This is a genomic window from Corynebacterium flavescens, from assembly GCF_008693105.1.
In the GTDB taxonomy this organism is placed as follows: Bacteria; Actinomycetota; Actinomycetes; order Mycobacteriales; family Mycobacteriaceae; genus Corynebacterium; species Corynebacterium flavescens.
The window spans coordinates 114,025-171,695 of the sequence record NZ_VXKK01000031.1; the positions used below are offsets into that span (position 1 = coordinate 114,025).

Consider the following 57,671-nt stretch of genomic DNA (forward strand, 5'->3'; position numbering starts at 1 on the left):
GAGGCCAAGGGCTGCACATGTGTGCCTAACAGGGAGGAGAAGACTTCCTGTTCCGCCTCACAAAGCTCAGGGTGCTCGGCGGCGACATGCGCCACCGGGCAATGATGCTGGCAGATTTGTACGCCTTGCCCGGCTTTATTGACGGTGGCGGCGTAGCCGTGTTCATCCAGAACCTCGGCCAGTCTCTGCGCTACCTCGTCAACACTTTCCTCCAGGCCCACCAGCGGATCTACATCCGCGACGAGCCGCTGGAAACGTGCCTTGGCAAAACGTTTAACTGCCTCCGAACCGCCTGCCTCGCGCAAGGCATCGAGCGCTTCGGATGCGAGCTCATCGTAAGCGTGGCCAAAGTGCGCCCGCCCCCGATCAGTGAGGCGAAAGTGTTTTGCGGGGCGTCCACGGCCGGCGGACTCGCCGGAGCGAGTCTGTGGCCGCTTTCGAACAACCTCGGTCAAACCTTCTTCCACCAGGATGTCTAAGTGCCGACGAATGCCGGCGGCCGACAGGCCAAGACGCTCCCCAAGATAGGAAGCCGTGACGGGTCCGTCCTTGAGCAAGAGGAGCATCACTTGCCGGCGGGTATCGCCCTCCGCGGTTCTGGTTTCCTTCGAGCTATCAGAAGCGGATTCAATATCTTGATTCAGCTGAGACTCAACATGAACCCCAGCTTTATTAGGTCGAGTGGCCATAGGATGTGCACCTCCTTCTTTAAATGATCAAGCAGACCCGAAAAGTGCTTTCCGGGAAAACATCTATGTTTTAGACAACACTAGTGTTCCCTAATTCATTCCTCACAGCAACCGGCACTGGTCATAGCCCTAGTGCGGCACCGCAGAACTCTAAGGTGAGGTATCGAGCAGATTGAGAAGCTAAGGTGATAATCCATGAAACAGCGAATCGGCACCTTCCTCGACGGAGTGCTTGGGCAATTCCCCCGTCTAGGCCCTGCCGGATCTCGCTCAGCGCTTCTGCACGCTGACGCCACCGCCCAACGCCGCACCGATGCCCGCTTCGATTTCTTGCCCAGCGGTCCGGGAGGAACCCAACACGCAACTCTGGCAAATCTGCGCACTTTCTTTGTCCTCAGGTGGGCAGGCACCGTGGGATCCCTCCTCATCGCCTTCGGAGCCTTGGGCGCCGGGGCACTGCCGGTTGTGGGCAATCCTTATGACAACATTCCCTTCGGTTCTTTGATGTCTCGCATGCTGCAGTCTTCCTCGGCACTGGTCATGGTCGGCGCCGGACTCTTGGTTGTGGCCTGGGTATTCCTTGCCCCCTTCGTAGGTACCCCATTACGCGGTCGCGTGAGCCCCAGCGGCGTCGTCACGCGCCCCCATCGCCTGGTTACCTCTGGGCAGCTATGGCGCACGTGGGCTTGTTGGGTGATTCCCCTCATCCTGACCGCCCCCCTCTTTACCCAAGACATCTACTCCTACCTGGCCAATGGTTCTGTAGTAGCGCAAGGAATGGACCCCTATTCCGCGGGGCCTGTCCAATTGCTCGGCGCCGATGATCAGCTCGCCCGTTCTGTCCCCTTCATCTGGGCTAACTCCACTTCTCCCTACGGGCCGGTCGCACTGGGACTGGCCGCGGTGGTGAGCATCGCCACCGATAATTCCATCGTGATCGGTGTCATTGCCCACCGTTTGCTCTCTTTGCTGGGTATCGTGGCCGGGGGCTGGGCCATGACTCGCCTCGCACAGCGCTGCCGTGTCTCCCCCGCCTCCGCCCTGTGGCTCGGAATTCTCAATCCATTGACCACGCTCCACCTCGTCGGGGGCATTCACAACGAGGCCATCATGATGGGGCTCGGACTCGTGGGGATGGAGCTGGGCCTGCGTGGCATCGATCGGCTGAGCACGCGGCAGTTCTTGCCGCTTTTACTCGCTTCCGGCTTTCTTATCTCCTGTGCGGGAATGGTCAAAGTCACCGGTTTCATTCCCCTGGGTTTCGTGGGAATGGCTCTGGCTCGACGCCTCCGCCTGCGCTACAGCTGGCCAGCCTGGAAAGCAATCGCTGCAGCTATCGCGGCACAACTGGCAGCACTGCTTATATCCATCGCCATCGTCACCCTGGTAACGGGCATCGATATTGGCTGGATATCCGGACAGGGCGGCGCAGCAACCGTTCGATCCTGGCTGTCGATGTCTACCGCGGTAGGCGTCGGGGTTGGCTTGGTGGGGATGCTTCTAGGGCTCGGCGATCACACCGATGCAATCCTGTCGGTTACACGCGGCGTCGGGGTCCTCATCGCCGTGGCCTTCATGACGCGAATGCTCTTTGCCACCTTCCGGGGCTCTATCCATCCGGTTGGCGGTCTGGGGATTTCCATGCTCGTCATGGTCATCTTCTTCCCGGTGGTTCATCCCTGGTACATCCTTTGGGCCGTCCTGCCCTTGGCCGCGTGGGCCAATCGCCTCATCTTCCGCTTTACGGTCGTGGTGTATTCGGCTGCCATGAGCTTCTTTGTCCTGCCCCGTGGACTGGGGCTTCCCCCCTCCACGGTTGTCGCCATCTACATTGCCGCGGCGCTATCTTTTGCCGTGGTTTGTCTAGCCTGGTGGGTGGCATTACGTCGCGCGCGGGTTAGTGTCCTAAACTAGACCCTCGTGAATGCAACTTTCGATGGAGCCCTCGTCCTCGAGGACGTGTTTAAGAACTTCGGTTCTACAACCGCCGTTAATGGCCTGAGCCTTCGAGTCTCGCAGGGAGAGGTCTTTTGCCTCTTGGGACCTAATGGCGCTGGCAAAACCACCACCATCGACATGTGCGAGGGATTTACCCGTCCCACTTCCGGTAGCATCCGCGTACTCGGCTTGGACCCAGCCGCCGAGCCGGTTAGAGTGCGCGAGCGAGTCGGCATCATGCTGCAAGGTGGCGGCTCCTATTCTGGGATTCGTGTCTGCGAGATGCTCCAGCTCAGTGCCAAGTACAGCCGCAACCCCCTTGACCCTGATTGGCTCATAGAGGTGCTCGGGCTGCAAGGAGTAGCCAAAAATTCCTATCGCCGGCTCTCCGGAGGCCAGCAACAGCGTCTCTCCCTCGCCCTAGCGATAATTGGTCGGCCTGAGCTAGTTTTTCTCGATGAGCCTACCGCCGGCATGGATGCGCAGTCGCGGCTGGCGGTGTGGGATCTCATTCGCGCTCTACGCCGCGATGGCGTGACCACTATCTTGACCACGCATCTCATGGACGAGGCAGAAGCGCTTGCGGACCATATCATCATCATCGATCACGGCCAAGTAGTCGCAGCAGGCAGCCCCGCAGAACTGGTTCGGGCAACAGACAACCCTTCGCTGACATTCGAGACTGCCACCGAGGTAGATCTTTCTAAGCTGCGAGATTCGGCGCACGCTACCTCGCCGCTGCATTATCGGCTCGATGCCCCGCCCACGCCCGAAGTCATCGCGAGCTTGTGCGCAGACTTGGCCCAGCAACGGGTGATGATCCGGCGCCTCGATTCGGCACACCGCAACCTCGAAGACGTTTTTCTCGATCTCACCGGACGAGAACTGCGCAGCTAAGGAGACCCCACACTATGAGTACAACTTTTAAGCCCGGCGTCTTCAGTCCAGATCCCCAGCGCTCTACGCCGTGGGCAATGGCACGAGTGCAGGGAGCCATGGAATCCAAACTGATGCTGCGCCACGGCGAGCAACAGCTGCTCAGCATTATCATCCCTCTTGCCATTCTTATCGGCGCTGAGCGCCTCGAGAGCACCACCGGGCATGGCCTCCACGAGGTATTCCCCATGGTGCTTGCGGTCGCCGCCACCTCGGCGGGCTTTACAGGCCAGGCCATTTCCCTTGCCTTCGACAGGCGTTATGGCGCGCTCAAGAGAGTGGGCGCTTCTGGCGTCCCTGCCTGGGGCATCATCGCGGGAAAAATCATCGCCGTATTCTCCATGGTCTGCGCCCAGGTGGTCATCCTCGGGGCCGTCGCCGCAGTCTTTGGCCTAAGGCTAAACCTCGAGTCCATACTGGTCATGGCTTTGGTGCTTATCTTGGGAGTTTCTACCTTCACCGCTTTGGGCCTGCTATTGGGTGGAACGCTCAGTTCTGAGATAGTCCTCGCCCTAGCCAACCTCATTTGGTTCGTCCTGCTTGGCGTCGTGGGCTGGGTTCTCTACAGCCACGGGCTGGGAAACGACGGACTTCTCACGCTCGTCCCCACCGTGGCGCTGGCAGGGGGCTTAGCCGACGCCATCGACGGCGTGTTCCCGGGAATGGAAATACTGGTTCTCATCGGGTGGACCACACTGGCGTCGTTTGCAGCGGTGCGATGGTTCCGTTTCGAGGGCTAAATGTGACTTTTCTCCGCTTGCGCGCTTTCACCGCTGCGTATATTGGGGTCCTGTCCACCGCACTAGTAGGATTCTCCTCGTGAATCTTTGGAGCAAAGTGAAGACCTTTTTCCGCGAAGCGGCCCCGACGCTGAAAAATCAGCGCCTGATTGTTCTCATCCTGCTGCTGTGCCAAGGAGGCATCACCGTCTCGGGGGCCATCGTGCGCGTGACCGGCTCGGGGTTGGGGTGCATCACGTGGCCCGAGTGCCACCCCGGCTCCTTGGTCCCCTTGGAGGGCGCTGCCCCCCTCATCCACCAAGCCATTGAATTTGGAAACCGTCTCCTCACCTTCGTGGTGGGCGCCGCGGCGGTGGCGGCCATCGTTGCTGTGCACATGGCTCGGAGACGCCGAGAGCTTAAGGTCTACGCGTGGCTTTCCTTGGCCGGAATTGCAGTGCAGGCCGTCATCGGCGCTATCTCGGTATTCCTCGAACTACGCTGGTGGGCCGTCGCCATACACTTCCTTCCCTCGATGCTCCTCGTGTGGATTGCCGCATTGCTCTACTCTCGCCTCCTCGAACCTGATGAAGGTGAACCCACGCGCGTCTTCCCGCAGGCAATTCGGGTGCTGGCCACCATCGCCACGATCGCTTTGGGCGTGGTCCTCATAACCGGAACCATGGTCACAGGCTCGGGCGTTCACTCCGGCGATGGTGGGGTCGGCATGGAAGGCCGTCTCGACGTCGACACGCAATCCATGGCCGTGGCCCACGCCATGTGCATGTACGTCTACCTCATCTTCACCGTCATCGTCGTATTCATGCTCTACCGCAACAACTGCCCGCCGGCAGTCAAAAAGGCCGGGTGGGTACTCATTGCCTGCATCTTGGTGCAATGGGGCATTGGCGTAGGCCAGTTCTATCTGCACATCCCGCGTTGGACCGTGCCCATCCACATTGCCATGTCATCCGTGGTTACGGCCTTTACGTCCCTGCTGTGGGCCCATGGCATCCGCCGCCAGGGAGCAACCGAAGGCTTGGTCACCGGTTCCGTTTCCGGCGACGAGAAGTACGAGCAGCGCCAACACGAATTAGCGCAGCGCTAGAGACTTCCGTCCTACTGCCCGCCCCCGCATCGAGAAAGTGCTGGGAGCTTTTGCGTGCCGAAGAGTACTGGTTTATTAAATCTCGCCACCAAGGTCTACTCCTGGGTTAGCATGGGGTCCATGCATGCAATCCAGGTGAAACAAACAGGCGGTCCCGAGGTCTTGGAGTACACCGAGGTCCCCGATCCGCAGCCCAACCACAATCAGGTGCTTGTCGATGTCGTGGTTGCGGGCGTCAACTACATCGACACCTACTACCGTGACGGCACCTATCACGCCGCCACGCCCTTCATCCCGGGCCTCGAGGGCACCGGGCGAGTGGCTCACGATCCGCAGGGCGAGATCGCGGAGGGAACCATGGTCGCGTGGGATAGTGCCTTCGGCTCTTATGCCGAAAAGGTCTGCGTGGACCGCGAGCGGCTCGTTGCAGTGCCCGAAGGCTTCTCCCCCGAGGTGGCCGGTTCCATGCTGCTGCAGGGAATGACGGCTCACTACTTGAGTCACGGCGTCTATAAGCTCCAAGCCGGCAGCACCTGCCTTATCACCGCGGGCTCCGGCGGCGTGGGCCTCATCCTTACCCAGATGGCAAAGTCCCTCGGCGCCACTGTCTATTCGGTGGTCTCCACGGACAAGAAGGAAGAGCTCGCTTACGCTGCTGGCGCAGATCACGTATTCCGCTATAGCTCCAGCCTGGCTGAGCAAGTTCGCCGCTATAACAAGGGACGCGGAGTCGACGTGGTCTATGACGGCGTGGGCAAAGATACCTTCAACGAATCACTCGAAGCAGTCCGTGCACGCGGCACGGTGGCTCTATTCGGTGCCGCCAGCGGACCTGTTCCGCCCTTTGATCCGCAGCTGCTCAACAAGCACGGCTCAATCTTCCTTACCCGCCCCTCTCTCGGCGCGTGGACGGCAGAGCCGGGCGAGTTCCAGATGCGCGCCCAGGCCGTCGTGCAGGCGGTGAGTGATGGCGATCTGAAGTTCGACATCAGCGCCAGCTACCCGCTCGCGGATGCGGCTCAGGCTCACAGCGACTTGCAGTCGCGCAAGACCACCGGCTCCATCGTGCTGCGCGTGCGCGAGGATTAGAGCGAGGCCTAGAACAGAGCGCTAGACCAACCGAGCAACTGCCCGATAGGCTCCCAGCCGACCACCGCGTCGATGGACAGCCCGATAAAGAGCACGGACAGGTAGTTGTTGGAGAAGATGAACAGGCGCATGGGCTTGACCTTTGCGCCATTGCGCACGCCCTTGTTCAGCGCAATTGCCATCCACAGGAACACGGCCCCCGAGGTCACTGCTGCCACGAGGTAAATCCACGAAGCGGCGGGGATGATGAGGAAAGTCACGATAACGGTTCCGACGGTGTACCAGACGATCTGCCTGGTAACCTCGGATTCTGGTGCAACCACAGGCAACATGGGAACGTTAGCCTTGCGGTAGTCTTCCTTATACTTCATCGCGAGAGCCCACGTGTGAGGCGGAGTCCAGAAGAAGATAATGAGAAACAGGACTACCGCTTGCCACCAGCGGTCGGGCTCTGCATCGGGCGCGTTGTCACGAATGACTGCCCAACCGACCATCGCTGGCATGCAGCCGGCTAGACCGCCCCAGACAATGTTCTGGGAATTGCGCATCTTCAAGAACTTGGTATAAACCACCACGTAGAAGAAGTTCGTAAGCAGGACGAAGAATGCCGCCAACCACGAGTGCGCGATGACACCGAGCCAGAACACGGAAAGCGCCAGCATGACACAGGCGAAGATCGCCGCATTACGCCGCGAAATGGTGGCCCTAACCAAGGGCCTAGCACGCGTGCGCTGCATCTTCTGGTCGATCTCATAGTCAACGACATTATTAAAGGTATGGGCCGCAGCAGCACCCATCCAACCGCCGAAGATGGTGGAGAGAATGAGCCAGAAGTTGTCAGAGACGGCCTCGAAGCCGCGTTGAGCCTGGAGCATGGCCGGAATTGCGGCAACGAGTAGAAGCTCAATAATCCTTGGCTTCGTTAGCGCAATATAGGCCTTGAGAGTCTCCAAGGATATTCCTCCAAAATCTGGACACAGGGGTTAGGCAAGGCCACATAAAATAAGGGCCTGCTGGAGTAGTCGGTCGCGCGCTCGGAAAAGTTCCCCGCTATCTACGACCAATTCTTAACCATGCCAGCCTACAGTTTTCAGGCGCCGATTCTATAATCCACCCGAGGTGTCACAAAATGTCCGAGACTAATACTAGACTGATGGAGTCAAGTTACATCTCAACGTCGTAAGTGAGGCTTTCCACTGTGTCGCAAGTAAAGCTGCCCGAAGAACTGCAGGCAATGGTCGAGCGCCGTTATCCGGCAGATTGGACCGATACGGACACCCGCGCTGTGGACACAGTCCGCATTCTCGCGGCCGATGCGGTGCAGAATTGCGGTTCCGGCCACCCGGGTACCGCTATGTCTTTGGCTCCGCTGGCGTACACGCTCTACCAGCGCGTGCTCAACCACGATCCCCATGACGTGCACTGGGCGGGACGAGACCGCTTCGTCCTCTCGGTGGGTCACTCTTCGCTCACGCAGTACATTCAGCTCTACTTGGGTGGCTTCGGTCTCGAGATGGAAGATCTTGAGAACCTGCGCACGTGGGGTTCTAAGACCCCGGGACACCCCGAGGTACACCACACCGATGGTGTAGAGACCACCACCGGTCCGCTCGGGCAAGGCCTAGCCACCGCTGTTGGCATGTCCATGGCGGCTCGCCGCGAGCGCGGCCTTTTTGATCCCCAGTCCCCAGCGGGCGAGTCCCCTTTCGATCACTTTGTCTACGTCATTGCCTCTGATGGCGACCTCCAAGAGGGCGTCACCGGTGAAGCATCCTCACTGGCAGGCACCCAGCAACTGGGCAACCTCATCGTGTTCTGGGATGATAACCGCATCTCCATTGAGGATGACACCAACATTGCCTTCAACGAGGACGTCGCCAAGCGCTACGAAGCCTACGGTTGGCACGTGCAGACCGTCGAGTCCGGCGAGGATGTCGTGGCGATCGAGGAGGCCGTTTCCGCCGCCAAGGCAGAAACCACTCGCCCCTCTTTCATTCGCGTCAAGACCGTCATCGGCTACCCCGCCCCTAATAAGATGAACACCGGTGGCGTGCACGGTTCCGCGCTTGGCGCCGATGAGGTTGCCGCCACCAAGGAAGTTCTCGGTTTCAATCCGGAAGAGAACTTCCATATCGATGAGGAAGTTATTTCCCACACGCGCCAGCTCGTCGAGCGGGGCGCCCGTAGCCACGCCGCCTGGCAGGAGAAGTTCGATGCGTGGGCTGCCGCGAACCCAGAAAATAAAGCTCTCTTCGATCGCCTCAGCGCTCGCGAGCTCCCAGCTGACTTCGCGGCGCAACTGCCGGTATGGGATGCCGGAGACTCCGTAGCAACCCGCAAGGCCTCCGAGGCCGCCATCCAGGCGCTCGCTGCTACCCTGCCAGAGCTCTGGGGTGGCTCGGCTGACTTGGCTGGCTCCAATAACACCGTGATCAAGGGCGCGGATTCCTTCGGCCCCAACTCGATCTCCACCGGTGCTTGGTCGGCGCAGCCCTACGGCCGCAACCTCCACTTCGGCATCCGCGAGCACGCTATGGCTGCCATCATGAACGGCATCGCGCTCCACGGCGGCACCCGCGTCTACGGTGGCACCTTCCTCATTTTCTCCGAGTACCAGTATCCCGCCGTGCGTCTCGGCGCCCTGATGTCCACGGACACCTACTACGTCTGGACGCATGACTCGATCGGATTGGGTGAGGATGGACCTACCCACCAGCCGGTGGAGACCCTTGCTGCATTGCGTGCAATCCCCAACTTGGCCGTCATTCGCCCCGCTGATGCAAACGAGACAGCTCAGGCTTGGGCCGCAGCACTTGAGGCACCCGCCGCTCCGAAGGGCTTGGCGCTTTCTCGCCAGAACCTCCCCGTGCTCGAGGGCACCAAGGAAAAGGCCCATGAGGGCGTGCGCCGCGGCGCCTACGTATTGGTAGAAGGCTCCAAGGAAACCCCAGACGTTATCTTGTTGGCCACCGGTTCTGAGGTTCAACTGGCTGTAGAGGCCGCCGAGCAGCTCGAGGCTGCCGGGACTGCGGCTCGCGTAGTCTCCGCCCCTTGCCTGGAGTGGTTCGATGCTCAGGACGCTGAGTACAAGGAGTCCGTCCTCCCCGCCAGCGTTCAGGCACGCGTATCTATCGAGGCCGCCATCGCCATGCCGTGGTTCAAGTACACCGGCTCCCTCGGCCGCAACGTCTCCCTCGAGCACTACGGTGCTTCTGCACCGGCTGCCGAGCTCTTCGAGAAGTTTGGCTTCACCGTCGACGCCGTTGTCGCCGCAGCCAAGGATTCTCTCGCTTCGCTTTAACCAGTCTCACCTCGGTTCTCGCTTCCATAGGGAACGAGAACCGAGGTTTAGTCAAGTAACAGTCAAGAAATCTGACAAGGAGTTTTCTACATGACCGCAATCGACGAGCTCGCCCAACTCGGCACTTCCACCTGGCTCGATGATCTCTCCCGCGACCGCCTCCAGTCCGGTAACCTCCAGGAGATCATTGGCACCAAGTCCATCGTCGGAGTTACCACCAACCCGGCCATTTTTGCCTCCGCAATGTCTCAAGGAACGGCCTACGATGAGGACATCGCCAAGCTTAAAGCAGCCGGGGCACAAGCTGATGCCGCGGTTTATTCGCTGGCTGTCGCAGATGTTCGAGATGCCTGCGACGTTTTCGCAGACATTTACCGCGCAAGCAATGGCCAAGATGGCCGCGTATCCATCGAGGTTGACCCCCGCCTGTCCGAAGATGCCGCAGCTACGCTGGCACAGGCCCGCGAGCTGTGGTCCACGGTGGATCGTCCCAACCTCATGATCAAGATCCCAGCTACCACCGGTTCCCTGCCCGCCATCGCTGACGCCCTCGCTGACGGAATCTCGGTCAACGTCACCCTCATTTTCTCGGTGGCACGCTACGAAGATGTCATCGCGACTTTCAAGCATGGCATCAAGCGCGCTGCGGAAAATGGACATGATGTATCCACGATCCACTCTGTCGCTTCCTTCTTTGTCTCCCGCCTCGACACCGAGGTAGATCGCAGGCTCGAGGAGATCGGCAGCGCCGAGGCTCTGGCCCTGCGCGGAAAGTCCGGTGTGGCCAACGCACAGCGCGCATACGGCGTCTTCCTCGAGCAGTTCGGGGAGGACTCAGGGCTTCCGGCTGGGGCAAACCCCCAGCGCCCACTATGGGCATCGACTGGTGTGAAGAATCCTGACTACCCCTCTACCTTGTATGTCACGGAGCTTGCCGGCCCGCACACGGTCAACACTATGCCGGAGAAAACCATCGACGCCGTACTCGCCGAAGGCGGATTGCACGGGGATACGCTCACCGGTTCTCAGTCCGGCGCCGAGGACATTCTTGCAGCTGTAGCGGCTGCGGGGATTGACTTTGCGGAGGTTTTTGCGGTGCTTGAGCAAGAGGGCGTCGACAAGTTCGTTGCCGCTTGGCAGGAACTGCTCGAGTCCATTCAGGCCCGCCTATCCTAGCTTCTTCAGCGCCTTCAGCATCCGCGGCTCTTTAGCAGCCGCCGTTTATGCCCCGTCGAGTAACCTCGACGGGGCTGCTGTCGCTAGAATAGGCTGCTGGACTTACTTTACGCACCTGCGAAAGGATATTTCGTGACGGAATCAAGCGCCTGGGTCAACCCTTTGCGCAACGCCAAAGACAAGCGCCTGCCTCGAATCGCCGGTCCCTCGGGCATGGTCATCTTCGGCGTGACCGGTGATTTGGCATACAAGAAGCTCTTGCCCGCCATCTATGACTTGGCCAACCGCGGGCTGCTTCCCGCAGGTTTTACCCTGGTAGGTTACGGTCGTCGGGACTGGAGTAATGCCGCTTTCGCAGACTACGTCCTCGATGCCGTGAAATCCGGTTCGCGCACGAAGTTCAGTGCGGATGTCTGGGAGCACCTTGCCCGCGGTATCGAGTTCATCCGTGGCGCTTTCGATGACGAGGGCTTTGACCGCCTCTCCGCGCGCCTTGGGGAACTAGATACCCTGCGCGGCACCGGTGGAAACTGGGCTTATTATCTTTCAGTTCCCCCAGAGTTCTTCTCCAATATTTGCCACCAGCTCGAAAGAGTAGGCATGAGCAACAGTGTTGCTGACTCTTGGCGCCGCGTCATCATTGAAAAGCCCTTCGGCCACGATCAGGAATCCGCGCGCAAGCTCAACGAGATAGTCAACGCGGTGTTCCCCGAGTCCTCGGTCTTCCGAATCGACCACTACTTGGGCAAGGAAACGGTTCAGAATATCCTGGCACTGCGCTTCGCTAACCAGATCTTCGAGCCCATGTGGAACGCTCACTACATCGACCACGTCCAGATCACCATGGCGGAGGACATCGGCCTCGGAGGGCGTGCCGGATACTACGACGGAATCGGCGCCGCGCGAGACGTGATCCAGAACCACCTTCTGCAGCTCCTAGCCCTAGTAGCCATGGAGGAGCCATCCTCCTTCCAGCCAGAGGCTTTGCAGGCCGAGAAGATCAAGGTCTTGCGCACAACGCATGCAGTTCATCCGTTGAACAAGACCACCGCTCGCGGTCAATACTCGGCGGGCTGGCAGGGTTCGGAATATGTGAAGGGCCTGCGCGAGGAAGACGGCTTCGATCCCGCTTCCACGACTGAGACTTACGCAGCATGCACCTTAGAGGTCAACTCGCGGCGCTGGGGTGGGGTTCCCTTCTATCTGCGCACGGGTAAACGCTTAGGCCGGCGCGTGACGGAGATCGCGCTCGTTTTCAAAGCCGCACCGCATCAGCCCTTCGATAACGGTGAGACCGAGGCCCTTGGCCACAACGCGGTGGTTATTCGAGTGCAGCCGGATGAGGGCGTAACCATGCGCTTTGGCTCCAAGGTTCCCGGCTCCACCATGGAGGTGCGGGACGTCAACATGGATTTTGCTTATGCCGAGGCTTTCACTGAAGAGTCCCCGGAGGCATATGAGCGCCTCATCTTGGATGCTCTTTTGGATGAGTCCTCCCTCTTCCCCACCAACGAAGAGGTGGAGTTGTCGTGGTCTATCCTCGATCCCATCATCAACTACTGGGCCCAAGCTGGTCAGCCGGAAGAATATCCGGCCGGCACCTGGGGCCCCGAATCCGCAGACACGATGCTGCGACGCCGGGGACACACCTGGCGTCGGCCTTAAAGGAGAGAACTAGAGCAGATGATTATTCCGCTGCCAGATACCACGACCCGCAGTATCTCCAAGAAGCTGGTGGAGGCTCAGGAGCACTATACCCTGACCACCGGCCGAGTCCTCACCCTCATCGTCGTGGCCCAAGAAGGTGACGATCTCGAGGCCATCCTCTCCTCCGTGCGCGATGCCTCCCACGAGCACCCCTCCCGCGTACTCGTTGTGGTCTCGGGTGATCCCGAGGCTGCTACCAAGCTCGATGCGCAGTTGCGCGTCGGCGGTGAAGCCGGCGCCTCCGAGATGGTGGTGATGCTTTTGCAGGGCAAGCTGGCGAATCAGGCAGAAGCCGTTCTGACCCCGTTACTATTGCCGGATACTCCCATCGTTGCGTGGTGGCCTATTGCCTGCCCGCCGCGGCCCTCCGAGCACCCAGTCGGCACGCTGGCGCAACGGCGTATTACGAACGTTGCCCACGACGAGTCTGCAGATCGCACGGCACTCTATCAGCTTTCCTCCGGATACGCCCCCGGCGATTCCGATATGACGTGGGCGTCCATCACACTGTGGCGCGGAATTGTTGCCTCCGCACTTGACCGCCACCCGCATGAGGCCGTCGATTCCGTGGAGATTTCTGGTCCTGCCGCCAGCCCCGCTGCCGACTTGGCCGCCGGCTGGCTGGTAGACAGGCTCGCCGTCCCAGTTCACCGCGTGATCTCGGAGAAGGACTGCAGCGCCTGCTTCCCCATCCACAAGCTTGTATTCCACCGTAAGACTGCACCGATCTCCATCGAGGTCATTGACAGCCGTTCGGTACGCGTCGACATGCCTGGATCCCCCGAATCGATCGTGTCTTTGAGCGTGCGCTCCCAAGCCGAAGTACTCTCCGAGGAACTCCGTCACCTAGACACCGATGACACCTACGCCAGGGCGTTGAGGGCTTTGGGCCGCGTAAACTACAGTTAGACTTCTTCGCCTTCTCTTTTCATACATCTGTTTTCACTCTCCCCACATCTTGATAAGGACCGATACACACCATGGGTACTCTCCACCGCGTCAGCGATGAAGAAGAACTGGTTTCTTCCGCCGCCCTCTCATTCATCGACACCGTTGCTGCACTGCAATCCCCGGGGGGCGGACTACACGGTGACGGAGTAGCGCGTGTTGTCCTCACCGGGGGAGGCGCCGGAATCGGCACCCTGCGAGAATTGGCGCGGCTCGATCAAGCCGCACTCCAACAGAGCGAGGATTACCCTGCGCTTTCCATTGACTGGACGCGCGTTCATATCTTCTTCGGCGACGAGCGCAACGTTCCCGTCACCGACCCGGACTCCAATGAAGGCCAAGCACGATTAGCGCTTCTCAACTCCGTAGGGGTGCCCGAGCGCAACATCCACGGCTTCGATCTTGGGGCCATCGCCATGGAGGCCGCTGCCAAGGCCTATAGCGCAGAGATTGCTGAATTCGCCCCCCATGGCTTCGATCTTCATCTTTTGGGTATGGGTCCGGAAGGCCATATCAACTCGCTCTTCCCGCACTCCCCAGCTGTCCGCGAGGAGACGGAACTTGCCGTTGCCGTGCATGACTCCCCCAAACCTCCTGCAGAGCGCATCACTTTGACTCTGCCCGCCGTGAACTCCTCAGATCGAATTTGGCTCTTGGTCTCAGGTGCAGCCAAGGCCGAGGCTGTCAAGCATGTCGTCGATGGATCACCCGCCGTAGACTGGCCGGCGGCTGGCGCACACGGGCGCAAGGAGACAGTTCTCTACGTCTCCTCCGACGCAGCTTCCTTGCTTTAGGTCTTTGGGCTTAGCTGCTCTTCCGGTTTTGGAGTGCAGTGGTTTTGGTGGTCAGTTGTCCTCCGCTTGGGCCTGATCCTTCAGAATAGGTCGGGTGGCTTTGCTACCGCACTACCGAGTTCTGGCTAGGCGGCCCGTCTGTGGATAACTGCGTCCGGCGCTGGTGGGTTATCCACAGTTTCCTTGTTTGATGCGGGTTGGGGATTGTCGCGGCGGTGGGCGGTGCCTTAGCGTGACGGTCATGGGCTTGCAGGAGTATTTCGCACAACTTAGCCGAGGTGTTGACCTCGTTGCCGAGTGCTCAGGGCTGTCTGCCCCGGACCTTGAAAAGATGGGGGCCAGCACACAGGATGCCGCCGAGCTTATAAGCCTGCACACCATCTACTTCGGCCCCACACCCTACACAGGCAAGCAACGCTCGGCCGTAAACTCTGCTCGGAGTAACGGGCACGCCCTGAGCACCCTGCGTTTGATCGAGTCCTTTACCCGTCGCATCACAGGGAAACTGGATGCGTGGAACCTGCGGGTGGAATTATGCTCCACCCCACCCGAGCACATCACTGCGGTAGCCAGGCGCCGGTTGCGTGAGATGCGTGTTCCCCGCACGTATTGCGAGCGCGCGCTGCTGCGCCAGCACCCCAACGGGCTAGCTACCCTGACTGTGACCGGCAATGGGCTGGATATGGCAGATGCTTTCCGGGTCATTGATCACAAGCGGCCAGGGACAAGTTTTATCGCCCGCATGCTCGGCAAGGCAGACGAGGCCACCACACGTACTCGGGTGACGACCATGGCAGTCCTCCAGTTGGAGGACTATGGCACAATCCTGCGTCGCGAGCGCGATGATGTGCTGGTACGCACCACTAGTGGGGCTGTTATCACCGGCGCGCAGCTTGTAGAGCGTGCCTGTGCCAACGAGGGTCTTATTACGGTGATAAGTCGTGCGCAGGGGCCGGTGGACTTGTACCGCTTTGACCGCTTCGCATCGCTCAAGCAGCGCACGATGCTCGCAGCAGAGCACCCCACGTGTGCGTGGCCGGGCTGTAGCATCCCGGCAGAGCGGGGGCAGTTTCACCATCTCACGCCGTGGAGTCATGGTGGGGAGACTAACGTTGCCAACCTGGTGACCTTGTGTAGTTATCACAATGGGGTTAATGAGGATGATCCGAATGCGCCACCACGGCGCGGGCGCCTTACCCGACAGGGCGGGACAGTAGTCTGGCAGCCCCCGCATACGAGCCGTTAGGTCAACAAGCCAGGCGGCGACTTCCGGCACCCCAAAACAAACCCCGGTGGGGAAACCAACAATGAGCAGGACTATGACTGCGCGGTGGTCATAATCCCGGAAAATACCGACAAGGGACTCGCTTCTTATATGTCAGTCCCACCACGCACTCTAAAACCCAGAAGAGCCGCTTAGCTTCCAGCAAGCGCGCAAAGGGCGGCACCTTTTCTCGATAAAAGAGAAGGTGCCGCCCATAATCACAGCGCAACTAAACGCTGCGCGTTGAAGGTCTGAGTCCTAGCCGCTGTAGGTCTGCAGCAAGTTGAGACCAACGATGCAAGCCAACCAGATGATAACCATGACGATGGTATAGCGGTCGAGGTTCTTCTCAACCACAGTGGAACCGGACAGGTTGGACTGCACGCCTCCGCCGAAGAGGCTGGAAAGCCCGCCGCCCTTGCCCTTGTGCAGGAGCACGAACACAGTCATTAGGACCGCGCTGATCACCAGGACGATTTCCAGGGCCAAGATCATGAGTATATTTCCTCGCTTTACTGTTGCGCTCTACCGCTGCCACGTTGGTGGCTTTGAGGCTGGCGCGGAAAGGTGTTATTGCTCGAAGCAATTGCTCCCGATAACTCTACACTATGTAGCAAAAGGTCACCCACCGCGCCGCGCTCTATGACTTAAGTTAGGCAACCGTGTTGGCGGCATTAGCAGCCAACTTGGCAAAGTCCTCGCCCACCAGCGAGGCGCCGCCGATCAGTCCGCCGTCAACATCGGGCTTGCCCACAATCTCAGCCACCGAATCAACTTTGACGGAGCCGCCGTAGAGAATACGAATGCCAGCTGCTACATCTTCGCCAGCGAGGTCCTTGATGAGACCGCGAATGGCAGCGCACACTTCTTGGGCGTCCTCTGCGGAGGCTACCTTGCCAGTGCCGATTGCCCAGACTGGCTCATAGGCAATGACCGTCTTTGCTAGCTGCTCGGGGGTGAGCCCCGCCAAGGAGTTGCGGGTCTGGGTAACCACGAAGTCCACGTGAGTTCCCGCCTCGCGAACGTTGAGCGGCTCGCCCACGCAGACGATGGGGCTGATGCCCTTTGCCAGAGCAGCGGCAGCCTTTTCTGCTACGAGCTGGTCGGTCTCACCGTGGTACTCACGGCGCTCGGAGTGTCCGACGATGGCCCAGGTGCAGCCGAGTTTAGCCAGCATCTTACCGGAGATCTCCCCGGTGTATGCGCCAGACTCATGGGAGGAAATGTCCTGCGCGCCGTAGCTGACCTGCAGCTTATCCCCTGCGACGAGGATCTGGATGCTGCGGATATCGGTGAAGGGGACGAGGTAGGCCACATCGACCTTCTCGTAGTAGTCCTTCGGCAATGCGAAAGCGAATTTCTGCACCGAAGCGATGGCCTCGAGGTGGTCGAGGTTCATCTTCCAGTTACCAGCAATCAGTGGAGTACGTGCCATTTTTGATTCCTTACTCTAGTTAAAAGACTCTAGTGAGACTCTGTTTAGATCAACTGTGCCTAGCGCCTGGCCTAGGCCTCGAGGACGGCGATTCCTGGCAGTTCCTTGCCTTCGAGGTACTCGAGGGAAGCGCCGCCACCGGTGGAGATGTGGCTGAATCCGTCTTCATTGAGACCGAGGGTGCGAACCGAGGCCGCGGAGTCGCCGCCGCCTACCACGGTGAAGGAGCCGTTGTTGGCAGTGGCGTCAATAATCGCCTGGGCGACGCCAGCGGTGCCCTTGGAGAAGGCTTCCATCTCAAACACGCCCATGGGCCCATTCCAGAATACGGTCTTGGAGGTGGCGATGACATCGCCGAAGGCCTTGACAGACTCCGGTCCGATGTCGAGGGATTGCCAACCTGCAGGGATGCCATCTAGGGCTACGACCTTGTGCTCAGCGTTGGCATCAAAGTCGGAAGCTGCGACGAGGTCCACTGGCAGGACAATCTTGTCTCCGAAGCGCTCCAGCAGGTCCTTACAAGCGCCGATTTGGTCCTCCTGCAGCAGGGACTTTTGAACGTTGTAGCCCTGTGCAGCCAGCAGGGTGTAGCACATGCCGCCGCCGATGATGACCTTGTCGGCCTTGTCTGCGAGAGCCTCGATGACACCAAGCTTGTCGGAGACTTTGGCGCCACCGAGCACCACCACGTAGGGGTGTGCAGGATCTTTGGCCACGGTGGAAAGGACGGTGATTTCTTTCTCCACGAGTTTGCCGGCGTAGGCGGGCAGGCGCTTGGCGACGTCGTACACAGAGGCCTGGGCACGGTGAACCACGCCGAATCCGTCAGAGACGAAGGCTCCGTTGTCCGCCGCCAAGGCCGCGAGCTCGTCAGCGAAGACACCTCGCTCGGCCTCGTCCTTGGAGGTCTCACGAGGATCGAAGCGAACGTTCTCGATGAGCATGACATCACCGTCATTGAGACCATTGGCGCGTTCGTGTGCGTCCTCGCCGACGACATCGCTGGCCAGTGCCACGTACTGACCGAGGGCCTCAGATAGGGCCTCCGCTACCGGTGCCAAAGAGTACTTGGGGTTGACCTGCCCCTTCGGGCGGCCCAGGTGAGCCGACAAGATGACCTTTGCGCCACCGTCTACGAGGGCCTTGATGGTGGGAAGTGAGGCCGTGATGCGCCCGGAGTCGGTGATGTTGCCTTCCTCATCGAGGGGGACGTTGAAATCCGAACGTACCAGGATGTGGCGGGATTCTACGCCTTCGTTGAGCAGGTCTTCGAGCTTCTTAAAAGCCATTGTTAATCCTCTTCTTTCTGAGAATGTCGTGCAGGGTTAGCTATTGAACACAATACCGGCCCCTTGCGGCGCCGTCAGGCACGACAAGGGGCCGGTATCCTCTTCATGAAAAGATGTGAGCTACAGGGCGTTCGCGACCTGGTTGGTCAGGCGAACGAGCTGGTTGGTGTAACCCCACTCGTTGTCGTACCAGCCAAGAACCTTGACCAAGTTGCCGTTGGAGACCTTGGTCATGCCCGAGTCAAAGATGCAACCGTGGGAATCGGTCACGATGTCGGTGGATACCAGCGGATCCTCGGTGTAAGCGAGGGTCTCGCCGAACTCACCGGTAGCGGCCTCCTTGATGGCTGCGTTGATCTCCTCGGCGGTTACGTCACGGGAAGCAAGGAAGGTGAGGTCGGTGGCGGAGCCGGTGATAACCGGAACGCGCATTGCATAACCATCAAGCTTGCCCTTGAGCTGCGGGAGAACCAAGGCCACGGCCTTAGCTGCACCGGTGGAGGTGGGCACCATGTTGACAGCGGCGGCGCGGCCACGACGGAGGTCGCGGTGAGGAGCATCCTGCAGACGCTGGTCGCCGGTGTAGGCGTGGACGGTGGTCATCAGGCCGTTTACGATGCCGAACTTCTCATCCAAGACCTTGGCCATGGGAGCCAAGCAGTTGGTGGTGCAGGAAGCTGCGGAGATGACGTTGTGGTTAGCGGGGTCATAGTCGTCCGAGTTCACACCGTAGACGAAGGTGCCGTCAACGTTCTTGCCCGGTGCCGAAATGATGACCTTCTTCACGCCGGAGGCGAGGTGAGCCTTTGCAGCTTCGCCGTCGGTGAAGAAGCCAGTGGACTCCACAACGATATCGACATTGTGATCGGACCACTTCAAGTTCTTAGGATCGCGCTCTTCCGACACGGCGATGCGGTGGCCGTTGACGGTGATGGACTCATCATCGAACTCGATGTCGCCGTCGAAGCGACCCAGCACGGAGTCATACTTGAGCAGGTTAGCAAGAGTGCCGTTGTCGGTCAGGTCATTGACTGCGACAACTTCCAAGTTGCTGTCTCCCTGCGCTACAGCGCGGAAGAAGTTACGGCCGATGCGGCCAAAGCCATTGATACCTACGCGGATTGTCACTGTAGTTTCTCCTCAAAGATTCGATTCAATATGTCTGTGATATCTGTGGGGTCTACCAGGGTGACTTCTGCACAGTGCGCGTTAACGACGGGCGCTAACGGTGAGCGTTTGTGAAGCCCTCGGTCTTTCCCAACAAGGCCGATAGTACCCACGGTTTTCGCAGCGCGCAGGGCCTGCGCAAGTGCGGGATCTTTTTCTGAAGAATGCCAAGAAAAGGCGTATACTTGTCCCCCTTCATTCGCTCAAGTGATAGAAAGTTGCTGTACAGCACGCCCTATGCCCGTTTATGTGGGTTTATATTTGTTTAGGTGTTATATCTCACTCGGTCAATTTTCCGAGACTTGGGGCTCAACCCCACTTATGCATGAAAAACGGACACCATATCCATGCAAACGCTTGCACGGTAATGGTGTCCGTTCGGGCATACTTGAAGGCTCGCTTCAAGAAAGGCTCGCTTCAAGATCCGCCAGAGTCTAGAACCTATGAGTCTTCAAAAAGCTCCTCAGACAGAGACTCACTAGTATCCGGGATTCGCAGCTCCTCCGCACGCTTATCCGCCATAGACAGCAAACGGCGGATACGCCCAGCTACGGCATCCTTGGTCATCGGTGGATCAGCCAAGCGACCGAGCTCTTCCAGCGAGGCCTCCTTGTGCTGAACGCGCAGGAGACCAGCGTCGGCGAGGTGCTCCGGGACATCGTCTCCCAAGATTTCCATTGCCCTCTTAACGCGGGCCGCGGCAGCCACCGCCGCTCGCGCCGAGCGCCGCAAATTGGCGTCATCGAAGTTATCAAGGCGCTTAGAAGTGTCCTGAGCCTCACGCTTGACGCGTTTCTTCTCCCACGCCAGACGCGTGACTTGCGCGCCCATACGGGTTAGCAGAGCGCCGATAGCATCGCCGTCTCGCAAGACGACACGATCCGTTCCGCGGGTTTCCTTCGTCTTAGCGGATAGCCCTAGGCGCCTCGCGCAACCCACGAGAGCCAATGCAGCCTCCTGGCACGGGCACGCAACCTCCAAAGAGGAGGAACGCCCCGGTTCGCTCACAGATCCTTGCGCCAAAAAAGCGCCCCGCCACGCAGCCTCCGTATCGGAGATCGAGCCCGCGATGACCTGTGGAGGCAGGCCCACCACTAGGTTTCCAGAGCGCGTGACCAATCCAAGGCGGCGGGCCAATTCCTTGGCACCGTTGCCGATTCTCAACTGGACGCGAGTCTTCTTATGCGAGCTGCGCGAAGGACCGACCACGTGACTGGTTGCCTTGATACCAAAAAGCTCATCTAGTTCTGCGATCAGGCGATCGGCGATGCGCTGGCTGTCGAGTTCGATCTCGAAAGACATCTGATCCCCGTGAACAAGCAATTCCCCACCGAAGCGCAAAATAGCGGCCACTTCCGCCGAGCGGGCAGACTGACGCGTTAGCGACACCGTGGAAAGCTCATCCTTGATCTGCTCAGTCAATGAAGCGGTCAACCTCTAGCCCCTTTCTCAGACTCAAGACCGCCCGGCACAGCGATGGTTTTGATCTCGCCGAGCCTCGGGCGGCATCCATTAAACACCTCATCATAGCGCGTGCCCTGGAAGCCTGCGCGCTCGATCTCTTCCAAGCAACCCTGTTGTGGGCACCCGTTAACTACTGCGATCTGGAGAGATATCCTTCTGATGAGCCTCTGCACTGTTGAACTCGCGATAGATGTCCAAAATCGCCGCTGCAAGCTTGTCTGGGTCATGCTTATTAATCGCAACCCCATCTTCGGTGACTACTCTGACATCGGCAAATACCACCTTGGCGCCTAAGACTTGAGCTGCTCTTTGCAGGTAGACCCTTTCGCTTTGGGAGGGCAGTGCATTTTCGTCGACAAGCACGCGGTCAATGCTTAAACTTTGAGCGTGCTGAGCCAAGACGTGGAGGTGCCGCTCCGCGGAGAAACCATGGGTCTCCCCTGGCTCGGCGCTGAGGTTGAGGATCACAAGCCTTAAGGCATCCGACTCACTGATCGCTTGCACAATGTCCGGCACCAGCACGTGGGGCAGAACCGAACTGAACCAAGAGCCCGGGCCGAGCGTAATAAGATCCGCCATGTGCAGCGCATCAAGAGCATCGGCATTGGCGGGCGCATCCTCCGGCAAGATCTTTACCCGGCGCACCTGCCCGGGTGTCGATGCCACAGCCACCTGGCCGCGAACCGGCCTCATTACACGCGGATCATCATCCAGGCCTGCAACCTCTGCCTCGATCTCCAACGGCTGATTGACCACGGGGAAAACCCGCCCGCGTGAATTAGTTAGCACTGCGACCACATCGAGAGCCGCCTGATAGTTGTCTAGTACCCCTGTGAGCCCAGCGATGAGCAGATTTCCTACCGCGTGGCCAGCCATGGCCCCTGTTCCGCCGAAACGATGCTGTAGGGTTCGCGCCCACAGATCACCGACGGGGTCTTCGCCGGCCAGCGCGGCCAAAGCCATGCGTAGATCCCCGGGCGGAATGATGTCTAGTTCTCGGCGCAGCCGGCCGGAAGAACCACCATCATCGGCGACGGTGACGATAGCTGATATCTGCTCAGCGCCACTTCTCTGCGCGGCGAGCAGGGTCTGATAAAGCCCGTGACCGCCGCCTAGGCTGACCATGTGGGAGGGTGAAGACATAGGCCTAGTGTTACTCCTTGGTTGGATCATGTCTCCTGCCTCTATCCGCGCGCAATATCGCGGTGCAGGGTGCTAACCTCGAGCTGTTCGTTGCAGCTGAGGCGCCGGGCAAGCTCCTCGACAACTGCAACGGAGCGGTGATGGCCGCCGGTACAACCAACGGCCACGGTAATAAAGTTCTTTCCCTCGTGCCGATAGCCAGCAAGCATGGAATCAAACATGGTGACGAAGCTGGAGATAAACTCCTCCGCTGCCGGCTGCGAGAGCACGTAGTCAGCCACCGGTTCATCGGTGCCGCGATAGCCACGCAGCTCCGGAACCCAATAAGGATTGGGTAGGAAGCGCACATCGACCACGAGGTCTGCATCGCGCGGGGAGCCATGCTTGAAGCCAAAGGACTCCACCGTTACGTGTTGGCGGTTGCCGCGCATCTCGCCGAAAGAGGCCTCAATTGCGCGGCGAAGATCGTGGATGGAGAGGTTAGTGGTGTCGATGATGACATCGGCACGATCACGCAGCTCAGCTAGTACCTCGCGCTCACGTTGAATACCGGCCTTGAGAGTATCTTGGCCCTGCAGAGGATGGGTGCGCCGCACTGAGTCAAAGCGTCGAATCAACACATCATCCCGGGCGTCGAGGAAGAGCACCGTTGGCTCCATGTCGAGCTTGGTCAACTGGGCAATGGTTTCCATCATTGAGCCGGGGAACATGCGGGAGCGCACATCGGTCACGGCCGCGACCTTGTTGACCTCAGTCTCCTTCAGCGCGCACAACTGCAATAGGTCCACGATGGCCCGCGGCGGGATGTTATGGGCCACGTAATAGCCCTTGTCCTCCAGGACTTTGGCCGCAGAGGACAAGCCTCCGCCAGACATACCAGTAACGAGGATTGGCGGTGTCTCAAATTGCGTCATGACAGTCAGTCTACTTCTTTCTGCCCCGCAGAGCGGAGCTCAAAAAGCCAACTTGAGGCAACTGCTAGAGGCAACTATAGGTGCTGCAAGGAATCAAATACCGTCTGCGCTAGCTTCGGCCCAAACCCCTTCACCTGCGCGATCTCCTCCACCGTGGCCTGCTTGAGCTGCTTGACTGAACCGAAGTGCTTGACCAAGTCGGTGCGGCGCTGCGGTCCTAGACCAGGAATGGAATCGAGGACAGAGCTGCGCATGCGTTGAGATCGCTGCTGGCGGTGGTAGGTAATGGCAAAGCGGTGCGCCTCGTCGCGGATCTGCTGAAGGAGAAATAGAGCCTGCGAGTTTCGGGGCAAGATCACCGGATCGTCCTCGCCGGGGACCCAGATCTCCTCGAGGCGCTTGGCTAGGCCCACGAGAGTGACGTCGACAATGCCCAACTCATCGAATACTGCCTGCGCGGCTGCCACCTGTGGCGCACCACCGTCAACGATGAAAAGCTGCGGAGGATAAGCAAAGCGACGTCCCGCCTCGGCGGATTCCTCTATCACCTTCTCCTCGGCAAAGCTCGACTGCTCGAGCTCCTCATCCGGGTTGGCCCGCTTGTCCTCGTGGTGGCGCCTGAATCGGCGGCGGGTGACCTCTGCTATCGAGCCGACATCGTCGGAGCGCCCGTCACCGGCGGCCTCCTTGATGCGATAGCGGCGATAGTCGGACTTGCGCGGCAGACCGTCCTCGAATACCACGAGGGAAGCCACCACATCGGTGCCCTGGATATGGGAAATGTCGGTGCACTCGATGCGCAAAGGCGCTTGCTCCATGCCCAACGCTTCCTGGATGTCTTGCAGTGCCGCAGAACGCGCAGTGAGATCTCCCACACGCTTGAGCTTGTGCTGCCGCAGCTGATCCTTGGCGTTGCGCTCGACGGTCTCTAGAAGTGCGCGCTTGTCCCCGCGCTGGGGAACGCGGATGTCGATCTTCGCGCCACGCAGCTCCTCGAGGACGGAAACAACTTCCGGGGCCTCCTCCGGCATGACTTGGACCAAGATCTCGCGCGGGATAACCCGCACCGCCTTGGCGTGGGCGTGGGACTCTTGGTCGACCCCGCGCCGGGTGACATCGGCAGCTAGGGCGGCATCCTCAATTATCTCCTCTTGCTCCCGCTCGACGGCGTCGGAATAAAACTGGATGAGGAAGTTCTGCAACAAGGCGGGCAGCGAGGGATCCGCGTCGCCCTCCTCTAGTGGCTGCGCGGTGGCTTCATCACCCACCCGCTCGACAACCCAGCCGCGCTGGCCGCGAATCCGCCCATCGCGGACGTGAAAAATCTGCACGGCGGCCTCGAGCTGATCGGAGCTAAAAGCAATGAGATCCGCATCCGTCCCATCGGAGAAAACCACTGCCTGCTGCTCCATGATCTTGTTGATTGCGCCCAGATCATCACGCAGCCGCGCAGCCCTTTCAAACTCCAGGTTCTCCGCCGCCTCCTCCATCTGCTTGTTGAGCTGGCGCACGACGGGGGCGGTGTTGCCGTTCATGAAAGAAATAAGTCTATTGACCGTCGCGCGATGCTCTTCTTTGCTCACTCGACCGATGCACGGCGCATCACACTTGCCGATATAGCCCAAGAGGCAAGGCCGCCCCAAGCGTTCATGGCGGTTATATACGCCCTTGGCGCAGGTGCGCATGGGAAACACGCGCGTGAGAAGATCGAGAGTTTCTCTGACCGCCCAGGCATGGGAATAAGGGCCGAAGTAGCGAACTCCCTTGCGCCGCGGACCGCGGTAGAAGAAGGCCCGCGGGACGGTTTCCCCCACGGAGACTGCCAACATTGGATACGTCTTGTCATCGCGATACATGACGTTGAAGCGGGGATCAAAGCGTTTGATCCACGTGTACTCCAGCTGTAGTGCCTCTACTTCGCTGGCGACGACGGTCCACTCCACCGAAGCGGCGGTGAGCACCATCTGCCGGGTCCGCGGATGCAGCTGGGTTAAGTCCTGGAAATAGTTGGAAAGGCGAGCCCGCAGGTTCTTCGCCTTACCTACATAGATGACTCGCCGATTTTCGTCCCTGAACTTATAGACGCCCGGATCTGTAGGTATCGCACCTGGTGCGGGGCGATAGGTCGTGGGATCTGCCATGCACGCCCCGCCTAATCTTGGGGCATGTATTTGGCTTCCAGGTCACGGAAGCGCCGCACGCTGTCAATGACGGTGGACTTGTCCCCTGACTGCAAGGCCCAGACCGGAACGTATTCGAAATTAGGCAGCTCCAGGCGTGCCATCCGGTCTCCCTCGGGAAAAGAAAGCCCGTAGAGAACCTGCCAGGGATAAAAACGCGTGCCCACAATGTTGCGGACCTCTACCCCATCCGAATTCGCCCGCAGGCGCGGACGGGTGAGAGCCAACCACGACAGGAAAGAGATCAAGACTCCCACTCCGGGGAACGCGAACTTATCCAAGGTATCGACGGAAGCGCCGGTAAAAGAAATATCTAGTGTTACGCCCATAAAGATATGCGCCGCCATAACGACGACAACCCAGCCGATTGCGACTTTGCGCAAGAATGGCGACTTGACCTCGAACTCCCAGGGTTTCTGCGAGGTCATGGCGAAAGGATCAGCGGTGGTATAAGCCAGCACCTCGGATTCACTCAAACGCGGATCCTGAGGCTTCGAACCCTCATTATCCTGCGCCGATGAATGAGATGCATGTGCTTCGGTCATAATTTTCCCTCTTGTATCCCGCGCTAGTGTTCTAATCCATTGATTCTACGCAACTGCAGCGCAGTGTCTAAAGCCGCGAGCATTGCCTCTGCACCTTTATCTTCGACAGAGCCCTCAAATCCCGCGCGATCCACCGCTTGTTGGTGATCATTGACGGTGAGAATGCCATTGCCCACTGGGGTGGATTCATCTAGGGCAATCCGCGTCAAACCCTGCGTTACGGAATCGCAGACGTAGTCAAAGTGCGGAGTTCCTCCTCGCACCACGCACCCCAACGCCACCACGGCATCGTAGCGACGCGCAGCCGCCTGCACGGCGACGGGCAGTTCGAGGGCGCCGACCACGCGGAACTGATCGACCTGTGCGCCGTTGGCACGAGCCGTCTCGACCGCACGTTCGTGCAGGTGATCACAGATTTCAGCGTTCCACGTGGAAGTGATGACGGCTACCTTGAGCCCGCGCGCATCGACCTCGGCGAGATCTGGAAGTCCTTCTTTGCTCACTGGAAACCACTCCTTAGGCTTTCAATATTCAGTCAGGCAATATTCAATCTTGGGTATGGGCTATTCCGCCCTGCCGGAGACAACCGGCCTTCAAGCCTAGCGCGAGTGCGCCGCATCCCATTCCGCGACCTGCGGGAGATCGTGGCCCATGCGGTCGCGCTTGGTGCGCAGATACTCAATGTTATCCTCGTTCGCTGCGACTGCCAGGGTGGTGTGATGGGTCGAATCCACGCCGAAGCCGACGAGTCCCTCCCCCTTATGAGGATTGTTGGTCAAGAGATTGACGGACTTGATGCCCAGGTCCCGCAGAATCTGACCGGCCACCGAATACTCGCGCGCGTCCTCCGGCAGGCCCTGCTCTAGATTAGCGTCCACCGTATCGAGGCCTTCATCCTGCAGACGGTAGGCCTCCAGCTTCTTGAGCAGCCCAATTCCGCGGCCTTCTTGACCGCGCAGGTAGATGATGACCCCAGAACCATTTTCCTGAATCTCGCGCATCGAAGCCTGCAGCTGCGAACCGCAATCACACCGCCGCGATCCGAAAACATCCCCGGTCAGGCATTCCGAATGCACGCGCACGAGGACGTCTTCGGCACCGCGCAGCTTGTCGACGTCCCCTGCCACCAAGGCCACATGCGCTGTACCGTCTATCTGATGGCGATAGCCTAGGACGCGGAAATAGCCATAATCCGTGGGCAGACGCGTGGATACCTCGCGCACAACCTGCGTCTCGTGGTGTCGGCGCCACTCTATGAGCTGATCGATGGAGATCATGGTCAGGCCGTGCTCGTCTGCGAATCGGCGCAGCTCCGGCGACCTAGCCATATCCGTGGGATCCTCGGCGGAAACAATTTCACACAGCACACCGGCTGGCCGCAGGCCGGCTAGGCGCGCAAGATCCACCGAAGCCTCGGTGTGTCCATCGCGCTCCAACACGCCGCCCGGGCGTGCCGCCAGCGGCACGACGTGGCCTGGGCGGGTGAAGTCACCGGGAGTGGTCGAGGGATCAGCCAGGCGGCGGATAGTCTCCGCGCGCGAGGTGGCCGAGATGCCGGTGCTGCCAGTGGCGGCATCCACCGTGACGGTATAGGCGGTATGGCGGACGTCTTGGTTATTGGCCATCATGGGCGGCAGGTTCAGCCGCGCGCAATCTTCCGGCATCAACGGAGCGCAGATATAACCAGAGGTATAGCGCACCATGAAGCCCACCAGCTCTGGAGTGGCTAGCTCGGCCGCGAAGATGAGATCTCCCTCGTTCTCGCGGTCCTCATTGTCCACCACCACCACGGGTTTACCAGCGGCGATGTCAGCGATAGCCTGGTCAACAGTATCTAGGCGCGTCTTGTTTTCAGCGGAGCTCATGGTGATCTAGTTTAGTCCCTGCTCCGATGTGGAAGTACTGCGGGTATCCAACATCTTCTCGACATACTTCGCCAGCACATCAACCTCTAGATTCACCACGTCACCGACCTCGATGGTTCCCAAAATGGTGTCGCGCAACGTCGTCGGAATGAGGGAAACCTCGAACCAGTCCGGACCGACCGCACTTACCGTAAGCGAGGTGCCACTCACCGCGATCGATCCCTTCTCCACCACGTAGCGCGCCAGCTGCTCCAGCAAGGAGAAGCGGAAAACCTCCCAGTGCTCGGAGGGGCGACGCCCGACAAGTCGGGCCGTGGAATCCACGTGCCCCTGCATGAGATGCCCGCCCAGCCGTGTCGTGGGAAGCAAGGCGCGCTCCAGATTCACCGGGCTTCCAGTCTTCAGCTGCCCGAGCGCCGAGCGGTCGAGGGACTCTTGCATCACGTCTGCCCAAAAAGCAGAATCAGCCAGGTCCGCCACGGTCAGGCACACGCCGTTGACTGCGATGGAATCTCCCAGCTGGGCATCTTCCACAATAAGCGGAGCAGTGATCTCAATTCGCAGTGCATCATCGAGCACCTGCAGGGAGGCAACCTTGCCCACTTCTTCCACGAGTCCAGTAAACACGTACATTCTTCCTTCGCTAGCTTGGCTTACTTGCTTGCTACTTTTTAGTTTAAGCTTGAGTTCACTCTAAGCCCCCGCCGCGGGCTAGCGCGCATATTCAATCAGGACGTCCTCGCCCAAGGCAATAGTCTCGACTCGGTGAAAACGCGGCGCTAAGGCCAGAGTCTGGACAAGAGCGCGATCCAGCACTCCGCGACCTGCACCCAAGAGCACTGGCGCGACATAGGCCGAGATGGCGTCGACGAGATCTGCCTCGAGAAAAGCACTGGCCAGCCCTGCGCCGCCCTCGACGAGTACGTCGCGGGCACCTTCTGCGTAGAGACCGACTAGAGCTTCCTCCACGCTGGGGTATTGCTCGTAGCCCAAGCGGCGCAGGTTGCGCGCGACATCCCCGGCAGCGGTCAGATCGCGGCGGCCTATGACAACGCGCCGTGGCTGATGCTCACTCAGCGAACCATCCGGGTAACGCGCGGTCAAGGAGGGATCATCCGCGAAGGCGGTGCCCGTGCCGATGATGATGGCGTCACGGCGCGCGCGGTCCGCATGCACCCACTGCCGCGCCTGAGTTCCCGTTATCCATTGGCTGGTGCCGTCAATGGCGGCGGTGAATCCGTCGAGAGTTTGGGCGAACTTCAGCGTGACGTGCGGGCGCTGTTCACGCACCGACAGCAGCCAGGGGATCAGTGCATCTGACACTCCGGCGGCATCCGGCGCGCTTACCTGGCGAACCTTTAACCCTGCGGCCGCCAAGGCCGCGGCACCACCGGTAGCCACGGGGTTAGGATCAGCATGCAGATAGTCAACAGCAGCGATGCCGGCAGCAATGAGAGCCTGGCTACAAGGGCCGGTGCGCCCAGTGTGGTTGCAGGGCTCCAGGGTGACCACGGCTGTGCCACCCCGCGCGCGCTCACCGGCGGCGCGTAGGGCCATTATCTCCGCGTGTGCGGAGCCGGGCGGCTGGGTAGCACCGACACCGACGATCTCGCCCTCGGCATTGAGGATGACGGCCCCGACCGGCGGGTTTGGGCTGGTCAGGCCGCGGACACTGTCCCCGGCACGCATTGCCTCTACGAGGGCGCTGCGCGCCACCGACTCAGCGATCGCTGGCTTAGCGCCCATCACGGGCCTGCGCCGCGAGGGCGCGCAACTCCTCCACGGCGGCCTCCTTGTCGGCCTGGCTATAGATGGCCGAGCCGGCAACGAAGGCGTCGCAACCGGCCGCTGCAGACTCCGCGATCGTTGCCGCAGAGATTCCCCCGTCGATCTCGACGAGGGTTTCCAGGCCTTGCTTGTCGATGGCCGCGCGGAGCGCTCTTACCTTCTCAAGCATCTCTGGCATGAACTCCTGGCCTCCGAAACCTGGCTCGACAGACATGACGAGGACGAGATCGAAGTGATGAAGCTTATCCAGCCAGGGCTCGATGGGGGTGCCAGGCTTGATGGAAAAACCGGCGCCGACTCCCAGACTGCGAATCTTCTCCGCCAGCTCCACTGCGGCTTCTTGGCCTTCAACCGCTTCGACGTGGAAGATGAGATGATCCGCGCCTGCCTTGGCATAGGTCTCAACCCACCGCGCGGGATCCTCGATCATCAGGTGTACGTCAAGGATACGATCAGTGAGCCCGTCGACCGTGGCCGTAATATCCGGGCCGAAGGAAAGATTGGGAACGAAGTGCCCATCCATGATGTCGACGTGAATCCAATCAGCATTGGACACGGCGCCGATTTCTTCACCTAGACGGGAGAAATCGGCGGCCAAGATAGACGGGGAAATAATGGGTGCAGACATAGTGTTCTATTCTAGCCTTCCCGGCTAGCGCCTGTCCCCTGCTTTAGCCCTCGTTGGCAGCGCTTGGCCCCCGCGGCGCAAGACGGCGAAAAACATTGCATCGGTGCCATGGCGGTGTGGCCACATCTGCACGGACTTCTCGTGGCCTACCTCCGGCATATCGGGAATAAGGGCATGGGCATCTAGCTCCTGGGCTCCTAGCTCGGATACCGCGCGCTCAACAATATCGCGGGTCTCGCGCTTATCGGGCGAACACGTGGAGTAGATCACCACTCCCCCTGGGCGCACCAGGTTCAGCGCTGAACTCAAGAGCTCGTACTGCAGTGTGTTGAGCCCGGCAAGATCTTCTTCCGACTTGCGCCAGCGTGCTTCGGGGCGGCGACGGAGGGAGCCGAGGCCGGAACAGGGGGCGTCGACAAGCACGCGATCGAAACCAGGCTCGAGGCCCGGGTTGCGTCCATCTGCCACGTGAACACTAACGGGGAGATCTGCAACGGTCTTCTCGATGAGCTCGGCGCGGTGCGCGGTGATTTCCACCGCATCGACGTGGGCCTGATCAGTGCGCGCCAACGCTCCGATGAGCGCCGCCTTGCCTCCGGGGCCGGCGCAGAGATCCAGCCAGCGCCCGCCGTCCTCGCCCTCCACCGGGGCCTCGACGAGAGCACGGGCAATGAGCTGCGATCCCTCGTCCTGTACCGCTGCAAGTCCCTGGCGCACAGGCTCCAAAGAGCCGGGATCGCCCGAATCCATGTACACCGCATAGGGAGAATACTTGCCCTGTTCGAATCCGGTGATAGCCGCCAACTCCTCCGCGGTGATCTCACCGGGACGAGCAACGAGGTGGACAATGGGGCGCTCGGAGTCGGCCGCGAGAGCCTCATCGAGCTCGCCCAAGCCAAGTACGCGGGCGAAAGACTCCGCGATCCAGGTGGGATGCGCATGGCGGAAGGCGGCAGCCGGGATCTCACCTGCGGGGGTCAGCTTCTCAATCCACTGCTCAGGGCGAGTACGCGTGATGGTGCGCATGATTCCGTTGGCAAAGCCCTTAGCCTTTTCCTGACCGGCCGCCTCAACGAGCCGGACGGTGGTATCAACTGCAGCGTGCGGCTCCACCCGGGTATAGAGAACCTGGTAGGTCCCCAGCCGCAGTGCGTCGAGGACTTCCGGGGCGATATCCCCCAGCCCCCGCGTGGCGCTTTTGGCAATCACCGCATCCAAGACACCCTGCGTGCGCAGCGTGCCATAGGTAAGTTCGGTGGCAAAAGCCGCATCCCGGCCCTCTAGACGCTGGGTGCGCAGCGCCTTGGGGAGAACAAGGTTGGCAAAGGCCGCGGCCACGTTAACGCGGTGCACCACCTCATAAGCCACGGCGCGAGGCATATCTACCCCGCTGCGCCGTGCCTGTTGGAAGAAATCCCCAGTGCTATCGCGCTCGCGACCGCCCGCGCCATCTCGTCCTCTGTTATGGCGTGGAGCGCGTGCCTCGCGGGGCTTGCCCGCCCTGTCCGCCCTGCCCGCCTTAGCGCCGCGTTCGGGCTGGGGCCGATCGCCGGACTTGGACCGAGATCTAAATCCTCCGCTCATGAAAAGCTCACCTCTCCTACTTCGCCGAGGCCACGGGCCCAATCGGCGGCGTTCATCTTCTTCTTGCCGGGTGGCTGGATTAGACCCAGCTTAACTGGGACGGTAGCCGTTCCCACATACACGGCGTGTTTGTCTATGTGCAGCTGACCCGCGGGGAGCTGCGTTGTAGTCTCTTCTGTGATGTCTCCGATGGCCGCATCCGGCGTCATGCTCACGGGGCCGAGCTTGAAGCGCTCTGTGCCCAACAAGGTCCATGCGCCTGGGGCCGGTGTGTGCGCGCGGATCTGGCGATCGATGGCAAAGGCCGGGCTATCCCAGTTAATCCGCGCGTCCTCTGCGGTTATCTTGTGCGCATAGGTGGGTTCACCGCGCTGTTCTTGGGGTACTAGAGCCCCCGCCTCTAAGCCATCGAGCGTAGCTGCCAAGAGATCCGCGCCTGCATAAGCCAAGCGGGTGAGGAGATCGTCTGAGGTATCGCCCGCTTCAATCGCGGCAGAGAGGGTGCCAAGCACTGGGCCAGTGTCGAGTCCCTCATCAATGCGGAAGGTGGTGGCACCGGTGATGTCATCGCCAGCGGCAATTGCAGCCTGAACGGGGGCGGCACCCCGCCAGGCAGGCAGGAGGGAAAAGTGGAGGTTTATCCAACCATGCTCCGGCAGATCAAGAAGATCTTGCGGTATCAAGTTGCCATAGGCCACGACCGGTATCGCCGCAGGATTAAGCTCGCGCAGGCGCTCGCGTACCTCTTTCCCATCGGCAGAATCAGCCTTCAGCGTGGCGGGAGTCAAGACCTCTATGCCGTGAGACTGCGCAAGTTCTTTGACGGGGCTGGGGTGCAGGCTGCGCCCGCGGCCCCTGCGCGCATCGGGACGCGTGATAACGGCCACCACCTCGTGCTCGGAAGCCAGTAGCTTCTCCAGTGCCACAACGGCAGGTTCCGGAGTCCCGGCAAAAACTATGCGCATAGAGTAGTTATCTCCTTAGAAGTTAAGTGCTGTGTAATAAGTGCTATGAGTTGAGTGCTGTCTGTAACAGCAGAATTCTTAGACAGTCTAATCGGCGGCGAGCCCCTGCTAAGCGTTGAACCAGCTGGAGTTTCTGATCTCGCGCATCGCTTCCTTACGCAGACTCGGCTCGAGGCGTTGTAGAAACAACACCCCATCCAGGTGGTCACTCTCGTGCTGGATGCACCGCGCCAGCAACCCGCGGGCCACGAGGGAGATCGCGTTTCCACGCACGTCCCGTCCCGCTACCACCACAGACTCGTAGCGCTGAGTCTCCAAGGAGATACCGGGAATGGAAAGACAGCCCTCCGTGCCCGACTGCTTGGCTTCACTCAGTGGGCGCCACACTGGGTTGATGATGGCCCCGCGCAGACCGCTGTGCACGTGGGTGCAATCGAAGACGAAAACCCGCTTCGTGACCCCGATCTGATTAGCCGCGAGCCCCACTCCACCGGCGGCGTCCATGGTTTCTAACATGTCCGCGGCCAAGGTCTGCACCCCGGAGTCAAAATGATCGATCTCTGTTGCCCGCGTGCTGAGCACGGGGTCACCATACATGCGAATGTCTCGAACGCTCACCGATTATCTCCCTAATATTAGACCTAGTGCGAAATGTTGGACCTAGTGCGAAAGACGCGGGCGCTGGCGCCTTTAACGTATCCGAGGATAGTTCACCTACTTCTAGCCCACGTGAATGGGATCGACCTGGATGCGCAGGGGCACGTCCTCCTTGCGGGCACTGCGCGCGGCATTGGCGCACCGCAGCGCTGTGCCCAACTCGGCGCGCGGGCCCAAGGGCACGCGAATGAGCACACGTTGCGCTGGGCCCCAACGCTGCCTGTCATATTCACCAGGCAACTGCTGGCCGGCAGGCAAGGGCACGGGACCGAGAACCTCAGCGTGGACGGGAAGCTCGACCAGGTCTAAGAAAGCATCGAGAGCCTTGTCTGCTCCGTCGACAGCGGCCATGTGCACGGCCGGCGGGAAACGGACTTCGCGGCGTTCCTCCAACTCCCTGCGGGCGGCGCCCGCCATGTCCCAGGCGAGCAAATCCTTAACCACCGGAAGCTCCTCATCGGCCACGACGATAACGCGCCCGGCTTGCGACGCCGGCTCCACCAAGGTGGCTGCCTGCGCCCAGGTGGCCAGAGTGTCCTCCGTGGCCCGGAGATCCTGGCGGCCCAATAAAGAGGCGCCGTCGAGAAGCAGGGCCGCGCCATAGCGGCCGCCACCCCTAAGGAGTGGCTCGGCCCCCGGGGTGGCGATGACGAGACAGGGCTGGGTGTCGATCTCATCGATGATCTTGTTTCCGCCCGAGACCACGATGCGTGTGCGCGCGAAGGCCCGACCAAGTTCTTCGGCGGTGCGCTGTGCACCCAAGACAATCGCACGCAGGCGCGGAGAACCACACTCGCTACAGCGGTGCTTGGAATCGACCCGGCCACACCACGCACAGGTGGGAAGCGAGGCCTGCCCCTGGCCACCTGGATGTTGAGGGTCTAAACCCAAACCCAACGGCCCATTACAGTGACGGCAACGCGCGGGTGCCCGGCACTGCCCACAGGCCAGAATAGGTGCATAGCCCTTGCGCGGAACCTGAACCAATACCGGCTTGCCGCGCTCGAGTGCTGAGGCGGCGGCCTGATAGGCCGGGCCCGCAACAGAGGTGGTGCCGCCTTGCATATCCCGAGCCACCGAAAAGCCATAAGTCCCCACCGCCGCAATGGCCGGACGCCGGGCGCGAATGGTGGACTCGCTGGCCACCAGATCGTGGGCCCACCCGGATTCCACGAGCAACTGGGTCTCAGCCGTGCGGGAATGCCCGGCGAGGATAAGGCTGCAGCCCTCCTGCGCGCACCGGGTGCTCAGGACCTCCCGGGCGTGGACATAGGGCTTGAGGCTATCAACGAGGTTGTCATCCCCGTCGTGAACTATCACGGCCAGGCGCAGGTTATGAACCGGTGTAAAGGCGGCCGAGCGGGTGCCCACCACGATGCGGGACTGCCCCACCAACGCGGAGAGGTAGCGGCGGTAACGCGCCTGCGGGCCAATGGAATTGCCCAAGACGGTTACTTGCTTGGCAGAGACATACTCGCGCAACGCTGCCTCCAGCTGTGCGACGCACTTCTGATTAGGAACGACGAGCAGCACGCCCTTGCCGGATATGGCGATCTTCACGCTCAGCGCGGCGAGGGCGCCTGCCCAGTCATCACCGGGTGCTATCTGCCACGCCGCACGGGCCACGTTGCCGCCCAAAACGGAATCGACGAAGGATTCGCCGTGCTCATAGGCTGACCAACCCGAAAGATCGGGCTCGCCGGCGTTGCCGAGCTCCTCCCACGTGGAGTCCAGATCGGATTCTTCCGCCTTGGCGTGGCGCGGTGGAATGGCGGAGCGGATGATGTCGGAGCGCACCCCGCCATATCGATCCGCCAGGGAATCCACCAAGCGGGCAAGGCGAGGAGGGTAGACTGCATAGGGCGAGAGGACTCTTTCCAGGTAACGCAGCTCACCAGGAAACTCACTCTCGGAGCGCCGCTCGAGCACAATCGCGTCACTCAGGCGCCCGTTGAAGCGGATGCGCACCCGAACGCCAGGCTGAGCCTCCGCGGACTGTTCCTCGCTGACGCGGTAATCAAACCCACGGTCAAGGTGTGCCACCCCCAGCAATGGCAACACCCGCGCGACCGGTTTGTGGGCGGCGGGAGTTCTGTGCGGCATAGGCTCAGATTCTACAGTCCGACCGCCGCGCGCAGTAGATCGGCACGGTTGGTTGCCTCCCAGGGCAGCGCAACGTCGGTGCGCCCAAAGTGTCCATATGCTGCCGTCTGCCGGTAAATGGGGCGCAGAAGATCGAGTTCACGGATGATAGCTGCAGGCCGCAGATCAAATACCTCGTTGACCGCAGCCTGGATCTGCTCGTCGGTGAGGCCGCCTTGGGCGGTGCCGAAGGTCTCCACGTAGAGGCCCACCGGCTTGGCGCGGCCGATGGCGTAGGCCACCTGCACCTCCGCCCGCTCGGCAAGGCCTGCCGCCACGAGGTTCTTGGCCACCCAGCGCATGGCGTAGGCGGCGGAGCGGTCCACCTTGGAAGGGTCCTTGCCGGAGAAGGCGCCGCCGCCGTGACGGGCCATGCCACCGTAGGTGTCCACGATGATCTTGCGCCCGGTCAGGCCCGCATCCCCCATTGGTCCGCCCAGGATGAAAGAGCCGGAGGGATTAATAAGCAGTGAGGTATCGCCACGGTAGTACCGCTCCAGGCCCGCATCCTTGACTACCCACTCGATGACGTGCTCGCGCAACTGCTGGGCCAGCCATTCCTGGGTCACCCCGGGATCGTGCTGGGTAGAAATGACGATGGTATCCAGGTGTGAAGGCTCGCCCTCAGGGGTGTAGGCGAAGGTCACCTGCGTCTTGCCATCCGGCCGCAGGTGCCCCACGATGTCTTCCTTGCGCACCTGGGCCAGGCGGCGCGACAGGCGGTGGGCCACCGCGATGGGCAGAGGCATGAGCTCCGGGGTCTCGTTGGTGGCATAGCCAAACATGAGGCCCTGGTCCCCCGCGCCATAAAGATCGTTTTCTTCGTCGAAGTCACTGCTGCGATCACGGGCCTCGGTTGAGGTATCAACGCCGGCGCCGATTTCCTGGGACTGCTCACCAATGGCGACATTGACGCCGCAGGTGTGCCCGTCAAAGCCTACGTCTGATGAAGTAAAACCGATGTCGGTTAGAGTCTTACGCACGATCTGGGGAATCTCCACGTAACCCACGGTGCGCACCTCCCCCACAACATGCACCTGGCCGGTGGTAACCAGAGTCTCCACGGCAACGCGCGCGTGCGGGTCCTTATCGAGGAGGGCATCCAAGATGGCATCAGAGATGGCGTCACAGATCTTGTCTGGGTGCCCCTCAGTTACAGATTCACTGGTAAACAGGCGCGTGGCCTGCGCAGCGTTAACAGTCACGGTTAATCCTTTAATAGATTCTCGCCCTGTGGCGATGTGGTGGGATCGGGAGCGGCTCGGCGCGCAAAAGGCGCGGGCAAAGCGCGAACAGTAACCCAGCATAGACTAAGCGGTCTATGCAAGCAACTAGCCCAGTCTAGTGCCCCATGAGCTGGGCTACCGCGTCAAGGATCTGTGCTGCCACCACCTGCTTGGAGCCCTTCTCAACAACCGTCGGCTCCACATCTTTGCGCAGCAACCAGCCCTCATTGGTGGCCTGGCCAAAGACCTTCCCCTGGCCCACGGCATTGGCCATGAGCAGATCGCAGCCCTTGCGCTGGAACTTCGCCTTCGCAAAATCCAGCGCCGAATGCTCTGCGTCCCCGGTCTCGGCGGCAAATCCTACGATGATCGCCGCAGGATTGATCTCCGCACGTTCGCGCTTGGCGACGAGGCCTGCCAACACGTCCGGATTAAGCACGAGGTCCAGCCTCTCCAACTGCGCATCCGCCTTGCCCTTCTTCAGTTTGGATCCGGCCACCGAACGCGGGCGATAATCTGAGACGGCTGCAGACATGATGATGACATCGGCATCAGCGGACTCCTCTCCCATGACCTCCTCGAGCTGCTGGGCGGAGACGATCGAGCGAATCTTGGCACCTGCCGGGGTAGGAAGCTGCTCAACATTGCCGGCCACGACGGTAACGTCTGCCCCCCGTTGCGCCGCCAGCTCAGCGAGCGCGAAGCCTTGGCGCCCAGAGGAACGGTTCCCCAGGTAGCGCACTGGGTCAAGGTTCTCTTGTGTTCCGCCGGCAGAAATCACTACCTTCTTGCCCGCCCAATCATGGGCGATGGGATAGCCGGCCACCACCGTGCGCACCAGCTGTGCAATCTGCCCCGGCTCCAGCAGGCGCCCCGGCCCGCTATCGCTGCCGGTGAGACGCCCCTGGGCGGGTTCTAAGACCATGATCCCCCGGCGGCGCAGCGTAGCCACGTTGTCCTGTGTGGCCGGGTTAAGCCACATTTCGGTGTGCATCGCTGGGGCGATGACCACCGGGCAGGTCGCCACCAAAATAGTAGCGGTGAGAAGATCATCGGCGCGTCCCCCCGCTACGCGGGCAATAAGATCAGCCGTGGCGGGGGCGACAACAATGGCGTCTGCACGCTGGCCGATGTCCACGTGCTGGACCCTGTCTACCGCGTCAAACACCGACGTCGACACCGACTGCCCCGACAGCGCCTCAAAAGTTGCGGCACCCACAAAGTTGAGCGCCGTGGGAGTCGGAACCACCCGGACGCTGTCTCCACCCTCGGTGAAGTCCCGGATGAGATGGCAAGCCTTATAAGCGGCGATGCCTCCCGCGACTCCCACAACGATGTTCAAGGGAGAAGCAGAGGACGAAGTACTGGCGCTGGAATTATTCACGCGCTCGATTCTACCTACCGCGTTGAAAGCCTCTCAGTGGCGGGCTCAGTCGGCATCACGGTTCATTCACCGCACCAGTGCTTCAAACGTCCATTAAGGACGAGGCCGGCGTGTTCACTGTAAATAGTGGCTAACTTCTTGAAGTTTTTGGCCACTGCTTGCAGTGAACACACTAAAGACACCTTCGACCAGCGGCAGTGAGATAGGAAACGAGAGCCCCGCCGCAGAATGTCTGCAGCGGGGCTCTCGCGATAAGAAGGCGGGGAATACCCCGTCAACCTTATTTGCCCTCTTCGTGGACGAGCAGGTCCGCGTCAATTTCGCGCAGGGCGATAGACAGCGGCTTCTCGCCGGGCTCTGGAGTGACGAGGGGTCCGACGAACTCGAATACGCCCTCATCTTGCTCTTGGTAGTAGCTGTTGATCTGGCGCGCGCGCTTGGCGGCGAAGATAACCAAGGCGTACTTAGACGAGACCTTGGAGAGCAGCTCATCGATAGGCGGGGAGGTAATTCCCGTTGGCGGATCGAATACCGGCTCCGGCTTCGCGGCCTCAGTGTTAGCTGGGGTGGTCACGTTAGTCACATGCACCTTTACTTTTGTTGAATCTGGTCAAAATAGTGCTACCCACGCAGAATAGCACTGATTGCCGCCACGGCATCATCGAGATTTTCGTTGACGACTACATGGTCAAACTCTTTTTGAGCGGCAAGTTCTTCATGGGCTGTCTCCAGCCTACGATCAATGACATCTTGAGGTTCCGTGCCCCGGCCCGTTAGGCGGTCAACGAGTACCTCCCACGAGGGCGGTGCCAAGAACACGGTCTCTGCCTCCGACAGCCGCTCCTTGACGTTGCGAGCGCCTTCAAGATCGACCTCGACCAAGACCGGGCGACCGGCGGCTAAGGCATCCCCCACCGGCTGAGCCGGGGTTCCGGAGCGCTGCAACCCTCCGTGGATATCTGCCCATTCAAGCATTTCCCCGGCATCGATATGCTTTTGAAAATCCTCCGGGCTAACGAAGAAATAATCGACACCGTCCCGCTCGCCCGGGCGAGGCTTGCGGGTAGTCATGGAGACGCTGAAATAAAGATCCTTGACGTCATTGCGCAGACGCGAAACTACGGTGGACTTGCCCACTGCGGAAGGTCCGGCCAATACGACTAGGCGTCCGCGTGCAGTTGCGTCAGGCATAGCGATATTTACTCGCCGAAGCCGAAGCGCTCGAGCAGGGCGCGACGCTGACGGTCTCCCAGACCGCGCAGGCGACGGGTTTGGGCAATCTCCAGGTCTTCCATGATTTCCTTTGCCTTGACCTTGCCAACCTTAGGCAGTGCCTCGAGGAGAGCGGAGACCTTGGTCTTGCCAATGATCTCGTCGGACTCGGCCTTGGCCAAGACGTCCTTCAGGTTGGTCTCACCGCGCTTGAGCGCGGCCTTGAGCTCAGCGCGAGCCTTACGAGCCTCGGCAGCCTTTGCAAGAGCTTCTTTGCGCTGCTCATCAGTCAACTTTGGAAGGGCCACGGGTTTCCTCCGATTCATAGTTTGAATAATTTACGTCTAGCACCACGTACTAGTTTAAGTACTGGGCGCCAGATTCCGGCTGCTAAACGAGGCTTTTTCTGCCTGCGCTCACCGCGAATTACGCGGATGTAGCGAACCGACTTCTGGCAATCCTAGCACTGGTCACACGGAGATGAAGTACTGCAGGGCCTAAAGGCGACCCATATGAGCACGTCATCGCATTGCCATGTACAAACTACCAGGTTAGAGAACCGGAGGTTAATCACGCCACAAAGAGCGCTTAGGCACCGAAGTCAGCGGCCGTGCGATGCACCGCTTCTTGCAGGCCAGAGACCTTGGGCCCCTGGCTCAAGATGGCCCGAGACACGTTGGCAAAGCCTAACTCCGGAGCTACGCCGACAATGCTCGCTACGTCGCCTGCACTGGCGCCTTGGGCACCCACTCCCGGCAGCAGAACCGGGCCTGAGAGCCCAGCAAGCTCCGGAGGAGAGTCCAAGGTCGCTCCGATGACCACACCGATGTTGCCGGGTACGCCAGGTGCGTTGTTGTCCGCGTTAACCTGCCCGCAGGCATCAACCACCGACTGAGCGATGCTGCGCCCGTCTGCGCGCCGCGTGGACTGCAGCTCCACTGCCTCTGGATTGGAGGTGGCAGCGAGAACGAACACACCGCGCCCGGCGGCCTGGGCAGCCGCAAAAGCAGGCTCCAAAGCACCCACGCCCAAGTAGGGCGAGAGCGTCACCGCATCCGCACGCAACGGGGAGTCCTCCCCCAGCCACGCCTGGGCATAGCCAGCCATGGTCGAACCGATATCCCCGCGCTTGGCATCCGCCAGTGTCAGGCAGCCGGCCTCACGCAGCGTGGCAAGCACCTCCTCCAAGACCGCGAAGCCTTGCGAGCCGAAACGCTCAAAGAAAGCGACCTGTGGCTTCACCAGAGCGGCGGTATCAGCAAAAGCCTCCACACAGATGCGCGAGAAAGTGCGCAATCCGTCGACGTTATAGTCAAGGCCCCACTGATGGATGAGATGTGGATGCGGATCGATGCCTACGCACAGGCGCCCTCTCTGACGTCCGGCACGAACTAGGCGCTCGCCGAAGGTCTCCCCCGGCGCTTGTACCTCGGCGCTAGTGTGCAGGGCCATGCTGGAGCTCCTGTAGCGCGCAGACTTGCATCTCCCCGGTACGCAGAGCCTCGATGCCCTGTACCGCAGCGGTAACGCCCTGGACGGTGGTCACGAGCGGAACGCCGACCGAAACCGCGGCTGCGCGGATCTCATAGCCATCGTGGCGCGCACCTGCCGAGCCGGCAGGCGTATTCAAGATGAGGTCAATCTTGCCACCGAGAATCTGGTCAACGATGTCTTCTTGGCCGGCCTTGGCATCCGAGACCTTCGTGGCCACCTCACACTGCACGCCGTTACGCCGCAGCATCTGCGCCGTTCCAGCGGTGGCGATGATCTTGTATCCCATGCTGTAGAGGCGCTGAATCGGGAAGATGAGCGTGCGCTTGTCCCGGTTGGCCACCGAGACGAACACGGTTCCCTCGGTAGGCAGCGTGCCAAAGGCAGCAATCTCGCTCTTGGCGTAGGCAGCACCGAAGTTATCGGCTAAGCCCATGACCTCACCGGTGGACTTCATCTCTGGGGACAAGAGCGTGTCAAGCAACTTGCCGTCCGGGGTGCGGAAGCGGTTGAAGGGCAAGACCGCTTCCTTGACTGCAATGGGGTGCTCCATAGGCAGGGAACCACCGTCATAGTCGGTAGGAATCATGCCCTCTTCCTTGAGCTCGGCGATGCTCGAGCCCAGCATGACGCGGGCCGCGGCCTTGGCCAGCGGGACACCCGTCGCCTTCGAGACGAAGGGCACGGTACGCGAGGCGCGCGGATTGGCCTCAATAACATAGAGCACATCGTCCTTGAGCGCGTACTGGACGTTCATCAGGCCCTTGACGCCGATGCCCTCTGCCAGCTTGCGAGTGGACTCACGTACTTTGTCGATGTCCTGGGGTCCCAGGGTCATCGGCGGCAGCGCACAGGAGGAGTCGCCCGAGTGAACTCCGGCCTCCTCGATGTGCTCCATAACGCCGCCGAGGTAGACCTCGGTGCCATCACAGAGCGCATCAACGTCGATCTCGATGGCGGAATCCAAGAAGCGGTCTACGAGGACCGGGTGGTCCGGGGAGAGCTCGGTAGCGCGTTCGATGTAGTCATGCAGCGCGGACTCGTCATAAACAATCTCCATGCCGCGGCCACCCAACACATAGGAAGGACGCACGAGGACCGGGTAGCCAATCTCGTTGGCCACGGCACGTGCCTCCGCGAAGGAGGTAGCGGTGCCAAACTCCGGCGCGGGCAGCCCGGCCTTGTCCAGGACCTTGCCGAACTCGCCGCGATCCTCTGCCAGGTTAATGGCCTCGGGCGACGTGCCCACCACGGGAACCCCAGCCTCCTGCAGGCGCTCAGCCAGGCCGAGCGGGGTCTGGCCGCCGAGCTGGACGATGACGCCCGCCACGGTGCCGGACTCCTTCTCCGCATGGTAGACCTCCATGACGTCCTCGAAGGTCAGTGGCTCGAAGTAGAGACGGTCCGCGGTGTCATAGTCCGTCGACACGGTCTCTGGGTTGCAGTTGACCATGACGGTCTCATAACCCTTGCGGGAAAGCTCCAAGGCTGCGTGTACGCAGGAGTAATCGAACTCGATACCCTGGCCGATGCGGTTGGGCCCAGAGCCCAAGATGATGACCTTCTCGCGCTCGTGCTGTGGCGCTACCTCGGACTCAGCATCCGGGTCAAGCTCATAAGCGCTGTAGTGATAAGGAGTCTGTGCCTCGAACTCGCCGGCACAGGTGTCCACCGTCTTATAAACGGGGCGGATTCCCAGCGACCAACGCAGGGAACGCACGCCCTCTTCCCCGGCGAACTCGGGGCGCAGTGCGGCAATCTGGCCGTCGGAAAGCCCGAAGACCTTGGCCTGGCGCAACAACGCCGCATCCAGCACGGGTGCCTCGACGAGCACCTGACGCATCTCCACTAATGCCTCTAGCTCGGCCAGGAACCACGGATCCACTCCGGAGGCCTCATGAATCTCATCGACGGTGGCACCCAGGCGCATCGCTAGCTCGATGTCATACATGCGGCCCTCGGTAGGACGCTTGAGGTCCTCGAGCACAGCAGCGACATTGGTGGCACGCTCGCCCGCGAAGTATTCATCCGGCTGAGTCCAGAAGCCAGAAGGCTTGTTCTCCAGGGAACGCATGACCTTGTTGAGGCCCGCGATGTAGTTGCGGCCAATGCCCATGGCCTCACCGACAGACTTCATGGTGGTGGTCAGAGTGTCATCGGCGCCGGGGAACTTCTCGAAAGCAAAGCGCGGGGCCTTGACGATGACGTAGTCCAAGGTGGGCTCGAAAGCCGCTGGGGTCACGCCGGTGATGTCATTGGTGACCTCATCCAAGGAATAGCCAATGGCCAGCTTGGCCGCCAGCTTGGCAATGGGGAAGCCGGTGGCTTTCGACGCCAACGCGGAAGAACGGGAGACGCGCGGGTTCATCTCGATGACGATGATGCGCCCGTTGCTGGGGTTGACCGCAAACTGAATGTTACATCCGCCGGTATCGACGCCCACCGCGCGGATGATGTCGATGCCCAGGTCACGCATGTTCTGATACTCGCGGTCCGTCAGCGTTAGCGCGGGAGCGACAGTGACGGAATCTCCCGTGTGCACACCCAGAGCGTCAACGTTTTCGATGGAGGCGATGACAACGACGTTATCGTCATGGTCACGCATGAGCTCTAGCTCAAACTCTTTCCACCCGAGGATGGACTCCTCGATGAGGACGTTGGCCTCGGGAGAGGCGGCTAATCCGCCACCGGCAATGCGGTCGAGGTCCTTGTGGTTATAGGCCAGGCCGGATCCCAGGCCGCCCATGGTGAAGGAGGGGCGGACCACGACGGGCAGGCCGAGCTCGGCTACCGTTTCATGCACCTCGTCCATGTTGTGGCACACGCGGGAGCGGGCCGACTCGCCACCGATGGAGGCAACGATGTCTTTGAACTTCTGGCGATCCTCGCCGCGCTCGATAGCAGCGATATCCGCGCCGATGAGCTCGATGTCATACTTTTCAAGAATGCCTTGGCGGTCGAGCTGAATGGCCGCATTCAGTGCGGTCTGGCCGCCGAGTGTGGCCAGGACGGCATCGATGGGGTGGCCCTCTGCGATTTCCTTGGCCAGGATCTTTTCGATGAACTCCGGCTCGATGGGCTCCACGTAGGTGTGATCCGCGAACTCGGGGTCAGTCATGATGGTGGCCGGGTTGGAATTGACCAGGGTCACCCGCAGTCCTTCTTGCTTGAGGACTCGGCAGGCCTGGGTTCCGGAATAGTCGAACTCGCAGGCTTGGCCGATGACGATCGGGCCGGAGCCGATGACCAGGACGTGGTTGATGTCGGTGCGCTTTGGCATGAGTGTTTTCTTCCTTGCTCCTGGTTGTTTCTACTTATTCGGGGTGTGCTGAGTCATCAGCTCAATGAACTGATCAAAAAGCGGGTTCGCATCGTGCGGGCCGGCGGCAGACTCCGGGTGGTACTGCACCGAGAAGGCCATTCCGTCATCGAGCGCCACGCCCTCGACAACGTCATCGTTAAGGCAGGTATGCGTGACGGTGGCAGGGCCGAAATCTGAGGTGAATGCAGCACCTCCAGCAGGCTTGCCCTCCCCTGCCGGATTCTCCAGCGCGAAGCCGTGGTTCTGGGAGGTGATGTCGATCTTGCCGGTCTTGTGGTTGAGCACTGGGACGTTGATGCCGCGGTGACCAAACTTCAACTTATAGGTGCCAAGCCCGAGCGCGCGGCCCAGAATCTGGTTGCCAAAGCAAATGCCGAAGAAAGGAACCTTCGCCGCGAGGATGTCTCGCACGACCGCGACCATGTCATCGGCCGTGGCGGGATCTCCTGGGCCATTGGAGACGAATACGCCGTCCGGCTCATAAGCCATGATGTCCTTGAAGGAAGTACCTGCGGGGACCACGATGGTTTCGATGCCGCGCTTAGCAAAGTGGCGCGGGGTTGCGGTCTTAATACCCATGTCATAGGCCACGACCTTGAAGCGCTTCTCGCCCTCGGCGGCAACGGTATATGGCTCGGTGGTGCTCACCTGTGCGGAAAGATCCGCGCCCTGCATGGACTCTTGCCCCTTGACCTCGGCGACGAGTTCATCGACGGGGCGCTGTGCGGCCTCGCCAGAAAAGATTCCGGCGGCGATGGAACCGTAGTTGCGCAGGTGGCGCACGAGGGTGCGGGTATCTACGCCGCGGATGCCGATGATGCCCTGGGCACTCATCTCCTCCGGAAGGGAACGCGCAGCACGCCAGTTGGACACACGGTGTGCCAAGTCGCGGATAACCAAGCCAGCGACCCAGATCTTGTTTCCGTGGGACTCATTGTCCTCGTCGTTCCACCCGGTGTTGCCGATGTGGGGAGCCGCGCTCACGACGATCTGGCGGTGGTAGGAAGGATCCGTCAGCGTTTCTTGGTAGCCGGTCATCGCGGTGTTAAACACGGCCTCTCCCAGAGAAGTGCCGGTGGCGCCAAAGCCGTATCCGCGGAAAGCGCGGCCGTCAGCCAGTACCAGGATGGCCGGGATGGGTGCCGGGTTGTTAGCCGGGGTGGTTTCAGTCACTGCGTGGCCTTTCTGAGCCTGAGAATTAATCTGTGTGTTCAAGGTTACTTCGCTTCTTCTTGTGCCAAGGACGCGGCCCCGTCGGTGGCGAGGTTGTAGGTGAGCCTTCCCCGCAAGATGGTGTGCGTGACTCGGGCGCCAAATTCCTCGCCCTCGTAAGGGTTGTTTTCGGACTTGGAGGCCAGCTGCGTGGAATCGGAGACCCAAGAATTATGCGGGTCGACGATGGTGAGGTTCGCCGGCTCGCCCACCGCAATGGGGCGGCCGTGGCCGGGCAGCCTGGTGATCTCGGCGGGTCGCTCGGACATGACGCGGGCGACGAAGCGCCAATCTGCCAAGCCCGATTCGACAAAAATTTTGGCGATGACAGCCAAGGAGGACTCCAACCCCAGCATGCCGGGCTTGGCCATCTCGAACTCCACGCACTTGTCTTCCGAGCCATGGGGGGCGTGGTCGGTAGCCACGACATCGATTAGCCCGTCGAGCAAAGCCTGGCGCAGTGCTAGAGTGTCATGCTCCTCGCGCAGTGGCGGGTTGACGCGGTAGACCCCGTCGTAGGTGCGCAGCTTGTCATCAGTGAGCAGCAGGTGGTGCGGAGTTACCTCGGCGGTGAGCGGAATGCCCTGCTCCTTGGCCCACTTGAGCAGCTCGACGGTTCCGGTGGTGGAGGCGTGGCAGATGTGCAGGCGGTTGCCATAGTCACGAGCCAGAAGTGCGTCGCGAGCGACGATGGATTCCTCTGCCACACGCGGCCAGCCATGCAAGCCCAGCTTGGCCGAGGTAGGCCCCTCGTGCGCGCAAGCCCCCTCGGTCATACGGGAATCCTCCGCATGCTGGGCCAAGAGCACGTCGAGCCCCTTGGCGTATTCCAGGGCGCGGCGCATGATCTGCGGATCCTGAACGCACTTTCCATCGTCCGAGAACATACGCACTTTCGCGTCCGAGTTCTTCATCATCCCGAACTCGGTCAGCGTCTTGCCTTCCAAGCCCTTGGTGATGGAGCCGACTGGGTGAACATCGCACAAGCCCAGTGCCTGGGCCTTTGCCCACACGGACTCTGCAATAACAGGCTGATCGGTGACCGGGGTGGTATTGGCCATGGTGAACACGGCGGTGAAGCCTCCCTTGGCCGCAGCCCGGGAGCCGGTCTCGATAGTCTCGGTATCCTCGCGGCCCGGCTCGCGCAGGTGCACATGCATATCGACGAGCCCGGGCAGCAAGACACTGCCGGCCCCGTCGATGGTGTTATCGGCAGAGTGGGTTTCCGTCAACTCGGAGCCGATAGCTGCGATGGCGCCATCCTCGATGAATACTTCGGTGGGCTCGCCCTCGCCATAGGGACGCACGTTGGTGATGAGCAGAGTCTGCGCGGCAGGAGCGCTCAGTTGGCCGGTGAGTGGATAATTGTCTTTCATTGCGAGCTTTCTCCTAGATTCCGGCGTTTTCACCATTGGTCAACAAGGTAAAGAGGACGGCCATTCGCAGGTGGACTCCGTTGTTGACCTGTTGCAAGACGGCCGTCTTAGCGTAGTCCGCGACGGTGTAGTTGATTTCCATACCGCGCAACATTGGCCCCGGGTGCATGACGATGGCGCCAGGGCGCATAGCCGCCGCCCGCTGCTTGGACAGGCCATAAAGGCTGGCGTATTCGCGGTGTGAAGGGAAGAAACCTCCATGCATGCGTTCCTGTTGGACGCGCAGCATCATCACTACATCGGCATCGGCGATCTCCGCGTCGAAGTCATAAGACACACGCACCGGCCAGGTCTCAACCCCATAGGGTAACAAGGTAGCCGGAGCGACGAGCGTTACTTCGGCGCCAAGCGCGGTGAGCAGATCCACGTTGGAGCGCACCACGCGCGAGTGCTTGCAATCCCCGACTATCTTGACGCGCAGCCCGCTAAAGTCCCCGCCCTTGATGCCCAGGCGCTGACGCATGGTCACCGCATCAAGCAAGGCTTGGGTGGGGTGCTGATGCGCGCCATCGCCCGCGTTGATGACGCTGGGGCCTTGGCCGCCAGGGCACACCCATTGCGCAAGCTGCTGGGCCGCACCCGAGGAGGGGTGGCGAATGATAAGAGCGTCTGCGCCGATGGCGCTCAAGGTCAATCCGGTGTCCTTCAAGGACTCGCCCTTCTTGACTGACGACGTCGACGCGGAGAGGTTGATGACATCCGCCGACATCCACTTGCCCGCGGTTTCAAAAGAAGAGCGCGTGCGGGTGGAGTTTTCATAGAACAAGGTATAGATAGTGCGCCCACGCAGAGTGGGAAGCTTCTTCACCTCGCGGCCGTCAAGCGCCTCGTGGAAGCGATCGGCCTCATCGAGCAAGGCCACGATCTCCGCAGGGGACAGATCAGCTATATCTAGCAGATGTTTCATTAGTTCTGCTCCTCCCCGCGGTTACGCGTCAGGATGACTGAATCGTGGCCATCGATCTCTGCAATAGATACGGTGACGTCTTCATCGCGGGAGGTGGGGATGTTCTTTCCCACATAGTCCGCGCGTATGGGTACCTGGCGATGTCCGCGATCAACAAGAACCGCTAGCTGAATGATCTCGGGGCGCCCAGAATCCGCCAAGGCGTCGAGAGCCGCGCGGATGGTACGCCCGGAATAGAGCACATCATCAACGAGGATGACCGTAGCTCCCGTGATTCCGCCATCCGGCATGCGGGTGGGCTGCAAAGCGCGGTGCGGCTTATTGTGCAGGTCATCGCGATAGAGGGTGATGTCGAGAGAGCCGCAGGGTATCTTGACCTCAGAGAACTCCTCGATCTTTTGCGCAAGGCGCTTAGCCAGCGGTACTCCACCAGAGGGGATACCCACGAGGAGCACCCGTGGTGCGTCCGCGGAATCAAGCGCCGTCTTTTCAATAACTTGGTGCGCGATGCGTGCGACAGTGCGTGCGACATCATCGGAGCTTAAAAGCTCGATTTGGTCGACACCGGTGTCATTTCCACTCATCGTGACCTCCTTCCCCGCCTCACAGTGCGGTCTTTAAAGGATGCCGGTAAATGGTCTCATGAATGTCTATGATTGGAAGACAGCGATTATATTAGCACCCTCTCCTCACACATGGGTGGGTGGATCCGAATTGGAACCGAAATAGAAGAGGTGCACCCCTTTTGAGCTTCACCGCACAGCATGTCGTTCCCGCCCCCCGCGAACAGGTGTGGACATGGCATACCCGTCCCGGAGCACTGAGCCGGCTCAACGCACCCTTTACATTTATGACGCCCATTGCCCAAGCTACCAGCCTCGCTGATGGGACCTCTATCCTCGGCCTGCCCGCGGGTCTGCGCTGGGTTGCCCGCCACGATCTTTCTCGTTATCAAACGGGCTACAGTTTTTCAGACGTCTGCATCAATGCACCCATGCGCCGCTTCGCCCACTGGCGCCACGACCACCACTTCGCCGATCACCCCACGGGTACTTTAGTCACCGATTCCGTGGACACCCGCCTGCCTTCCTCCGCTCTCGAATCCGTCTTTGCCTATCGCCAGCATCAACTCATTGAGGATTTTTCCTTCCTCAACCGGATGGGAGCCTTCCTCGAAGAAGGCACGCCGGGCCTTAAGATTGCGATTACAGGCTCCCGCGGTTCTGTCGGCCGTGCGCTGAGCGCGCAACTGCGCACTGCAGGCCACGAGGTCATCCAGTTGGTGCGCTCCGAGCCTAAGCAGGGCCAGCGGCGGTGGCGCCCCAACTCCCCTTCACCCGAGCTCCTCGAGGGAATAGATGTGCTGGTCCACCTCGCGGGCGAGCCAATCTTTGGCCGCTTCAATGACTCCCACAAGGCAGACATCCGCGACTCCCGCGTCGACCCCACCCGCCTGCTTGCCCAGCTGGTTGCCAATACTTCCTCTGTGCGCACCATGGTCACAGCCTCAGCAATCGGCATCTACGGCGCCGACCGTGGTGCTGAAGAACTGACGGAAGACTCCGAGCGCGGCGAAGGCTTCCTCGCCGATGTCGTCACCGACTGGGAGGAGGCGACCTCCCCTGCCCCCCAGGCAGGAAAGCGAGTAGTCAATATCCGCACAGGAATCGCCCTTTCAGGAAACACCGGGATGCTCCCGATCCTGCGGGCACTTTTTTCCACTGGACTGGGCGGAGCCTTCGGCAAAGGCGAGTTTTGGTATAGCTGGGTCGCCATGGATGATCTCACCGACATCTACTTCCGCGCGATTATTGATGAAGCCCTTTCCGGCCCCATCAACGCCGTCTCCCCCACCCCAGTACTCAACCGCGAATTCGTCTCCGCGCTCGGTGAGGAGCTCAAGCGTCCCGCCCTAGTTCCCATCCCCTCCTTCGGCCCCGCCCTGCTGCTGGGTAAAGAAGGCGCCCGCGAGCTAGCTTTAGCCGATCAGCGGGTACTTCCCACGGCTTTGCAGGAGGCGGGACACACGTTCCGCTACCCCCAGGTGGCGGGAGCATTAGCCCACGAGTTGGGTGGCGAAGAACTGTGGACTCCGTGACTTCGGTAGGGTTGGCACGAGTTTAGTTTTTTTATCTCCCCGACCACACGAATGGACTGAGATTTTCCAGTGTCTGAAGAATCCACCTCACAAGTGCCCACCTTGCTACCTGACACCCCGGTTGAGCCAGTAACGCTCGAGCGCGTGGCAGAAATCTTTGATTCAGAGAACCTCCAATACCGCATCGAGGAGCAGCCGGTAGATGAGGATGAGACCGTCCGCATCCTGCGCACCGGTTTCTCCAACGCTGCCATCGCTCTCCAGCTGCGCAACGACACACTTACCGTGGACTCCGTCTGGCGCGGGACCTTTGCCACCACGGAAGGCCCCAAGCTGCTCAGCGTTATCAACTCGTGGAATCAACAGAGCTTTGCGCCCACACTGCGCTTTTTTGAAGGCCCCGATAACACCCTTGCGGCCTCCGGCGTGCGCGAGCTTGACGTGACCCACGGGGCTTCGCGCAACCAGCTTGGCGCCTTCGTGATGTCCACGCTCGACGCCATCCTGCAGTCCTTTTCTTTCCTCGAAGAACAATACCCGGCGCTCGTAACCTGGGAGGAGCCGAACCATGACTAACACCGACTTCACTTTGCCCGTTGTCACCCTCGATCGCGTCATCGACGCCATGTCTACTTTCGACGTCGAACTCGAGCCCACCACGGGCAGCCTCGATGCCGCAACGGCCAACCTCAACGGACTCCCCTGCATGTTTGCTGTGCTCGACTCCGTAGTCATCGTCCGTTGCGACGTACCCACGGATGCCAGCTTCTCCGCTGCCGACGCAGGTCTTTTCCTCGCGGCCAATCAGATTAACTCGGTGGCCTTCGGCGCGCGCGTTGTCATCACGGACCACGACGACATGCTCGTCGTCCGCTCAGAGCGCGACATTCCTTGCGCCGCCGGACTCAGCGATGAGCAGCTTAATTCCGCGCTCAAGGCCGCGGTCGACGCCGTCATCGGCGCTCAAGATGCCATGGTGGCCGCTGCCGAGGAGATGAGCAAGCTCGGCTCAGAAACGGCCGCCGCTGCCAGCGCCAACGAAGAATAGCTCTTAAGGCGACTCCCCAAAAGCAATCATCCCCAGTACCTTTCCTCATCATGGGAAGGTACTGGGGATGAAAGCTACGCGGGCCCTAAGACTCTTGAGCCTGCGAATCTTGGTTCTCCGCAGGTTCCTGCGCTGCCGCGCCCTCGGCAGAATCTACAGAATCAGCAGGATCAACCACATCAGCCAAATCCTTAGCCTCTGCAGGCTCCGCAGAGACCACAGCGCCTTCGACGCTCTCTGTATCTTCCAAAGGCTCGGCCTCAGCAACAACCTCAACGTCAGCCAAGTCCTCAGCAACAGCCAAGTCCTCAGCCTCAATCGAGCCCTCTGTATCTTCGCCGGCTTTCATGGGGTTGTCAGCTGAACGCGACTGGGCAACGTCATCCAAAACGGCGTGAATATAAGGGGCGGCCTGCGCAGTGGAGTACTCGGAAGCCAACTCAACACCTTCGACTACGGCGGTGGCCGTAGGAATGTCTGGGTTGAAGAGCAGTTCCCATACCGATACGCGCATGATGGCGCGGTCCACAGCAGGGATGCGGTGAAACTCCCAGTCCTCCGAGAGGAAACGCGCGATGGTTTCATCGATGGCGTCGAGCTCTTCCGCGGCGCCCGCCACGATTTCTTTGGTGTAATCCGCGATCGGGGCTACGCCGTTGCGCTGATCACGGGCCAAAGATATACGGTCTTCCACGATTGCCACCGGGTCGACATCGCGGTTTTCCGCCTCGTAGAGGATATCCGCTGCGCGACGCCGCGCGCGATAACGGGCGGTATGGCGCTTGTGGTTAATACCGGACTTGCGCGGATGCTCAGCGAGGGACTCGTTGTTCTCAGACACGTACGCTACCTAGTTGTTGACGCGGGAGAGATACTCGCCAGTGCGGGTATCGATCTTGAGGACGTTGCCGATCTCGATGAAGAGCGGGACCTGAATCTCCGCGCCGGTCTCGAGGGTGGCGGGCTTGGTGCCGCCGGAAGAGCGGTCGCCCTGCAGGCCCGGCTCGGTGTGCTCGACCTTAAGGTCGACGGAGATAGGCAGCTCGCCGAAGAGGACCTCGCCATCGTGGAAAGACACCTGTACGCGCATGTTCTCGAGCAGGAACTTGCCGGCATCGCCGAACTTATCGAAGGGAATCTCGAACTGCTCGAAGGTCTTATCATCCATGACAACAAAGTTGGTGCCATCGTTGTACAGGTAGGTCATATCGCGGCGGTCGACGGTTGCCGTCTCCACCTTGACGCCAGCGTTGAAGGTCTTGTCCGTGACCTTGCCACTGACAACATCCTTCAGCTTCGTACGGACGAAAGCGGGGCCCTTGCCCGGCTTAACGTGCTGGAATTCGATGATCTGCTGTAGCTTGTTATCGAGCTTGAGAACGAGACCGTTCTTAAAGTCGGTGGTATCAGCCATGGATTAATCTCCCGGGGGATCGTGGATGAAAAGATGAAAACAGTGTTTTAGCATACCCCAGCCCCCGCGGGCGACGCGAAAAGGGCAAGGAGCTTGGCACTTAACCCGCGGAGCCACGCCAGGGAATACGCAATTCTCTAGAGAATGCGCAGCTCTTTGGAGGCCTTAGTGATAATCTTCGGCGCACCGTCGGTGATGATGAGGGTATCTTCGATGCGCACCCCGCCCTTGCCAGGCACATAGACACCCGGCTCGATGGTCAAGGTCATGCCGGCCTCTAGCGTACCGCTGCCGGTCTTGGCCGCCGCAGGAGCCTCGTGAACTTCCAGGCCAACGCCGTGGCCAGTCGAGTGCACAAAAGCCTCACCATATCCGGCTTCCTCGATGATGTCGCGGCACGCGGCGTCGACGTCGACCAGCTTGGTTCCTGGGGTCGCCGCCGCCACACCTGCCAGCTGAGCGCGCAGAACAAGGTCATAGATCTCGCGTGCGAAATCGTTGGCCTCACCAATAACGAAGGTGCGCGTGCAATCGGAGTTAAAACCCCGCGCGTGGGCGCCGAAATCGATGGTCACGAGATCGCCAGACTCAATCACGCGGTCGCCTGCACTATGGTGCGGCATCGCGGAGTTCGGGCCCGAGGCCACGATGGTGTCGAAGCTGACGCGCTCCGAACCCGCCATCCGCATGCGATACTCCAAGTCCGCCGCGACCTCGCGCTCGGTGCGCCCGGCTGCCAACTCACCAGCGGCGAGCAAAGACTCCAAAGAATCGTTGGCCAGATCAGCGACCTCCTCCAGGCGGCTGAGTTCATGAGGATCCTTGATGAGCCGAATCTTTTCTATCACTCCGCTTACTGGGACGAGGGTTATATCCTCCGGCAGAGCCTTTTCAAGGGCGCGTAGCTGGGAAACAGTGACATAGTCCGCTTCGAAGCCGACGCGTTGCGGTCCCTCAAGGGTCTTGAGCAGGGCAGGCCCGACAGAACGCCCGAGGATAGCCTTCAGATCCGGAACCTCGGCTGCAATCTGCGTGGTGTAGCGCCCGTCAGTCGCCATCACTGCAGAAAGGTCCTTGCGGAGCAGCAAACCACCATTGGATCCGGAGAAGCCGGACAGATAGCGCACGTGAATAAGGTGCGTCACCAACATCGCATCAATGCGCTGCGCCGCCAACTGCGAAGCCAGCTTGCGGCGACGGTTGCTAAAACGGGTATCTGCCAAGGCCATTGAACTTCCTCTATCTCTATTTATCTGTGCGTGGGCGTTATCTAGCCCTTCACACTAGTCGACGCCGCCGTTAAGCGTTGGCAAACCGCCTTAGTCTTGGGCAAAGAAATCGACGGCGGCGATGTAGCCGAATACCCCGAGCCCCGCGATGACTCCGCGTGCTATCGGGCTGAGATAGGAGTGGTGCCGAAAGGCCTCGCGGGCGTGAACGTTAGATATATGGACTTCCACGAAGCCACGGCCATCAGCGACTTCTGCGAGCGCATCACGCAGCGCCACCGAGGTATGGGTAAAGCCGCCAGGGTTGATGATGACGGGCCAGCCCGCATCCGCCGCCTCGTGCACCTTGTCGATGAGCTCGCCCTCATGATTGGACTGGAAGAACTCCGTGTCTATCGAGTGTTGGGCAGCGTGCTCGCGAACCCGCGACTCAACATCTGCGAGCGTTGTTGTTCCATAAACCTCGGGCTGCCTCTTACCGAGGCGGTTCAAGTTAGGGCCGTTGAGAATGAGAATTTTCATAACGAGGATTCCGTTCCTTGTAGTACTTCCGGTTGCCCACCACAAGGAGATGGGCGCTGGTTGCATTGTTGAGCTTTAGGTTGATGAGCTTTAGACGGAGATGGCCGCGTAGGCCGCCTCTAGTTCCTCCATCGAGGGCCCCTCAAGGCGGGTGGTCTGAGCAATTCCAGTCAAGGCCACGAACCTGATGTGCCCGTCGCGGTTCTTCTTATCATGCGTCATTGCTTCATAGAGCTCCGGGAAGTGCCCGGCCTCATAGGTCACCGGCAAGCCGACTGAGAGCAAGATATCTCGATGCAGATTGAGAAGCTCCTCATCGATGAATCCGCGGTTGTAGGAGAGGTTGGCCACAAACATCATGCCCACGGCCACCGCTCTTCCGTGGCGCCAGGTGTAGTGCTCGCGCAACTCGACTGCGTGACCAAAGGTATGTCCGTAGTTGAGAATCTCGCGCAGGCCGGACTCCTTCAAATCCGCGCCAACCACAGCGGCTTTGACCGTCACGGAGCGCTCAATGAGTTCAGGCAGATACTGAAGAGGATCGAGGCACGCGGCGGGGTTCTCTACATAGCGTTCGACGATGACGGGATCGTGGATGAGCCCGGTCTTGATGATCTCAGCTGAGCCCGCCACGATTTCTTCCTCCGGAAGGGTGAGCAAGCGATCAAGATCCATAAACACGGAATCCGGCTCGTGGAACGCACCCACCAGGTTCTTCCCGGCATCCGTGTTGATGCCAGTCTTGCCGCCGACGGCTGCATCAACCATGGCCAACAGCGTGGTTGGCGCCTGGATAACCTTGATCCCGCGCATCCATGTTGCGGCGAGGAAGCCAGCTAAGTCAGTAGCAGCGCCGCCGCCTAATCCGACGACTAGGTCCCTGCGGCTAAAGCCTTCTTCCCCGAGACGATCCCACAGTCCCCCAAGTACCTCGAGGTTCTTTGCAAACTCGGCGTCAGGAATCTCGAGCAGAGTGACGCGGATGTTGCGTGCCTGGGCCTCAGACGCCAGGTGGCGGGCAGCTGCAGCCAGGGGCGGTTGGAAGACTACGGCGACCTGTGCGGCTCCCACGGCCTTGATGCGGTCGGCGATGGCATCTGTCAGGCCGTGGCCAATATGGACCACGTAGGGGTTGGGGCCGTTAACGCTGATGGTCTTGAGCATTGAGAGAGAACTTTCCTTCAGTGGCTTATAGCTGACTTTTAGCTGACTTATAGCCGGCTTTACATAGAGTAAGGGCTTTGTGACTTAAGGCCCCAGAGAAGTACTACAGGGTCTCCATAAAACTCAAGACCTCTCCCACCACCTGCTGCGGGGAGCGGGAGCCAGTGCGGATCTTAAAGTCCGCCACTTCCGTATAGAGCGGGTGCCGCGCTTCGAGGAGAGTGCGGTAATGGCCTATGGGATCTGCAGACTGAAGCACCGGCCGTGAATCATCCCCCGCCGTGCGGCTGGCGCCCTCCTCAGCAGTGATCTCAAGATAGATCACCGTGTGACGATCTAAGAGCTCACGCGTTGCTTCGCTGAGCACCGCTCCTCCACCGAGGCTGACTACGCCTTTGCTTTCAAGTGCCTGGGCTACAATGCGGGCTTCAACTTCACGGAACTTCGGCTCCCCTAGCTCGGCGAAAACCTCGCCACAGCTCTTGCCATATTCTGCGGCGACGAGATCATCCGAATCAACCAACTCGCAGTTCAGCGCGTGCGCAAGACGCAGGCCGATGGTCGACTTGCCCGCCCCAGGGGGACCGACCAAGACGATGCGCGGTCGGGGGTTTCCGGTGACGGCAACGGGTGTTGTCATTGCTTACTCCTCGTCAAAGTCCAAACGCTGGGAAACATAGTCATTGTAGGTGGAGATATTGCGGGAAGTCTCCGAGAGACTGTCACCGCCAAACTTTTCTAGTACCGCGCGGGCAAGAACCAAGGCCACCATGGCCTCAGCGACGACGCCGGCAGCTGGTACCGCGCACACATCCGAGCGCTGGTGAATGGCCGAAGCGGCAGCACCGCTGTCCATATCCACGGTCTTCAGTGCGCGTGGAACGGTGGAGATGGGCTTCATAGCAGCACGCACGCGCAGCGGCTGGCCATTAGTCATGCCACCCTCGAGCCCGCCGGCGCGATTGCTAAGCCGCTCGACGCCGTGGGCGGTGCGCACTATCTCATCGTGAGCCTCGGTGCCGCGGCGCCGCGCCTCCGCAAAACCGTCCCCAATTTCCACGCCCTTAATAGCTTGGATCCCCATGAGGGCCCCGGCTAGCTGGGCATCAAGGCGATCCTCGCCGGAAACGTGAGAGCCTAGGCCGATGGGTAGGCCCTCAACGATGACCTCGACCACCCCACCGAGGGTATCGCCCTGCTTCTTCGCTGCCTCGATCTCAGCGATCATCTCCTTCTCCGACTCTGTGGAAAAGGCGCGCACTGGTGACTCATCGATGCCGCCCAGATCCTCAAAACTGGGGTCAGGGCCAGAATAGGGCTCAGAAGCACCGATGGAAATCACGTGGGAGAATACCTCCACGCCCAGCGTCTCACGCAGGAAGTTACGGGCCAGCGTTGCTGCAGCAACACGAGCGGCCGTCTCACGCGCGGAGGAACGCTCCAGCACCGGGCGGGCCTCGCTGTGGTCATACTTGATCATTCCGGCGAAGTCGGCGTGGCCGGGGCGAGGACGGGTAAGCGCCGCACCCCGCCCGGAGGACATGGCTTTCGCTGCCTCGCCATCCTGTGGATCGAGCGGATCCGGGGACATGACAGTAGTCCATTTTGGCCACTCGGTATTACCAATCATGATGGCGATAGGGCTTCCCAGGGTGAGCCCATGCCGAATGCCGGTGAGCAGGGTCAACTCATCCGCTTCAAACTTCATCCGGGCTCCGCGGCCGTAGCCGAGGCGGCGACGCGAAAGCTGAAGCGCGATGTCATCCTTAGTGATGGGAACGCCCGCCGGCATACGCTCAATCATGGCGATGAGCGCTTGGCCGTGGGATTCACCTGCAGTAGTCCAACGAAGCATGCCCGTCATTATCGCACGAGCGTCACTTAAGGCGAGGCATGTGGCCCCCGATTGGAGCCTAATCACACCATAAAGGGTGCCCAAAAGGGTGCCCAGCCAGACGCAATGGCGCTACCCAGCAGCATCCCCGGACCGTGCGCGGGAGGGCGCCTAGAGCCCCGAGCGCTAAGAAAGGCGGCGTGAACCAAAGTCCACAGCGCCGCAACGACTATCGCACCGAGTACCGCCAGCGCTCCTCCGCAGACCGCACAGGTGATCCCCAGCGGCAGCGCCAGTTTTATGTCTCCGCCTCCTATGCCGCCTCTAGTGATTGCCAAAGCCAAATACAGCACCGGCCAGATAAGACCTGAAAGAACAAGAGCTGGAAAAGCCTGCTCGAAAGAAAGTAAATGCGGAGCTAAGACTAGGAAGAACAAGGACGCCGCCCCCGCCGGAATGGTCAGTATGTCTGGCAAACGCCGATGGCGCAGATCCCACCAGCACAAGGCTAAAGCCCAGCACGAGATCAAGACCACCAGGGCTGACAGCATCATCGGTGCCACTTGAGGCACCGGCTCTAGCCCGGCTAATCCCCCACTCAGCTGTAGTCTTTGCCCCAAATACGATGTCTGCCCCATGAATTAAGCAGGCTAGCGCCAAGGGAGATGGGCCGCGCGCCGTAGCACTCTAAATGGTGTATTTCTCTCTACTTCGTGCCGCCGCGCAGCGCTAGCTCG

Annotated in this window: 54 protein-coding genes (2 of these 54 only partly in view); 14 read left to right on the forward strand and 40 right to left on the reverse strand. The window is 60.5% G+C overall.

Translation table 11 applies throughout. From position 1 onward, the window contains the following. On the reverse strand, nt 1-566 hold the 5' portion of the coding sequence (locus tag F4V60_RS06415; protein ID WP_232316012.1) for a helix-turn-helix transcriptional regulator. The gene continues 82 nt to the left of window position 1, outside the view; only the first 566 of its 648 coding nucleotides appear in the window; the start codon lies at nt 564-566; its stop codon lies off the left edge, out of view. 318 nt (nt 567-884) lie between these two features. Between F4V60_RS06415 and mptB the strand changes: the two genes are divergently transcribed. From mptB to F4V60_RS06440, 5 genes are all read left to right on the forward strand, one after another. Further along, complete coding sequence (mptB, locus tag F4V60_RS06420) at nt 885-2,603, forward strand: polyprenol phosphomannose-dependent alpha 1,6 mannosyltransferase MptB (protein WP_075729845.1); 1,719 nt, start codon at nt 885-887, stop codon at nt 2,601-2,603. 6 nt (nt 2,604-2,609) lie between these two features. Beyond that, nucleotides 2,610-3,524 carry an ABC transporter ATP-binding protein gene (locus F4V60_RS06425; RefSeq protein ID WP_075729846.1) on the forward strand — a complete coding sequence of 305 codons (915 nt, stop codon included), beginning with the start codon at nt 2,610-2,612 and terminating at the stop codon, nt 3,522-3,524. Between the two features lie 14 nt (nt 3,525-3,538). Then, on the forward strand, nt 3,539-4,303 hold the full coding sequence (locus F4V60_RS06430; protein ID WP_075729847.1) for an ABC transporter permease: 765 nt from the start codon (nt 3,539-3,541) through the stop codon (nt 4,301-4,303). A 70-nt stretch (nt 4,304-4,373) separates the two neighbouring features. Beyond that, on the forward strand, nt 4,374-5,390 hold the full coding sequence (locus tag F4V60_RS06435) for a COX15/CtaA family protein (protein WP_075731128.1): 1,017 nt from the start codon (nt 4,374-4,376) through the stop codon (nt 5,388-5,390). Nucleotides 5,391-5,510: 120 nt separating this feature from the next. Continuing rightward, nucleotides 5,511-6,479 carry a quinone oxidoreductase family protein gene (locus F4V60_RS06440; protein WP_075731130.1) on the forward strand — a complete coding sequence of 323 codons (969 nt, stop codon included), beginning with the start codon at nt 5,511-5,513 and terminating at the stop codon, nt 6,477-6,479. A gap of 8 nt (nt 6,480-6,487) precedes the next feature. On the opposite strand, the gene F4V60_RS06445 is transcribed toward F4V60_RS06440, so the two are convergent. Further along, complete coding sequence (locus tag F4V60_RS06445; RefSeq protein WP_075729848.1) at nt 6,488-7,432, reverse strand: heme o synthase; 945 nt, start codon at nt 7,430-7,432, stop codon at nt 6,488-6,490. Between the two features lie 281 nt (nt 7,433-7,713). Here F4V60_RS06445 and tkt point away from each other — a divergent pair, with 281 nt between their 5' ends. The 6 genes from tkt to F4V60_RS06475 all read left to right on the forward strand — a co-directional run bounded on the left by tkt (nt 7,714) and on the right by F4V60_RS06475 (nt 15,651). Next, a complete protein-coding gene (gene tkt / locus F4V60_RS06450) occupies nt 7,714-9,780 on the forward strand; it encodes a transketolase (protein ID WP_174775544.1) in 2,067 nt (688 codons plus the stop codon). 90 nt (nt 9,781-9,870) lie between these two features. Then, nucleotides 9,871-10,956, forward strand: a complete 1,086-nt coding sequence (gene tal / locus F4V60_RS06455; protein WP_075729850.1) for a transaldolase — start codon at nt 9,871-9,873, stop codon at nt 10,954-10,956. Between the two features lie 132 nt (nt 10,957-11,088). After that, the gene (gene zwf / locus F4V60_RS06460) at nt 11,089-12,621 is read left to right on the forward strand and encodes a glucose-6-phosphate dehydrogenase (protein ID WP_075729851.1); all 1,533 of its coding nucleotides are present in this window, start codon (nt 11,089-11,091) and stop codon (nt 12,619-12,621) included. A gap of 18 nt (nt 12,622-12,639) precedes the next feature. Further along, nucleotides 12,640-13,572 (forward strand): glucose-6-phosphate dehydrogenase assembly protein OpcA, encoded by a 933-nt coding sequence (locus F4V60_RS06465; protein ID WP_075729852.1) that lies wholly within the window; start codon nt 12,640-12,642, stop codon nt 13,570-13,572. 71 nt (nt 13,573-13,643) lie between these two features. Next, nucleotides 13,644-14,405, forward strand: coding sequence for a 6-phosphogluconolactonase (gene pgl / locus F4V60_RS06470; RefSeq protein ID WP_075729853.1), 762 nt, complete (start codon nt 13,644-13,646; stop codon nt 14,403-14,405). A 241-nt stretch (nt 14,406-14,646) separates the two neighbouring features. Then, complete coding sequence (locus F4V60_RS06475; protein WP_075729854.1) at nt 14,647-15,651, forward strand: HNH endonuclease signature motif containing protein; 1,005 nt, start codon at nt 14,647-14,649, stop codon at nt 15,649-15,651. A 276-nt stretch (nt 15,652-15,927) separates the two neighbouring features. Here the strand turns inward: F4V60_RS06475 and secG are convergent, their stop codons facing one another. From secG to pyrR, 29 genes are all read right to left on the reverse strand, one after another. Continuing rightward, nucleotides 15,928-16,164, reverse strand: coding sequence for a preprotein translocase subunit SecG (gene secG / locus F4V60_RS06480; RefSeq protein ID WP_075729855.1), 237 nt, complete (start codon nt 16,162-16,164; stop codon nt 15,928-15,930). 157 nt (nt 16,165-16,321) lie between these two features. After that, on the reverse strand, nt 16,322-17,104 hold the full coding sequence (gene tpiA / locus F4V60_RS06485; protein WP_075729856.1) for a triose-phosphate isomerase: 783 nt from the start codon (nt 17,102-17,104) through the stop codon (nt 16,322-16,324). A 71-nt stretch (nt 17,105-17,175) separates the two neighbouring features. Further along, nucleotides 17,176-18,393: a phosphoglycerate kinase gene (locus F4V60_RS06490; RefSeq protein ID WP_075729857.1), complete on the reverse strand. Its 1,218-nt coding sequence runs from the start codon at nt 18,391-18,393 to the stop codon at nt 17,176-17,178. Between the two features lie 120 nt (nt 18,394-18,513). Beyond that, the gene (gene gap, locus F4V60_RS06495; RefSeq protein WP_075729858.1) at nt 18,514-19,521 is read right to left on the reverse strand and encodes a type I glyceraldehyde-3-phosphate dehydrogenase; all 1,008 of its coding nucleotides are present in this window, start codon (nt 19,519-19,521) and stop codon (nt 18,514-18,516) included. A 480-nt stretch (nt 19,522-20,001) separates the two neighbouring features. After that, nucleotides 20,002-20,982 carry a DNA-binding protein WhiA gene (whiA, locus tag F4V60_RS06500; RefSeq protein ID WP_232315895.1) on the reverse strand — a complete coding sequence of 327 codons (981 nt, stop codon included), beginning with the start codon at nt 20,980-20,982 and terminating at the stop codon, nt 20,002-20,004. Nucleotides 20,983-21,150: 168 nt separating this feature from the next. Continuing rightward, nucleotides 21,151-22,167, reverse strand: coding sequence for a gluconeogenesis factor YvcK family protein (locus F4V60_RS06505; RefSeq protein WP_075729860.1), 1,017 nt, complete (start codon nt 22,165-22,167; stop codon nt 21,151-21,153). Between the two features lie 41 nt (nt 22,168-22,208). Further along, a complete protein-coding gene (gene rapZ, locus F4V60_RS06510; protein WP_174775506.1) occupies nt 22,209-23,090 on the reverse strand; it encodes an RNase adapter RapZ in 882 nt (293 codons plus the stop codon). A 65-nt stretch (nt 23,091-23,155) separates the two neighbouring features. Continuing rightward, nucleotides 23,156-25,222, reverse strand: coding sequence for an excinuclease ABC subunit UvrC (gene uvrC / locus F4V60_RS06515; RefSeq protein ID WP_075729862.1), 2,067 nt, complete (start codon nt 25,220-25,222; stop codon nt 23,156-23,158). A gap of 11 nt (nt 25,223-25,233) precedes the next feature. Beyond that, nucleotides 25,234-25,806 carry a PH domain-containing protein gene (locus F4V60_RS06520; RefSeq protein ID WP_075729863.1) on the reverse strand — a complete coding sequence of 191 codons (573 nt, stop codon included), beginning with the start codon at nt 25,804-25,806 and terminating at the stop codon, nt 25,234-25,236. A 23-nt stretch (nt 25,807-25,829) separates the two neighbouring features. Further along, entirely contained in the window at nt 25,830-26,309 is a 480-nt protein-coding gene (ribH, locus tag F4V60_RS06525; protein ID WP_075729864.1) for a 6,7-dimethyl-8-ribityllumazine synthase, read from the reverse strand. A gap of 96 nt (nt 26,310-26,405) precedes the next feature. Continuing rightward, nucleotides 26,406-27,671: a bifunctional 3,4-dihydroxy-2-butanone-4-phosphate synthase/GTP cyclohydrolase II gene (locus F4V60_RS06530; protein ID WP_075729865.1), complete on the reverse strand. Its 1,266-nt coding sequence runs from the start codon at nt 27,669-27,671 to the stop codon at nt 26,406-26,408. A 6-nt stretch (nt 27,672-27,677) separates the two neighbouring features. Next, nucleotides 27,678-28,298 carry a riboflavin synthase gene (locus tag F4V60_RS06535; RefSeq protein WP_075731132.1) on the reverse strand — a complete coding sequence of 207 codons (621 nt, stop codon included), beginning with the start codon at nt 28,296-28,298 and terminating at the stop codon, nt 27,678-27,680. Nucleotides 28,299-28,382: 84 nt separating this feature from the next. Continuing rightward, nucleotides 28,383-29,417 (reverse strand): bifunctional diaminohydroxyphosphoribosylaminopyrimidine deaminase/5-amino-6-(5-phosphoribosylamino)uracil reductase RibD, encoded by a 1,035-nt coding sequence (gene ribD / locus F4V60_RS06540; protein ID WP_075729866.1) that lies wholly within the window; start codon nt 29,415-29,417, stop codon nt 28,383-28,385. Continuing rightward, complete coding sequence (rpe, locus tag F4V60_RS06545) at nt 29,407-30,087, reverse strand: ribulose-phosphate 3-epimerase (RefSeq protein ID WP_075729867.1); 681 nt, start codon at nt 30,085-30,087, stop codon at nt 29,407-29,409. The genes ribD and rpe overlap by 11 nt, the downstream gene beginning before the upstream one ends. Nucleotides 30,088-30,111: 24 nt before the next feature. Further along, nucleotides 30,112-31,671 (reverse strand): RsmB/NOP family class I SAM-dependent RNA methyltransferase, encoded by a 1,560-nt coding sequence (locus tag F4V60_RS06550; RefSeq protein WP_075729868.1) that lies wholly within the window; start codon nt 31,669-31,671, stop codon nt 30,112-30,114. Beyond that, the gene (fmt, locus tag F4V60_RS06555; RefSeq protein ID WP_075729869.1) at nt 31,668-32,636 is read right to left on the reverse strand and encodes a methionyl-tRNA formyltransferase; all 969 of its coding nucleotides are present in this window, start codon (nt 32,634-32,636) and stop codon (nt 31,668-31,670) included. Before fmt ends, F4V60_RS06550 begins: the two co-directional genes overlap by 4 nt. A 108-nt stretch (nt 32,637-32,744) precedes the next feature. Next, complete coding sequence (gene def / locus F4V60_RS06560; protein ID WP_075729870.1) at nt 32,745-33,254, reverse strand: peptide deformylase; 510 nt, start codon at nt 33,252-33,254, stop codon at nt 32,745-32,747. Nucleotides 33,255-33,356: 102 nt separating this feature from the next. Continuing rightward, nucleotides 33,357-35,396 (reverse strand): primosomal protein N', encoded by a 2,040-nt coding sequence (locus tag F4V60_RS06565; protein ID WP_075729871.1) that lies wholly within the window; start codon nt 35,394-35,396, stop codon nt 33,357-33,359. 11 nt (nt 35,397-35,407) lie between these two features. Then, nucleotides 35,408-36,640 carry a methionine adenosyltransferase gene (metK, locus tag F4V60_RS06570; RefSeq protein ID WP_075729872.1) on the reverse strand — a complete coding sequence of 411 codons (1,233 nt, stop codon included), beginning with the start codon at nt 36,638-36,640 and terminating at the stop codon, nt 35,408-35,410. 136 nt (nt 36,641-36,776) lie between these two features. Then, the gene (gene coaBC / locus F4V60_RS06575) at nt 36,777-38,045 is read right to left on the reverse strand and encodes a bifunctional phosphopantothenoylcysteine decarboxylase/phosphopantothenate--cysteine ligase CoaBC (RefSeq protein ID WP_084559152.1); all 1,269 of its coding nucleotides are present in this window, start codon (nt 38,043-38,045) and stop codon (nt 36,777-36,779) included. 280 nt (nt 38,046-38,325) lie between these two features. Beyond that, complete coding sequence (gene rpoZ / locus F4V60_RS06580; protein WP_075729873.1) at nt 38,326-38,628, reverse strand: DNA-directed RNA polymerase subunit omega; 303 nt, start codon at nt 38,626-38,628, stop codon at nt 38,326-38,328. 38 nt (nt 38,629-38,666) lie between these two features. Beyond that, on the reverse strand, nt 38,667-39,236 hold the full coding sequence (gmk, locus tag F4V60_RS06585) for a guanylate kinase (RefSeq protein ID WP_075729874.1): 570 nt from the start codon (nt 39,234-39,236) through the stop codon (nt 38,667-38,669). An 8-nt stretch (nt 39,237-39,244) separates the two neighbouring features. Then, nucleotides 39,245-39,565, reverse strand: a complete 321-nt coding sequence (gene mihF, locus F4V60_RS06590) for an integration host factor, actinobacterial type (protein ID WP_075729875.1) — start codon at nt 39,563-39,565, stop codon at nt 39,245-39,247. 280 nt (nt 39,566-39,845) lie between these two features. Further along, entirely contained in the window at nt 39,846-40,709 is an 864-nt protein-coding gene (gene pyrF / locus F4V60_RS06595; protein ID WP_075729876.1) for an orotidine-5'-phosphate decarboxylase, read from the reverse strand. Further along, a complete protein-coding gene (gene carB, locus F4V60_RS06600; RefSeq protein WP_075729877.1) occupies nt 40,693-44,028 on the reverse strand; it encodes a carbamoyl-phosphate synthase large subunit in 3,336 nt (1,111 codons plus the stop codon). The genes pyrF and carB overlap by 17 nt, the downstream gene beginning before the upstream one ends. A 30-nt stretch (nt 44,029-44,058) precedes the next feature. Continuing rightward, complete coding sequence (gene carA, locus F4V60_RS06605; protein WP_075731136.1) at nt 44,059-45,243, reverse strand: glutamine-hydrolyzing carbamoyl-phosphate synthase small subunit; 1,185 nt, start codon at nt 45,241-45,243, stop codon at nt 44,059-44,061. A gap of 44 nt (nt 45,244-45,287) precedes the next feature. After that, a complete protein-coding gene (locus F4V60_RS06610) occupies nt 45,288-46,658 on the reverse strand; it encodes a dihydroorotase (protein ID WP_075729878.1) in 1,371 nt (456 codons plus the stop codon). A 13-nt stretch (nt 46,659-46,671) separates the two neighbouring features. Beyond that, nucleotides 46,672-47,625: an aspartate carbamoyltransferase catalytic subunit gene (locus F4V60_RS06615; protein ID WP_075729879.1), complete on the reverse strand. Its 954-nt coding sequence runs from the start codon at nt 47,623-47,625 to the stop codon at nt 46,672-46,674. Then, complete coding sequence (gene pyrR, locus F4V60_RS06620) at nt 47,625-48,209, reverse strand: bifunctional pyr operon transcriptional regulator/uracil phosphoribosyltransferase PyrR (RefSeq protein WP_075729880.1); 585 nt, start codon at nt 48,207-48,209, stop codon at nt 47,625-47,627. Before pyrR ends, F4V60_RS06615 begins: the two co-directional genes overlap by 1 nt. A 161-nt stretch (nt 48,210-48,370) precedes the next feature. Here pyrR and F4V60_RS06625 point away from each other — a divergent pair, with 161 nt between their 5' ends. The 3 genes from F4V60_RS06625 (at nt 48,371) to F4V60_RS06635 (ending at nt 50,771) form a co-directional block, all read left to right on the forward strand. Beyond that, a complete protein-coding gene (locus tag F4V60_RS06625; RefSeq protein ID WP_075729881.1) occupies nt 48,371-49,723 on the forward strand; it encodes a TIGR01777 family oxidoreductase in 1,353 nt (450 codons plus the stop codon). Between the two features lie 69 nt (nt 49,724-49,792). Next, nucleotides 49,793-50,299 carry a YbjN domain-containing protein gene (locus F4V60_RS06630; protein ID WP_075729882.1) on the forward strand — a complete coding sequence of 169 codons (507 nt, stop codon included), beginning with the start codon at nt 49,793-49,795 and terminating at the stop codon, nt 50,297-50,299. Then, nucleotides 50,292-50,771: a YbjN domain-containing protein gene (locus F4V60_RS06635; protein ID WP_075729883.1), complete on the forward strand. Its 480-nt coding sequence runs from the start codon at nt 50,292-50,294 to the stop codon at nt 50,769-50,771. The genes F4V60_RS06630 and F4V60_RS06635 overlap by 8 nt, the downstream gene beginning before the upstream one ends. An 85-nt stretch (nt 50,772-50,856) precedes the next feature. On the opposite strand, the gene nusB is transcribed toward F4V60_RS06635, so the two are convergent. From nusB to F4V60_RS06680, 9 genes are all read right to left on the reverse strand, one after another. Next, the gene (gene nusB / locus F4V60_RS06640; RefSeq protein WP_170216805.1) at nt 50,857-51,612 is read right to left on the reverse strand and encodes a transcription antitermination factor NusB; all 756 of its coding nucleotides are present in this window, start codon (nt 51,610-51,612) and stop codon (nt 50,857-50,859) included. A 9-nt stretch (nt 51,613-51,621) separates the two neighbouring features. Next, nucleotides 51,622-52,185 (reverse strand): elongation factor P, encoded by a 564-nt coding sequence (gene efp, locus F4V60_RS06645; RefSeq protein ID WP_075729884.1) that lies wholly within the window; start codon nt 52,183-52,185, stop codon nt 51,622-51,624. Nucleotides 52,186-52,322: 137 nt separating this feature from the next. Beyond that, complete coding sequence (locus F4V60_RS06650; protein ID WP_075729885.1) at nt 52,323-53,414, reverse strand: M24 family metallopeptidase; 1,092 nt, start codon at nt 53,412-53,414, stop codon at nt 52,323-52,325. 90 nt (nt 53,415-53,504) lie between these two features. After that, nucleotides 53,505-53,936: a type II 3-dehydroquinate dehydratase gene (gene aroQ, locus F4V60_RS06655; RefSeq protein WP_075729886.1), complete on the reverse strand. Its 432-nt coding sequence runs from the start codon at nt 53,934-53,936 to the stop codon at nt 53,505-53,507. Between the two features lie 90 nt (nt 53,937-54,026). Continuing rightward, a complete protein-coding gene (gene aroB, locus F4V60_RS06660; RefSeq protein WP_075729887.1) occupies nt 54,027-55,100 on the reverse strand; it encodes a 3-dehydroquinate synthase in 1,074 nt (357 codons plus the stop codon). 103 nt (nt 55,101-55,203) lie between these two features. Beyond that, nucleotides 55,204-55,740, reverse strand: a complete 537-nt coding sequence (locus F4V60_RS06665) for a shikimate kinase (RefSeq protein WP_075729888.1) — start codon at nt 55,738-55,740, stop codon at nt 55,204-55,206. A 3-nt stretch (nt 55,741-55,743) separates the two neighbouring features. Continuing rightward, a complete protein-coding gene (gene aroC / locus F4V60_RS06670; RefSeq protein WP_198154398.1) occupies nt 55,744-56,964 on the reverse strand; it encodes a chorismate synthase in 1,221 nt (406 codons plus the stop codon). A gap of 53 nt (nt 56,965-57,017) precedes the next feature. Next, nucleotides 57,018-57,572: a prepilin peptidase gene (locus tag F4V60_RS06675; protein WP_307722790.1), complete on the reverse strand. Its 555-nt coding sequence runs from the start codon at nt 57,570-57,572 to the stop codon at nt 57,018-57,020. A 68-nt stretch (nt 57,573-57,640) separates the two neighbouring features. Continuing rightward, nucleotides 57,641-57,671 carry the final stretch of a shikimate dehydrogenase gene (locus F4V60_RS06680; protein ID WP_075729889.1) on the reverse strand. It continues 803 nt past the right edge of the window, so the window shows 31 of its 834 coding nt (coding positions 804-834); the start codon falls outside the window, past its right edge — the gene reads right to left on this strand; it ends in the stop codon at nt 57,641-57,643.

Excerpts from the sequence above, each read along its gene's own strand:
- mptB (WP_075729845.1), top strand. The coding sequence starts at position 885 with ATGAAACAGCGAATCGGCACCTTCCTCGACGGAGTGCTTGGGCAATTC.
- F4V60_RS06430 (WP_075729847.1), top strand. The coding sequence starts at position 3,539 with ATGAGTACAACTTTTAAGCCCGGCGTCTTCAGTCCAGATCCCCAGCGC.
- F4V60_RS06440 (WP_075731130.1), top strand. The coding sequence starts at position 5,511 with ATGCATGCAATCCAGGTGAAACAAACAGGCGGTCCCGAGGTCTTGGAG.
- tkt (WP_174775544.1), top strand. The coding sequence starts at position 7,714 with ATGGTCGAGCGCCGTTATCCGGCAGATTGGACCGATACGGACACCCGC.
- tal (WP_075729850.1), top strand. The coding sequence starts at position 9,871 with ATGACCGCAATCGACGAGCTCGCCCAACTCGGCACTTCCACCTGGCTC.
- F4V60_RS06465 (WP_075729852.1), top strand. The coding sequence starts at position 12,640 with ATGATTATTCCGCTGCCAGATACCACGACCCGCAGTATCTCCAAGAAG.
- pgl (WP_075729853.1), top strand. The coding sequence starts at position 13,644 with ATGGGTACTCTCCACCGCGTCAGCGATGAAGAAGAACTGGTTTCTTCC.
- F4V60_RS06475 (WP_075729854.1), top strand. The coding sequence starts at position 14,647 with ATGGGCTTGCAGGAGTATTTCGCACAACTTAGCCGAGGTGTTGACCTC.
- secG (WP_075729855.1), bottom strand. The coding sequence starts at position 16,164 with ATGATCTTGGCCCTGGAAATCGTCCTGGTGATCAGCGCGGTCCTAATG.
- tpiA (WP_075729856.1), bottom strand. The coding sequence starts at position 17,104 with ATGGCACGTACTCCACTGATTGCTGGTAACTGGAAGATGAACCTCGAC.
- F4V60_RS06490 (WP_075729857.1), bottom strand. The coding sequence starts at position 18,393 with ATGGCTTTTAAGAAGCTCGAAGACCTGCTCAACGAAGGCGTAGAATCC.
- F4V60_RS06505 (WP_075729860.1), bottom strand. The coding sequence starts at position 22,167 with ATGTCTTCACCCTCCCACATGGTCAGCCTAGGCGGCGGTCACGGGCTT.
- uvrC (WP_075729862.1), bottom strand. The coding sequence starts at position 25,222 with ATGGCAGATCCCACGACCTATCGCCCCGCACCAGGTGCGATACCTACA.
- F4V60_RS06520 (WP_075729863.1), bottom strand. The coding sequence starts at position 25,806 with ATGACCGAAGCACATGCATCTCATTCATCGGCGCAGGATAATGAGGGT.
- F4V60_RS06530 (WP_075729865.1), bottom strand. The coding sequence starts at position 27,671 with ATGAGCTCCGCTGAAAACAAGACGCGCCTAGATACTGTTGACCAGGCT.
- ribD (WP_075729866.1), bottom strand. The coding sequence starts at position 29,417 with ATGGGCGCTAAGCCAGCGATCGCTGAGTCGGTGGCGCGCAGCGCCCTC.
- rpe (WP_075729867.1), bottom strand. The coding sequence starts at position 30,087 with ATGTCTGCACCCATTATTTCCCCGTCTATCTTGGCCGCCGATTTCTCC.
- F4V60_RS06550 (WP_075729868.1), bottom strand. The coding sequence starts at position 31,671 with ATGAGCGGAGGATTTAGATCTCGGTCCAAGTCCGGCGATCGGCCCCAG.
- fmt (WP_075729869.1), bottom strand. The coding sequence starts at position 32,636 with ATGCGCATAGTTTTTGCCGGGACTCCGGAACCTGCCGTTGTGGCACTG.
- F4V60_RS06565 (WP_075729871.1), bottom strand. The coding sequence starts at position 35,396 with ATGCCGCACAGAACTCCCGCCGCCCACAAACCGGTCGCGCGGGTGTTG.
- gmk (WP_075729874.1), bottom strand. The coding sequence starts at position 39,236 with ATGCCTGACGCAACTGCACGCGGACGCCTAGTCGTATTGGCCGGACCT.
- pyrF (WP_075729876.1), bottom strand. The coding sequence starts at position 40,709 with ATGGCCCTGCACACTAGCGCCGAGGTACAAGCGCCGGGGGAGACCTTC.
- carB (WP_075729877.1), bottom strand. The coding sequence starts at position 44,028 with ATGCCAAAGCGCACCGACATCAACCACGTCCTGGTCATCGGCTCCGGC.
- F4V60_RS06610 (WP_075729878.1), bottom strand. The coding sequence starts at position 46,658 with ATGAAAGACAATTATCCACTCACCGGCCAACTGAGCGCTCCTGCCGCG.
- F4V60_RS06615 (WP_075729879.1), bottom strand. The coding sequence starts at position 47,625 with ATGAAACATCTGCTAGATATAGCTGATCTGTCCCCTGCGGAGATCGTG.
- pyrR (WP_075729880.1), bottom strand. The coding sequence starts at position 48,209 with ATGAGTGGAAATGACACCGGTGTCGACCAAATCGAGCTTTTAAGCTCC.
- F4V60_RS06635 (WP_075729883.1), top strand. The coding sequence starts at position 50,292 with ATGACTAACACCGACTTCACTTTGCCCGTTGTCACCCTCGATCGCGTC.
- efp (WP_075729884.1), bottom strand. The coding sequence starts at position 52,185 with ATGGCTGATACCACCGACTTTAAGAACGGTCTCGTTCTCAAGCTCGAT.
- F4V60_RS06650 (WP_075729885.1), bottom strand. The coding sequence starts at position 53,414 with ATGGCCTTGGCAGATACCCGTTTTAGCAACCGTCGCCGCAAGCTGGCT.
- aroQ (WP_075729886.1), bottom strand. The coding sequence starts at position 53,936 with ATGAAAATTCTCATTCTCAACGGCCCTAACTTGAACCGCCTCGGTAAG.
- aroB (WP_075729887.1), bottom strand. The coding sequence starts at position 55,100 with ATGCTCAAGACCATCAGCGTTAACGGCCCCAACCCCTACGTGGTCCAT.
- F4V60_RS06665 (WP_075729888.1), bottom strand. The coding sequence starts at position 55,740 with ATGACAACACCCGTTGCCGTCACCGGAAACCCCCGACCGCGCATCGTC.
- aroC (WP_198154398.1), bottom strand. The coding sequence starts at position 56,964 with ATGACGGGCATGCTTCGTTGGACTACTGCAGGTGAATCCCACGGCCAA.
- F4V60_RS06675 (WP_307722790.1), bottom strand. The coding sequence starts at position 57,572 with ATGGGGCAGACATCGTATTTGGGGCAAAGACTACAGCTGAGTGGGGGA.